The sequence below is a fragment of the Lactiplantibacillus garii genome, from assembly GCF_003885105.1.
In the GTDB taxonomy this organism is placed as follows: domain Bacteria; phylum Bacillota; class Bacilli; order Lactobacillales; family Lactobacillaceae; genus Lactiplantibacillus; species Lactiplantibacillus garii.
This window is the reverse complement of the sequence record NZ_QWZQ01000016.1, coordinates 1-57,671: the sequence shown is the minus strand read 5'-3', so window position 1 is coordinate 57,671 and position 57,671 is coordinate 1. Positions and strand designations below refer to the sequence as shown.

At 49.0% G+C, this 57,671-nt stretch carries 49 protein-coding genes, 1 riboswitch and 1 other annotated feature (1 of these 51 running past the window's edge); of the genes, 30 read left to right on the top strand and 19 right to left on the bottom strand.

Annotated elements, in window-relative coordinates; translation table 11 throughout:
* The 7 genes from purL to D1831_RS06355 form a co-directional block, all read left to right on the top strand.
* Window positions 1–328: the end of a phosphoribosylformylglycinamidine synthase subunit PurL gene (gene purL / locus D1831_RS06385; protein WP_125072099.1), read on the top strand. 1,892 nt of this gene lie to the left of the window's left edge; only the last 328 of its 2,220 coding nucleotides appear in the window; its start codon lies beyond the left edge, outside the window; it ends in the stop codon at window positions 326–328.
* Complete coding sequence (gene purF, locus D1831_RS06380; RefSeq protein ID WP_125072098.1) at window positions 313–1,758, top strand: amidophosphoribosyltransferase; 1,446 nt, start codon at window positions 313–315, stop codon at window positions 1,756–1,758. The genes purL and purF overlap by 16 nt, the downstream gene beginning before the upstream one ends.
* 4 nt (window positions 1,759–1,762) lie before the next feature.
* Window positions 1,763–2,788, top strand: a complete 1,026-nt coding sequence (purM, locus tag D1831_RS06375; protein WP_125072097.1) for a phosphoribosylformylglycinamidine cyclo-ligase — start codon at window positions 1,763–1,765, stop codon at window positions 2,786–2,788.
* Window positions 2,781–3,359: a phosphoribosylglycinamide formyltransferase gene (gene purN, locus D1831_RS06370; protein WP_125072096.1), complete on the top strand. Its 579-nt coding sequence runs from the start codon at window positions 2,781–2,783 to the stop codon at window positions 3,357–3,359. Before purM ends, purN begins: the two co-directional genes overlap by 8 nt.
* A 1-nt stretch (window position 3,360) precedes the next feature.
* Window positions 3,361–4,893, top strand: a complete 1,533-nt coding sequence (purH, locus tag D1831_RS06365) for a bifunctional phosphoribosylaminoimidazolecarboxamide formyltransferase/IMP cyclohydrolase (RefSeq protein WP_125072095.1) — start codon at window positions 3,361–3,363, stop codon at window positions 4,891–4,893.
* A gap of 17 nt (window positions 4,894–4,910) precedes the next feature.
* Window positions 4,911–6,146: a phosphoribosylamine--glycine ligase gene (purD, locus tag D1831_RS06360; RefSeq protein WP_125072094.1), complete on the top strand. Its 1,236-nt coding sequence runs from the start codon at window positions 4,911–4,913 to the stop codon at window positions 6,144–6,146.
* A gap of 66 nt (window positions 6,147–6,212) precedes the next feature.
* Window positions 6,213–6,444, top strand: a binding site (T-box leader).
* Window positions 6,445–6,517: 73 nt separating this feature from the next.
* Window positions 6,518–7,678, top strand: a complete 1,161-nt coding sequence (locus D1831_RS06355) for a 5-methyltetrahydropteroyltriglutamate--homocysteine S-methyltransferase (RefSeq protein WP_125072093.1) — start codon at window positions 6,518–6,520, stop codon at window positions 7,676–7,678.
* A gap of 161 nt (window positions 7,679–7,839) precedes the next feature.
* On the opposite strand, the gene D1831_RS06350 is transcribed toward D1831_RS06355, so the two are convergent.
* Window positions 7,840–8,688, bottom strand: a complete 849-nt coding sequence (locus tag D1831_RS06350) for an AraC family transcriptional regulator (RefSeq protein ID WP_125072092.1) — start codon at window positions 8,686–8,688, stop codon at window positions 7,840–7,842.
* A gap of 119 nt (window positions 8,689–8,807) precedes the next feature.
* Between D1831_RS06350 and gap the strand changes: the two genes are divergently transcribed.
* Window positions 8,808–9,821 (top strand): type I glyceraldehyde-3-phosphate dehydrogenase, encoded by a 1,014-nt coding sequence (gap, locus tag D1831_RS06345; RefSeq protein ID WP_125072091.1) that lies wholly within the window; start codon window positions 8,808–8,810, stop codon window positions 9,819–9,821.
* A 212-nt stretch (window positions 9,822–10,033) separates the two neighbouring features.
* Here gap and D1831_RS06340 read toward each other — a convergent pair whose 3' ends face one another.
* Together D1831_RS06340 and D1831_RS06335 are read right to left on the bottom strand one after the other, a co-directional pair.
* Complete coding sequence (locus tag D1831_RS06340) at window positions 10,034–11,347, bottom strand: NCS2 family permease (RefSeq protein ID WP_225422804.1); 1,314 nt, start codon at window positions 11,345–11,347, stop codon at window positions 10,034–10,036.
* 87 nt (window positions 11,348–11,434) lie between these two features.
* On the bottom strand, window positions 11,435–11,785 hold the full coding sequence (locus D1831_RS06335; RefSeq protein WP_125072090.1) for a winged helix-turn-helix transcriptional regulator: 351 nt from the start codon (window positions 11,783–11,785) through the stop codon (window positions 11,435–11,437).
* Window positions 11,786–11,932: 147 nt separating this feature from the next.
* Here D1831_RS06335 and D1831_RS06330 point away from each other — a divergent pair, with 147 nt between their 5' ends.
* On the top strand, window positions 11,933–12,952 hold the full coding sequence (locus D1831_RS06330; RefSeq protein WP_125072089.1) for a zinc-binding alcohol dehydrogenase family protein: 1,020 nt from the start codon (window positions 11,933–11,935) through the stop codon (window positions 12,950–12,952).
* A 106-nt stretch (window positions 12,953–13,058) separates the two neighbouring features.
* Here the strand turns inward: D1831_RS06330 and D1831_RS06325 are convergent, their stop codons facing one another.
* Together D1831_RS06325 and D1831_RS06320 are read right to left on the bottom strand one after the other, a co-directional pair.
* Window positions 13,059–14,399 carry a nucleobase:cation symporter-2 family protein gene (locus D1831_RS06325; protein ID WP_125072088.1) on the bottom strand — a complete coding sequence of 447 codons (1,341 nt, stop codon included), beginning with the start codon at window positions 14,397–14,399 and terminating at the stop codon, window positions 13,059–13,061.
* Window positions 14,400–14,489: 90 nt separating this feature from the next.
* A riboswitch (purine riboswitch) is annotated at window positions 14,490–14,588 on the bottom strand.
* 101 nt (window positions 14,589–14,689) lie between these two features.
* Window positions 14,690–16,279, bottom strand: a complete 1,590-nt coding sequence (locus D1831_RS06320; RefSeq protein ID WP_125072087.1) for a PucR family transcriptional regulator — start codon at window positions 16,277–16,279, stop codon at window positions 14,690–14,692.
* 398 nt (window positions 16,280–16,677) lie between these two features.
* On the opposite strand from D1831_RS06320, the gene pyrR reads away from it, so the two are divergent.
* The 10 genes from pyrR (at window position 16,678) to addA (ending at window position 33,834) form a co-directional block, all read left to right on the top strand.
* Window positions 16,678–17,220, top strand: coding sequence for a bifunctional pyr operon transcriptional regulator/uracil phosphoribosyltransferase PyrR (pyrR, locus tag D1831_RS06315; protein WP_125072086.1), 543 nt, complete (start codon window positions 16,678–16,680; stop codon window positions 17,218–17,220).
* A 149-nt stretch (window positions 17,221–17,369) separates the two neighbouring features.
* Entirely contained in the window at window positions 17,370–18,305 is a 936-nt protein-coding gene (locus tag D1831_RS06310) for an aspartate carbamoyltransferase catalytic subunit (protein ID WP_125072085.1), read from the top strand.
* A gap of 3 nt (window positions 18,306–18,308) precedes the next feature.
* Window positions 18,309–19,601: a dihydroorotase gene (locus tag D1831_RS06305; RefSeq protein ID WP_125072084.1), complete on the top strand. Its 1,293-nt coding sequence runs from the start codon at window positions 18,309–18,311 to the stop codon at window positions 19,599–19,601.
* Complete coding sequence (locus D1831_RS06300; protein WP_125072083.1) at window positions 19,598–20,692, top strand: carbamoyl phosphate synthase small subunit; 1,095 nt, start codon at window positions 19,598–19,600, stop codon at window positions 20,690–20,692. Before D1831_RS06305 ends, D1831_RS06300 begins: the two co-directional genes overlap by 4 nt.
* Entirely contained in the window at window positions 20,685–23,861 is a 3,177-nt protein-coding gene (gene carB / locus D1831_RS06295; RefSeq protein WP_125072082.1) for a carbamoyl-phosphate synthase large subunit, read from the top strand. The genes D1831_RS06300 and carB overlap by 8 nt, the downstream gene beginning before the upstream one ends.
* A gap of 12 nt (window positions 23,862–23,873) precedes the next feature.
* Window positions 23,874–24,791 carry a dihydroorotate dehydrogenase gene (locus D1831_RS06290; RefSeq protein WP_125072081.1) on the top strand — a complete coding sequence of 306 codons (918 nt, stop codon included), beginning with the start codon at window positions 23,874–23,876 and terminating at the stop codon, window positions 24,789–24,791.
* Window positions 24,788–25,504 carry an orotidine-5'-phosphate decarboxylase gene (gene pyrF, locus D1831_RS06285; RefSeq protein WP_125072080.1) on the top strand — a complete coding sequence of 239 codons (717 nt, stop codon included), beginning with the start codon at window positions 24,788–24,790 and terminating at the stop codon, window positions 25,502–25,504. The genes D1831_RS06290 and pyrF overlap by 4 nt, the downstream gene beginning before the upstream one ends.
* Window positions 25,504–26,142 carry an orotate phosphoribosyltransferase gene (gene pyrE / locus D1831_RS06280; RefSeq protein ID WP_125072079.1) on the top strand — a complete coding sequence of 213 codons (639 nt, stop codon included), beginning with the start codon at window positions 25,504–25,506 and terminating at the stop codon, window positions 26,140–26,142. The genes pyrF and pyrE overlap by 1 nt, the downstream gene beginning before the upstream one ends.
* A 298-nt stretch (window positions 26,143–26,440) precedes the next feature.
* A complete protein-coding gene (locus tag D1831_RS06275) occupies window positions 26,441–30,034 on the top strand; it encodes a PD-(D/E)XK nuclease family protein (protein WP_125072078.1) in 3,594 nt (1,197 codons plus the stop codon).
* Window positions 30,034–33,834, top strand: a complete 3,801-nt coding sequence (gene addA / locus D1831_RS06270) for a helicase-exonuclease AddAB subunit AddA (protein ID WP_125072077.1) — start codon at window positions 30,034–30,036, stop codon at window positions 33,832–33,834. The genes D1831_RS06275 and addA overlap by 1 nt, the downstream gene beginning before the upstream one ends.
* Window positions 33,835–34,033: 199 nt before the next feature.
* On the opposite strand, the gene D1831_RS06265 is transcribed toward addA, so the two are convergent.
* A complete protein-coding gene (locus tag D1831_RS06265) occupies window positions 34,034–34,555 on the bottom strand; it encodes a GNAT family N-acetyltransferase (RefSeq protein ID WP_125072076.1) in 522 nt (173 codons plus the stop codon).
* A gap of 139 nt (window positions 34,556–34,694) precedes the next feature.
* Between D1831_RS06265 and D1831_RS06260 the strand changes: the two genes are divergently transcribed.
* Complete coding sequence (locus D1831_RS06260; protein ID WP_125072075.1) at window positions 34,695–35,336, top strand: SDR family oxidoreductase; 642 nt, start codon at window positions 34,695–34,697, stop codon at window positions 35,334–35,336.
* A 221-nt stretch (window positions 35,337–35,557) separates the two neighbouring features.
* Here D1831_RS06260 and D1831_RS06255 read toward each other — a convergent pair whose 3' ends face one another.
* From D1831_RS06255 to D1831_RS06240, 4 genes are all read right to left on the bottom strand, one after another.
* Window positions 35,558–35,977 (bottom strand): hypothetical protein, encoded by a 420-nt coding sequence (locus tag D1831_RS06255; protein WP_125072074.1) that lies wholly within the window; start codon window positions 35,975–35,977, stop codon window positions 35,558–35,560.
* Window positions 35,978–36,299: 322 nt separating this feature from the next.
* The gene (locus tag D1831_RS14605) at window positions 36,300–36,464 is read right to left on the bottom strand and encodes a hypothetical protein (protein WP_225422802.1); all 165 of its coding nucleotides are present in this window, start codon (window positions 36,462–36,464) and stop codon (window positions 36,300–36,302) included.
* Window positions 36,465–36,501: 37 nt separating this feature from the next.
* Window positions 36,502–37,371, bottom strand: coding sequence for a 4-hydroxy-tetrahydrodipicolinate synthase (dapA, locus tag D1831_RS06245; RefSeq protein ID WP_125072073.1), 870 nt, complete (start codon window positions 37,369–37,371; stop codon window positions 36,502–36,504).
* A gap of 23 nt (window positions 37,372–37,394) precedes the next feature.
* Window positions 37,395–38,558, bottom strand: coding sequence for an aminotransferase class I/II-fold pyridoxal phosphate-dependent enzyme (locus tag D1831_RS06240; protein ID WP_125072072.1), 1,164 nt, complete (start codon window positions 38,556–38,558; stop codon window positions 37,395–37,397).
* A gap of 99 nt (window positions 38,559–38,657) precedes the next feature.
* Between D1831_RS06240 and pdxR the strand changes: the two genes are divergently transcribed.
* Window positions 38,658–40,028 carry a MocR-like pyridoxine biosynthesis transcription factor PdxR gene (gene pdxR / locus D1831_RS06235; protein WP_125072071.1) on the top strand — a complete coding sequence of 457 codons (1,371 nt, stop codon included), beginning with the start codon at window positions 38,658–38,660 and terminating at the stop codon, window positions 40,026–40,028.
* Window positions 40,029–40,097: 69 nt separating this feature from the next.
* On the opposite strand, the gene zwf is transcribed toward pdxR, so the two are convergent.
* On the bottom strand, window positions 40,098–41,582 hold the full coding sequence (gene zwf / locus D1831_RS06230; protein WP_125072070.1) for a glucose-6-phosphate dehydrogenase: 1,485 nt from the start codon (window positions 41,580–41,582) through the stop codon (window positions 40,098–40,100).
* 141 nt (window positions 41,583–41,723) lie between these two features.
* A complete protein-coding gene (locus D1831_RS06225) occupies window positions 41,724–42,077 on the bottom strand; it encodes an SdpI family protein (RefSeq protein WP_125072069.1) in 354 nt (117 codons plus the stop codon).
* A gap of 284 nt (window positions 42,078–42,361) precedes the next feature.
* On the opposite strand from D1831_RS06225, the gene D1831_RS06220 reads away from it, so the two are divergent.
* A complete protein-coding gene (locus D1831_RS06220) occupies window positions 42,362–43,747 on the top strand; it encodes a class II fumarate hydratase (RefSeq protein ID WP_125072068.1) in 1,386 nt (461 codons plus the stop codon).
* A 19-nt stretch (window positions 43,748–43,766) separates the two neighbouring features.
* Window positions 43,767–44,933: an MDR family MFS transporter gene (locus D1831_RS06215; protein ID WP_125072067.1), complete on the top strand. Its 1,167-nt coding sequence runs from the start codon at window positions 43,767–43,769 to the stop codon at window positions 44,931–44,933.
* 76 nt (window positions 44,934–45,009) lie between these two features.
* Here D1831_RS06215 and nrdI read toward each other — a convergent pair whose 3' ends face one another.
* A complete protein-coding gene (gene nrdI, locus D1831_RS06210; protein ID WP_125072066.1) occupies window positions 45,010–45,483 on the bottom strand; it encodes a class Ib ribonucleoside-diphosphate reductase assembly flavoprotein NrdI in 474 nt (157 codons plus the stop codon).
* A 228-nt stretch (window positions 45,484–45,711) separates the two neighbouring features.
* Entirely contained in the window at window positions 45,712–47,082 is a 1,371-nt protein-coding gene (locus D1831_RS06205; protein ID WP_125072105.1) for a hemolysin family protein, read from the bottom strand.
* Window positions 47,083–47,250: 168 nt separating this feature from the next.
* Between D1831_RS06205 and D1831_RS06200 the strand changes: the two genes are divergently transcribed.
* On the top strand, window positions 47,251–47,592 hold the full coding sequence (locus D1831_RS06200) for a hypothetical protein (protein WP_125072065.1): 342 nt from the start codon (window positions 47,251–47,253) through the stop codon (window positions 47,590–47,592).
* 22 nt (window positions 47,593–47,614) lie between these two features.
* The gene (locus tag D1831_RS06195; protein WP_125072064.1) at window positions 47,615–48,037 is read left to right on the top strand and encodes an Hsp20/alpha crystallin family protein; all 423 of its coding nucleotides are present in this window, start codon (window positions 47,615–47,617) and stop codon (window positions 48,035–48,037) included.
* A gap of 59 nt (window positions 48,038–48,096) precedes the next feature.
* Here D1831_RS06195 and D1831_RS06190 read toward each other — a convergent pair whose 3' ends face one another.
* Entirely contained in the window at window positions 48,097–48,453 is a 357-nt protein-coding gene (locus D1831_RS06190) for a hypothetical protein (protein WP_125072063.1), read from the bottom strand.
* 146 nt (window positions 48,454–48,599) lie between these two features.
* On the opposite strand from D1831_RS06190, the gene D1831_RS06185 reads away from it, so the two are divergent.
* The 3 genes from D1831_RS06185 to D1831_RS06175 all read left to right on the top strand — a co-directional run bounded on the left by D1831_RS06185 (window position 48,600) and on the right by D1831_RS06175 (window position 50,718).
* Complete coding sequence (locus D1831_RS06185; RefSeq protein ID WP_125072062.1) at window positions 48,600–49,121, top strand: DUF1836 domain-containing protein; 522 nt, start codon at window positions 48,600–48,602, stop codon at window positions 49,119–49,121.
* Between the two features lie 175 nt (window positions 49,122–49,296).
* Complete coding sequence (locus D1831_RS06180) at window positions 49,297–50,046, top strand: LytR/AlgR family response regulator transcription factor (RefSeq protein WP_125072061.1); 750 nt, start codon at window positions 49,297–49,299, stop codon at window positions 50,044–50,046.
* A 9-nt stretch (window positions 50,047–50,055) separates the two neighbouring features.
* Window positions 50,056–50,718, top strand: coding sequence for an HD domain-containing protein (locus D1831_RS06175; RefSeq protein WP_125072060.1), 663 nt, complete (start codon window positions 50,056–50,058; stop codon window positions 50,716–50,718).
* Between the two features lie 158 nt (window positions 50,719–50,876).
* Here the strand turns inward: D1831_RS06175 and D1831_RS06170 are convergent, their stop codons facing one another.
* Window positions 50,877–51,659 (bottom strand): hypothetical protein, encoded by a 783-nt coding sequence (locus D1831_RS06170; protein WP_125072059.1) that lies wholly within the window; start codon window positions 51,657–51,659, stop codon window positions 50,877–50,879.
* 4 nt (window positions 51,660–51,663) lie between these two features.
* A complete protein-coding gene (gene ybaK, locus D1831_RS06165) occupies window positions 51,664–52,170 on the bottom strand; it encodes a Cys-tRNA(Pro) deacylase (RefSeq protein ID WP_125072058.1) in 507 nt (168 codons plus the stop codon).
* A 120-nt stretch (window positions 52,171–52,290) separates the two neighbouring features.
* Here ybaK and D1831_RS06160 point away from each other — a divergent pair, with 120 nt between their 5' ends.
* A complete protein-coding gene (locus tag D1831_RS06160) occupies window positions 52,291–53,016 on the top strand; it encodes a GntR family transcriptional regulator (protein WP_125072057.1) in 726 nt (241 codons plus the stop codon).
* A gap of 238 nt (window positions 53,017–53,254) precedes the next feature.
* On the top strand, window positions 53,255–55,621 hold the full coding sequence (locus D1831_RS06155) for a phosphoketolase family protein (RefSeq protein ID WP_125072056.1): 2,367 nt from the start codon (window positions 53,255–53,257) through the stop codon (window positions 55,619–55,621).
* Between the two features lie 131 nt (window positions 55,622–55,752).
* Here D1831_RS06155 and D1831_RS06150 read toward each other — a convergent pair whose 3' ends face one another.
* Window positions 55,753–56,655: an RluA family pseudouridine synthase gene (locus D1831_RS06150; protein ID WP_125072055.1), complete on the bottom strand. Its 903-nt coding sequence runs from the start codon at window positions 56,653–56,655 to the stop codon at window positions 55,753–55,755.
* Between the two features lie 240 nt (window positions 56,656–56,895).
* On the bottom strand, window positions 56,896–57,348 hold the full coding sequence (locus D1831_RS06145; protein WP_125072054.1) for a universal stress protein: 453 nt from the start codon (window positions 57,346–57,348) through the stop codon (window positions 56,896–56,898).
* Window positions 57,349–57,671: the final 323 nt, after the last annotated feature.

Below are 57,671 nucleotides of genomic sequence, written 5' to 3'. Positions count from 1 at the left end.
ATTAGTCGCGAGTGCCCACGACGTTTCGGAGGGCGGTCTGATTACGACCATTGCGGAGTCTTGCTTTGGTAACGGCTTCGGGGTGGCGTTAAAGAGTTCCCTACCGGCGGCCGAGTTCTTTGCTGAGACCCAGTCACGCTTTGTCATTTCCGTAACGCCGGAAAACCGGGCAAACTTTGAAAGCTTAATGGAACCGTACGCGACCTACCTTGGTCAGACTACGGCCGATGACCGGCTGTTTGTTCAAACCGGTGACCAGAATTTTGATTTGCCCGTTAGTTTTGCGAAACAGCTTTGGGAAGGGGCCTTACCATGCCTACTGAAGTAAAGGGTTTAAATGAGGAGTGTGGGTTGTTTGGTGTCTGGGGTTCGCCAGACGCCGCCCAGTTGACCTACTTTGGACTGCACGCGTTGCAACACCGTGGTCAGGAAGGCGCTGGCATTACCGCGAATGATCACGGGACCCTGGCCTCGGAACGGGGACTCGGCTTATTAGCGGACGTCTTTCGTGATCCGAGTCGGTTAGCACGGTTGAGTGGTAACGCCGCGGTTGGCCACGTTCGTTACGCGACGGCCGGTAATCACGGGTTGGAAAATATCCAACCGCTCGGGTTTAACTTTAGTGATTGTCAATTTGCGTTAGCCCACAACGGTAATTTGACGAACGCGGTAACGCTCCGGCGTCGCTTGGAAATGCACGGTGCGATTTTTCACGCCAGTTCCGACAGCGAAATTTTGATGCACTTGATTCGGCGCAGTCCCGCGGCCACGCTAACGGACCAGTTGAAGGATGCGCTTCGTCAAGTTCACGGGGGCTTTGCCTACTTATTGTTGACCAATGACCGCTTATTTGCGGCCCTAGACCCGAACGGTTTTCGACCGTTAGTCGTGGGCCAATTGCCGAGCGGTGGCTACGTAGTATGTAGTGAAACTTGCGCCCTCGACGCGGTTGGGGCGACCTTTATCCAGGACGTTCAACCCGGTCAGTTACTAACCATTGACGATGAGGGGTTAAAAATTGATCATTACACCACCGATACCCAGCTAGCCATTTGTTCCATGGAGTACATTTACTTTGCGCGGCCGGATTCCAATATTCACGGGGTCAACGTTCATTCCGCCCGTAAACGAATGGGCGCCCGGTTAGCACAGGAACAACCGGTTGACGCCGACATCGTGGTCGGGGTTCCGAACTCATCACTGTCGGCCGCAACGGGTTACGCCGAGGCTAGTGGCTTACCTTATGAAATGGGTTTAATTAAGAACCAGTATTCTTCACGGACGTTCATTCAGCCTACGCAAGCTTTACGTGAGCAGGGTGTCCGGATGAAACTATCCGCCGTGAAGGGGGTGGTCGCTGGTAAGCGGGTCGTTTTGATCGACGACTCCATCGTTCGGGGGACGACCAGTAAACGGATCGTTAAGCTATTAAAGGATGCTGGGGCTAAGGCCGTCCACCTGCGCATTGCGTCACCGCCATTGCGGTACCCGTGTTTTTACGGCATCGACATTCAAACGACCCGTGAATTGATTGCGGCGCAACAAACGATTCCTGAAATGTGTGCCACCTTTGGGGCTGATTCCTTAGGGTTCTTAAGCGAGCGCGGCGTTATCGACGCGGTTGGTTTAGACGTCGACGCGCCGTACGGGGGACTATGTATGGCCTACTTTAACGGTGACTACCCAACGCCGCTATACGATTACCAAGCAGAATACGACGAAGAAATTAAACAATTACAAGCGAAACAAAAGGGGTGATCCAGTGAGCGATGCGTATAAAAAAGCGGGGGTCGACATCAACGCCGGCTACGAAGTTTTAAAAACGGTCAAAAAGATGAGCGGTAATACCCAGCTGGGCGCCTTTGGCGGGTTGTTTCCCCTTAGTCAAACGAGTGTTAGCAATGATCCGGTCCTGGTGGCCGGTACCGACGGTGTGGGCACCAAGCTACTAGTGGCGATTGCCGCTGACCAACACGATACGATTGGGATTGACTTAGTCGCAATGTGTGTGAATGATATTTTGGCGCAGGGGGCTCTCCCCCAGTTTTTCCTCGATTATCTGGGACTCGGTCACACCGACCAGCAACGGGTCAAAGCAATCCTTGCGGGAGTGGTCGCTGGTTGTGAACAGGCCCACGCTAAACTGATTGGTGGGGAAACGGCTGAAATGCCGGATATGTATGGTCAGGCCCACTACGATTTGGCCGGTTTTGCGGTCGGAATTGCCGACCGGGCCGCACTCCTCAGTCCAGAAAACGTGCTCGCCGGTGATGTCTTGATTGGGTTACCGTCCAACGGGTTGCATTCTAACGGGTTCAGCTTGGTGCGGGACATATTATTTAAACAACACCAGTTCAAGTTAACCCACGTTTTTGCTGAGTTGGGCCACGACTTGCAAACCGAACTGTTGCGGCCCACAAAGATTTACGTGGACGCCGTGGCACCGCTGCTTAAAGCTAAAGCGGTCGCTGGTATTGCGCACATTACGGGGGGCGGTTTGATTGAAAACGTCGCCCGGGCGTTACCGGCAGGCCTGAGTGCCCAGCTGGATAACGGGACTTGGCCGGTTCCGCCAATTATGCCCCTCTTGGCTGAGCTGGGGGACCTGACTACGGCTGACTTACGAGCGACTTTTAATTTGGGCTTGGGGATGGTCCTAATTGTTCATCCTGACAAACTCGCGGCCGTGACCGCTAGTCTCAGCGCAGGTAACCAACCGTTTTACCAGGTCGGTACCGTAGCGACGGGCAACCAACCAGTCGTTTTTAGGGAGGCACAGCATGACTAAAACGATTGCGATTTTTGCTTCCGGCAACGGGACGAACTTTGTGGCGCTGCAACGGGCCGTGGTGGATCGCCAGTTACCCGTAAACGTTGGACTGTTAGTTTGTGACCAGCCCAACGCGCCGGTAATCAAAAAGGCTCAGGCCGTTAACGTTCCCGTCTTGATCGTCAATTTTCACGATTACCAAAATAAGGCCGCGGCCGAAGCCATTATCTTGACGGCGTTGCAGGCGCGGCACGTGGACGCCGTTCTACTGGCGGGGTACATGCGGATTATTGGACCAACCCTGTTGGACGCTTATCCGCATAAAATTATTAACTTACACCCCGCGTTACTCCCGCATTTTCCCGGTCGGCACGGTATTGAAGACGCCTTTGCTGCCGGCGTGAAGGAAACGGGCGTTACGATCCACTACATTGACGCGGGAATCGATACGGGTCAGATTATTGAACAACGGGTGGTGCCAGTCTACCCAACCGATACGCTAACAACGCTGGCAACTAGAATTCATGATTGTGAACACCAATTTTATCCCGACGTGTTACAAACACTCATAACTAAAGGAGCTATTTAAGATGACAAAACGTGCATTATTAAGTGTTTCCGATAAACAGGGTTTAACCGACTTTGCCAAGGGGCTGGTTGCCCTTGATTACGAACTGGTTTCGACTGGTGGAACTAAAAAAGCCCTTGAAGCAGCCGGTATTCCGGTAATTGGGATCGAAGAAGTTACTGGTTTTCCGGAAATGTTGGACGGGCGGGTCAAAACGTTACACCCGAAGGTTCACGCTGGTTTGTTAGCACGTCGCGACGTACCCGCGCACATGGCTCAATTAAAGGAAGCGGGCATTACACCGATCGACATGGTCGTGGTTAACCTGTACCCGTTTAAAGCGACAATTCAAAAACCCGACGTTACTCAGGCGGAGGCCATTGAACAGATCGACATTGGCGGACCGTCCATGTTACGCTCGGCTGCCAAAAACTTTGCGGCGGTCCTACCAATCGTAGACCCGGCCGACTACGATCGCATTTTGACCGACTTACGGGAAGATAAAGTAACGCCAGAATTGCGGCAAAGATTGGCGGCGAAAGTGTTCCAGCACACTGCCGCGTACGACGCCTTGATTGCGCAGTACTTAACGACCGATGAATTTCCGGATAAATTGACGTTAACTTACGATAAAAAACAAGCCCTGCGTTATGGTGAAAACAGTCATCAACAGGCGGCCTTTTACGAAAACGCGTTACCAACGACGTTCTCAATCACGGCGGCTAAACAGCTCCATGGTAAGGAACTTTCGTATAACAACATTAAGGATGCCGATGCGGCCTTACGCATGGTGAGTGAATACACGCAACCCGCCATCGTGGCCATGAAACACATGAACCCGTGTGGGGTGGGACTTGGTGAAACGATTGAAGCGGCTTGGGATAAAGCGTACGCGGCCGATTCCATTTCCATTTTTGGCGGCATCATTGCGTCGAACCGGCCGGTTGATTTAGCCACCGCCGAAAAGATGCACGCGCTGTTCCTCGAAATTATCATTGCACCAAGTTTTGACGACGACGCCTACGAAGTTCTGGCTAAGAAGAAGAATCTACGACTACTAACGGTCGACTTTGATCAAGCGCACACCGCTGATAAATTTGAAACGATTTCGGTGGGCGGTGGTTTGTTACGGCAAGAAGTCGACAACGCTTTCGAAACGCCGGCCGACTTTACCGTTGTGACCAAGACACAACCGACCGCGGCCCAATTAAAAGCCTTGGCATTTGGTCAACAAGTTGTGAAACACGTTAAGAGTAACGCCATCGTGGTCACAACTGCCGACCGGACCCTGGGCGTGGGTTCGGGTCAAATGAACCGAATCGATTCGACGAAGATTGCCATTAAAAAGGCCATGAGTAAACCCGGTTACGAAAACGCCATTTTAGCCTCCGACGCGTTCTTCCCGATGGATGATTGCGTGGAATACGCCGCCCAGCACGGCATTCGGGCCATTGTTCAACCCGGCGGTAGTATTCGTGATAAAGATTCGGTTGCAATGGCTGACCGTTACGGGATTGCCATGGTAACGACCGGCGTCCGGCACTTCCGTCATTAATTGAAAGGTGGCAAACCATGGCTAAAGTTTTAGTAGTTGGTAATGGCGGTCGTGAGCACGCCATCGCTAAGCAAATGTTAGCTAGTCCCCAAGTGACGGCGGTCTACTGTGCGCCGGGGAATCCGGGGATGCGGTTGGATCACATTCAGACCGTGGCCATTAACGAGATGGATTTTACGGCGTTAGCGGAGTTTGCCCGTCAGAACACGATCAGTCTGACCTTTATTGGGCCGGAAGTCCCCCTGGCGGCCGGTATTGTGGATTACTTTCAGGCGGCCGGCTTAGCTGTTTTTGGTCCGCACCAAGCAGCCGCGCGGTTGGAAAGTTCCAAGGTTTTTGCAAAGGAATTTATGGCCAAACACCACATTCCAACGGCGGGGTACCGACTATTTCATAACTTGGACGACGCGTTAACGGACAGTGCGCGGCGAGGTTTACCCCAGGTTATTAAAGTGGATGGCCTGGCTGCGGGGAAGGGTGTGACCGTGGCAACGAGTGCCGAGCAGGCGCGTGACGCGTTGACCCGTGCGTTTGAGACCACCGATACCGTTTTGATTGAAGACTTTGTTGCGGGTTTTGAATTTTCCCAAATGGTACTGGTTGGTGGGAACCATTACGTCCTTTTGCCGACCGCGCAGGACCATAAACGCTTAGACGATGGTGATCGGGGTCCTAATACTGGTGGAATGGGAGCTTACTCACCGGTCCCCCAAATCACACCGGCAGTTCTTCACCAAACCGTTCAAACCATTATTGAACCGACAATTGCCGGGTTGAAGGCGGACGGGTTAAGCTTTGAAGGGGTGATTTACGTTGGTGGTATTTTGACACCGGCTGGTCCGCAAGTCATTGAATACAATTTACGACTGGGTGATCCGGAAACGCAGATTCTCTTACCACAACTTCAAAGTGATTTTTACCAGGTTATCATTGATCTCTTACAGCACCGCCAACCGGTAGCCCGGTGGCAGAGCGGCTCAACGTATTTGGGAGTTGTTTTGGCCGCACCGGGGTACCCTGGCCCCACTCAGCAGGGGGTTCCCGTGCCAACCGTTCCAGGGGCTTACTATGCCAGTGTGGCGGGGCAGCCTAATCGGTTAACCAGCGCCGGTGGTCGGCTGATGATGCTAACCGGCAAGGCTGACCAGTTGGCTACTGCGCAAGCTGCCGTTTATGAACAATTAGCACGGCTGGATTTGGGGCCGTTGGTTTACCGGCACGACATTGGTGCGAAGGGCCTTCGTCAAAAATAATTAACAAGTGCCTTGACAAAGTCCGTTATTACCACTATGATTTAATCATCATTTAATCGTAATCTAATTTTTGCGTTGAAGAGAAGAGTAGCGACCTACCAGCACAACAGCGAACCCGGATGGTGGAAACGGGTGTGTTTAACGGTGGTGAAGATGAGCTCTGAGCACGTCTGGGGGTTAACGCTCCCTGACCGGTTGCAACCGTTAGCTTGCCGGGTATCAATTGGTACCGTTAAGGTTAATTATGCAAATGATTAACGAAACTAGGGTGGTAACGCGCGAAATAAACGTCCCTTCTAATCACAGTGGTGATTGGAAGGGACGTTTTTTATGGTTAAAAATTTAGTAATCAATTAACGGGGGTCACACTTATGACAACAACTGAAACTTTTACGAACCGGACAACTTCACCATTTCGTTATGACGTGGTCGGCAGCTTTTTACGTCCACAGGCTTTAAAGACGGCACGTCAACAGTACGCGACGGGACAATTAGACGCTGCCGGGTTAAAGGCAGTGGAAGACGCTGAGATTATCAAGTTGATCCAACAACAGGAAGCCGCGGGACTCAAAGCGGTTACCGACGGGGAATTTCGGCGGAGCTGGTGGCACCTAGACTTTTTCTGGGGGCTACAAGGCATTACTAAGAAGACGTTGGATCAAGGGTACGTTTTTCACGATGAAGAGACCCGGGCTGAATCCGCCTACGTTAGTGGTAAAATTGACGGCCATAACCACCCGTTTGTGGACGCGTTCAAGTTCGTTTATGCCCACGTAAGTGATGGAATTCAGGTCAAACAAACCATTCCCGCCCCGGCCCAGTGTTTAGCGGAACTACAACGACCGGAAAACGTTGCGGCGTTACGGCAAGTCTACGCAACCGATGAAGCGGCGGTCCACGATCTCGCTGCCGCTTATCACCAAGTGTTGTTGGACTTATACGCTGCCGGTGCACGCACGGTTCAATTGGACGACTGTACGTGGGGGATGTTAGCCGGGAACCATGCTAAGGGTGCCGAAACCGGCGACGTATCCGCACGTAACGACGCGGTTTTAAACCAAAATAAGCAACTCTACTTACAAGTTAATAACGAAGCCGTTCAGGACTTACCCAGCGATTTAACGATCAATACCCACATTTGCCGTGGGAATTATCATTCTACCTGGGCATCTGCGGGTGGGTACGAAACGGTGGCCGACCCGTTGTTTAACCACGAAAATGTCCACGCCTACTACTTAGAATACGATAGTGACCGGGCCGGGGGTTTTGAACCGTTGAAACTCGTTAGTGATAACAAGCTGGTGGTTTTAGGCTTGATCACGTCCAAATCTGGTGAATTAGAAGACCGCCAAACGATCATTGACCGGATCCACGAAGCGGCTAAGTACGTTCCGTTAGACCGGCTATGCCTCAGTACCCAGTGTGGCTTTGCGTCCACCGAAGAGGGTAACATCTTAACACCCGCGCAACAGTGGGCAAAGGTGGCACTGGTGAAGTCAATTGCGGAAGAAGTTTGGGGACTAGGGGACTAGTTGAAGATAAAACAGCGGCTGTGACTTTTGTCACAACCGCTGTTTTATCTTCGAACAATTATTGTCGAAACGGGTTTCAAAAGTCAGCGGGCTCCGCTTAACCGCTAACCGACTTTTGGCACACTCTGACTACGCTTAGTCGAGTTTCGAACGCTTAAGGGTTAGATAATGGTTGCTAATTCACGGGAATTTAGCCGGAATGCGGTTGGTGAAACGCCCCGTTGTTTTTGGAACTGCTTAATGAAGTAGGTTTCATAATCGTACCCCACGGCCGCGGCAATGTCGGCTAGGCTCATCCCGGTGTGAATTAGCAGTTGATCAGCCACAGCTAGTCGGTAGTGTGCTAAATAGGTCATGGCGGTCATATTAACCCGCTCATTAAACTGCCGGTTAAGTGAGACCCGGTTGAGGTGGGCAACGTTGACTAAGTCGGCGAGCGTAATTTTGGTATCGTAATTGGTGTAAATGTAATCCAACACGTTGTCGACACTAGAAGTAACGTGTTCACGGTTGAGGTCTTCTAATACTTTAAGAATCTGAATTAAATATTTTTTGATGCGGCAGACCCAGAGGTGGTCACTTTGGGCAAAGACCTCGGTTCCAAGAATAAAAAAGAATTGGTGGAGTTTTTCAAAAAGGGCCCGCTGAAGGTGGAAAATCTTAAGGCGGGACTCTTTAGCCGTAAAACGACTCAATCCGTTCATTAATTCGGGCGTTTTGATATGGTATTCTTGGTACTTTGAATAGGGAACGGTTTTCAAAAAATCGCTTTGAAATTGAAATGCCTGTGCGGCCGGCTGCCGACTATCCGTTAATTCCCAGGTGTCGTGGGGAGTTAAAAATAGGATTACCGGTGCTTTTAAACTAACGGGGCGCTGGTTTAAATTGGCTGTTAAACTGCCGTTCGTGATAAAAATTAATTGAAGACAATTAGTTGTCATATTTTGAAAGTCAACGTGTGGTTTGAAGTCGATTTGAACATCACGTTCTTTATACCGATCATGCTGCATAAAATGCTCACTTCTTACAAAAAGTATAGTTAATCGTTACTTATTATACATTGTTTAAAAATCTAATCAACGTAGAATAAAGACTGTCATCAAGTTAATTTATTTAGGAGGTTATTACTATGACGGTAAAAGTTGCGATTAACGGTTTTGGACGGATTGGTCGGTTAGCATTTCGTCAAATGTTTGCCGCACCGGGCTACCAAGTTGTGGCAATTAACGATTTAACTGATCCCCAGATGTTGGCACACTTATTAAAACACGATTCAATGCACGGCCAGTACGAATTGGCGAAAACGGTCAAGTCGGGGCCCGACTGGATCGAAGTCGATGGTCAAAGGATTACCATCTATTCAGAAGCGGATGCCAGTCATTTACCATGGGGAACGTTACACGTGGACGTGGTACTTGAATGCACGGGGTTCTATACGTCTAAGGCGAAAGCACAGGCGCACTTGGATGCTGGCGCACAGCGAGTGGTAATTTCCGCGCCGGCTGGTAACGACTTACCAACGATTGTCTTTGGTACCAACGAGCAAACGTTAACGGCTAAGGACCGGATCATTTCCGCTGCGTCCTGCACGACGAACTGTTTAGCACCGATGACGGCGGCTTTGAACGTACTTGCCCCGATTGTAAAAGGGTATATGACTACGATTCACGCTTATACCGGTGATCAAATGACCCTGGATGGGCCGCACCGGAAGGGAGACTTACGCCGAGCCCGCGCGGCGGCCATTAATATCGTCCCCACGTCATCTGGCGCGGCTAAAGCGATTGGTTTGGTCATTCCATCATTATTGGGAAAACTAGACGGTGTTTCTCAACGGGTGCCGGTTGCGGACGGTTCGCTGACTGAATTGGTATCCGTTGTGGATGGCGACGTTAGTGTGGACGACGTGAACGGTGCCATGCGACGGGCAACCAATCAGTCGTTTGGCTATACTGAGGAAGAATTGGTTTCTAGCGACGTGATCGGGATTCGTTATGGCTCGTTATTTGATGCCACCCAGACTAAGGTAACCAGCTTGCCAAATCACCAGACATTAGTTAAAACCGTAGCGTGGTACGATAACGAGAATTCATACACTAGTCAGATGGTGCGGACGATTAAATATTTCGCAGAACTCGTTTAATGCGTGAGCAGTTGTCAATATAAAAAACGATGAGGCTGTGACAAAAGTCACAGCCTCTGTTGTATCTCCGTACAATTATTGTCGAAACGTGCGTCAAAAGTCAGCTGGCTCCGCTTAACCCCGTATGTCAAACAATCCAAACCCAGGATTATTCGCCATACGCCGTTAATGCTCACCAGCTGACCGACTTTTGGCACACTCTGATCGTTTTTTTAGGCCACGAAGGCGAAGTACAAAATGAAGACGACCATCATGGTCCACATTAACGCGTTAACTTCCCGCCAGCGCCCCTTCACGGTCATCGTGATTGGGTAAAAGATAAACCCAACGGCTAATCCTTCAGAAATGCTGTAAGTCAGGAGCATCATGATCATGGTGAAAAAGGCCGGTACCGCAATTTCAAACTTGGTCCAGTCAATGTATTGCACGTTGGACAACATCAAGATACCCACGATAATTAGTGCGGACGCGGTTACGGCCGACGTGATCACCGTTAAGACCGGTGAGAAGAAGGCAGCAATTGCAAACAAAACGGCCACGAAAACGGAAGATAAGCCGGTGCGGGCACCGACCGCTACCCCCGAGGTAGATTCCACGTAGGCGGTGGTGGGTGACGTCCCGAAGAGCGCTCCCAGAGTCGTTGCTAATGCGCCACTAAAGAGCGCCTTTCCGACGCCCTTGACTTCCCCGGTGTCGTGATTGACCATGCCAGCTTCGGTGGCGACCCCGACGAGGGTACCCGACGTATCAAATAAACCGATAATGAAGAAAGTCAAAATGACGATGATCATTTGAAACGAGTTGATGTCCGTCAGGTGGGTCAACGCCTGACCAAAAATGGGCTGAGCGCTCGGGACACCGCTAACGATCCCGGTCGGTAACGGAATGATTCCAAAGATCATGCCAACAACGGCCGTGATAAACATGCCCCAGAAAATTCCGCCGGTCACGTTAGCAGTTACGAGCATAATACCGATAATAATCCCAAAAATAGCTAATAAAACGGTTGGACTATGCAGGTTACCCAGGGCGACCGCGTTTGACTTGCTGGCAACGATGATCCCAGAAGTTTGTAAACCGGAAAAGGCAATAAACAGTCCAATCCCGGCAGAAACCGCGTACTTGAGGGCGCTGGGGATCAGATTGATCAGCTTATCGCGTAACTTAGACAGGGTCAATAAAATGAACAGAATCCCGGCAACGAACACGCCGGCCAGGGCAGTTTGCCACGGAATGTGCCATTCTTGGACCACCGTGTAGGTGAAGAAGGCGTTTAGCCCCATCCCCGGCGCGAGGGCGACCGGAAAGTTCGCAACGAGCCCCATTAATAAACAACCGACGATGGCGGCCATTACGGTCGCGGTGAAGACCGCCGTTTTGCTCATCCCGGTACTCCCAAGTAGTTCGGGGTTAACGGCTAAAATGTAGGACATCGCCAGAAAAGTGGTTAGCCCACCAACGAACTCCCGCCGGATTGACGTTCGGTTTTCCCGTAAATGAAATAGTTGCTCTAAAATAACACTCACTCCTAAATGAATAAAAAGTTAACAATCACACAATTAACCAGTATAACATACTGGTTTTGCGTGAAAAAGGGAAGTGGGTGTAACGGCCTAATTAGTGGCTAAATCGGGATTAATTTCGTTATAACGTTGTCCCCATTTAGCCATTTCAGAAATGATGGGCTCAAGACTCCTTCCCAGATCCGTTAAACGGTATTCAGTTTTGGGTGGCATGACCGGGTAGATGGTTTTTTGAATGATTCCGTCCGCTTCGAGTTCGTGGAGTTGGCGCGCCAACATTCGTGGCTGTAGCGCGGGCAGCAGCCGGTGAAAATCATGAAAGCGTAAGACGGTGTGGTGCATCAAATGGTAAATTAAAACGGCTTTCCACTTACCAGCAATAATTTGTAAGGTGCTGACAACCGGGCAGCCGGGTTCACAATCATAGCGATAACGTTGCATGTTCAATTTCCTCCTTAAAACGAGTATAGCAGGTCACGGACGTTTGCAGGTTGATGGTGTCTTTTGTGACACTTACTGACATTAATTGCAGGATTGTGTGTCCGTTGAAACGGCCTATCATGGAAAATGAAAGGGAGTTGATGATGAATGAAAGCAATTGGATTTACCAAACATTTACCAATCAGTAACGAACGAGCACTGGTGGATTTTGAAACGGCGCGGCCAGTAGCGCACGGCCACGATTTATTGGTCCATGTAACCGCGGTGGCCGTTAACCCGGTCGACGTCTTTGTATGGCGGGGACGCGGAGCTGCGAAGGAAACACCGACGATTATTGGCTGGGATGCCGTGGGGATCGTTACTGCGGTCGGAAATGCTTGTACGCTGTTTCAACCTGGAGAACGGGTCTTTTACGCCGGTTCCTTTGACCGGTCGGGTTGCGATGCGGAATACCAATTAGTTGACGAACGACTCGTGGGCCACGCCCCCGCCACGTTAACGGACGCCCAGGCGGCAGCGATGCCGCTCACTAGTTTGACGGCGTGGGAGAGCCTCTTCGAATTAATGCCCTTTGACTGGCAAAATCCTGCAGCGAACCACGCGAAGCGACTCCTGATCATTAACGCGGCCGGTGGGGTCGGATCGGTTGCAACCCAGTTAGCCCATTTAGCGGGCTTGAGGGTCATCGGGACGGCTTCACGGGCACAGTCGGCGGCTTGGGTTCAAGCAAACGGGGCCGACGTGGTGATCAACCATCATCAGGAGCTTACTCAGCAGTTGCAACAACGACAAATTACTAGTGTGGACGCCGTTTTAGAGTTGCATAATTTGACAACGTACTGGCCGGCCATCGCAACGCTGATCAAGCCGGCGGGCACCGTCGTTTCTACTACGCAGAGTAACGCCCACCTCAACTTAAATCTGATCAAAGCAAAACGGGTGCGCTTTGCCTGGGAATGGATGTATTCAAAGTCTCATTACCAAACGGCTGATATGGTGACGCAGCACCAAATTTTAGAGCAAATTAGTCAGTTATTGGACGCGGGACGGTTAAAGACGACCCTAACCAAAACGTTACGCCCAATTAATGCGGCCAATTTACGGGAAGCCCACCGACTCGTGGAAAGTGGCCGCATGCGTGGGAAGGTGGTTCTTACGAATGCCTAATTAAGGTTAATGACCGTAACGTCTAATCGGAGCGACAAAAAAACAAACTAAGCTTCTCGCACGGGGCGGAGAAAACTTAGTTTGTTTGGCTTGATGCTGGTGGAACTTAGTCTTGATTGGACTCGTTAAGCCCAACCGCTTCGTCATCGACCGTATTTTCCGCCGCGTGACGGTTAAAGAGCAGGTTGAGGAGCACCGCTGCTAGACTCCCAACGACCACCCCGTTACTCAACATGATCTGTAAAGCATTCGGTAAAAATTGGAAGATGTGGGTTTGGACGGTTACGCCTAAGCCGAGCCCAATGGAAACCGCGGAAACTAACAAGTTATTGTTATTACGGAAATCAACTTGGGCCAGCATGCGGATACCTTGAATCCCCACGATTCCGAACATCACGACCATGGCGCCGCCCAGAACCGGATCCGGAATGACGGTGGCCAGGGCCCCAATTTTAGGCAATAATCCGAGAACGACCAGAAAGGCCGCGGAGAAATAGATGGGTTTGCGCGTTTTAACTCCGGATAATTGAACTACCCCAACGTTTTCTGAGAAAGTTGAGTACGGGAAGGTGTTGAACAGCCCCCCTAAGATAACGGCGATGCCTTCCGCTCGGTAACCCCGTTTTAAGTCGTCACCCTCGATTTTTCGGCCAGTGATATCCCCCAGGGCGAAGAAGACCCCGGTCGATTCGACCATTGTCGTCAGGGAAACGAGGATCATGGTCAAAATTGAGGACCATTCAAAGTGTGGTGTCCCAAAGTAGAACAGGGTTGGCAGATGGAACCAGCTAGCTTCGGCGACCGGTTTTAAGGAGACCATCCCGAACGCGCCGGCAACTAAGGTTCCGGCTAAGATGCCAATCAGGATGGAAACCGACTTCATGAAGCCCTTGGCAAAGACGCTAATGAGTAAGATGATGGCAATCGTTAAAAATCCAATGCCGAGCGCCGGCAGGTTACCAAAATCTTTAGCGGTCGCGTCACCGCCACCTAAGTTTTGAAACGCGACGGGAATTAACGTGAAACCGATAATGGTAATCAGTGAACCGGTCACAACCGGTGGAAAAAGGTGTTTGATTTTAGAAAAGAGTCCGGCAATTAGAAAAATAAAAATTCCGGCGCCAATAATGGAACCGTACATGGTCCCTAAACCGTACGTTTTCCCGATTTCAATCAACGGGTTGACCGCCTGAACGGCACACCCTAAAACGACTGGTAACCCGATCCCGGTGACCGGGGTACGTTTTAATTGTAAGAACGTGGCAATCCCACACATGAAAATATCGATTGAGACCAAGTACGTTAACTGTTCGGTGGTAAAGTGCAGCGCCGCCCCAATTAAGAGGGGGACTAACACGTCACCGGAATACATTGCTAATAAGTGCTGAAACCCTAAAATGGCCGCTTTTACGTTGGAAATTTTAGGGGATGTAGAAACTTCCTTCAAACCAATCTTCCTCCTCAAGTTCGTTTACGCCCAAACGTGTTTGGACTTGCCAAGTTTTTATGTGCCTAAAAAGGCCACTCCCACAAACGGGGAGCGGCCTCGTTTGCTTATAGTCCAATCTTTACGGGATTGGGTAGAAACTCGTCAACCATATCATGACATTATATAGGCAATAAACTCGTATTTGAATGAAGATTATTCTAACATACAAAAAAACCGAATACAAACTTATGCGGATAATTTAATGTTCGTAAAATTCGGTTAATGATAAAATTTAAAAATGTAAACGTTCACTTTTGTGACGCTTGGTTGTGCCAGAGTAAAACGGCCATTTCTAACGTTTGGGTCTGTTCAGGGTCGTCTAGGTTGAGCGTCAGCATTTTTTCAACTTTTTTAAGGCGGTAAATGACGGTGTTCCGGTGAATTTCTAAGTGACCGGCCACTTCAGCGATGTTTTGGTGGTAATAAAAGTAACCGTAGAGCGTGTTGAGCAGGTTAAGCTGTTCGTGCGCGCTGATACCGCTCACGAGCCCCCCCAGCACCCGTTCCACGAACGACTTGGCTTCGTTGGCTGGAATTAATGAAATCAACTCCTTGACGTACTTCGGCCGGTAGATGGTGATGGCGTGCGGGCTATTTTTACTGAGCGCTAACGCTTCGGCCGCTTCGTTATAAGTGGTGGCTAATTCCGTCAACGGGAGGGTCGAGTAACTGTATCCCACGATCAACCGGGCGGCCTTGTCCAACTTCGGTTGGATAAAGTCTACCAGGGCGGTCAAAAAATGCTGGGCGTTTTGTTCGGCGTTGATCAGCAGGACCAATTGTTGCTTAAGTGAGAAGGCAATCACGGGTGCTTGGTATTCTTTAATAAACCACAGCGTAAGTTGCTGCACCTGTTCAAGCAGGTGGTTACTGAGTAACGTCTGGTGACTAGTGGTGACTAAAATGGTGGCACAGTGGAATTTTGTGCTTGGCTCAATGGCTTGGGCTTTAAGGGTTTTGTTGACTAAGTCGTTAGAAATACCTCCGTCCATGACGTTAAGGTAAAAACCACTTTGATTACGGAACGCCGACTCGTTGAGCATGTCGACCCGACTATTCACAAAACTGAGGGTGTTTAAAACCACCTGGGTCAACATTTGGTCGGTTGAGTTGCCCGGATCTAAATTCACGATCCCCACGAAAGCCTTGTTTTCTTTGTAGGCGGAAAAGAGGGGCGTAATCGTTAACTCAAGGTGTTGATAAGTCACGGTCGTCCGGGTATGTAAGTTAAAATAGTCGATGTTGGTTTGGTTACGTAAAAAATCGGTTAACGTCGCTCGGGTAACCGGTAAGCTTTGCGACCCACTAACGACCCGGAAGTGGCTGTCCATTAAAAACAGGGCGTGGTCTAAAATTTCACTACACTTGTTCAAGACCGTTGCGTGACTCGGATCTTTTAATAGGAGGTCGGCGAGACTTTGGTTAGCGTTAACGATCCGACTGAGTTCGTCCGTCTGGGATTTAAGAATAACGCTGAGCATTTTGCGCATCGTTTCGGAGATCAGTTCATCACCCGGAGTAATAATGATGGGAAAGGCCAGTTCGTCAGCTAGGTCGAGGACCGCTTTGGGAAGGTGGTCAACGTAACGGTGGTCCTTAAAGCCGAGTCCGGCACAGTTTGCGGCGTGCATCGCCTTGATTAACGTGGTCGGATCGGTCGTGGTATTGATGAAGGGGTAACCGTTGGTGATCAGAAATTGATCCGCCTTTAAAAAGTCCGCAATGTCGGGGGATTCGATCATGCCAATGTTGTTGATTTCCCGTTTTAAGCCGCGTTTACCCGCAATTACGCGCATGTGGTGCATGGACGGTGTTCGTAGTAGTGTTTGTAAACGCATGGTGATTCCCCCTAAAATTAGTTATCTTTCACAAGTAGTATACCGATAATTTGTCAGTTTGACTATAATTAAATGAAAAATAGATTAAAAATAAATTAATTTCGGTGTTGGTTTGGTTACCAATTTAACGAGTAGTTCGAATGATAAGTGGGATTCACCGTGGTTTCAACGTTATTTGGTTTATTAAGAAGAGGGGGCCAAAGCGGTTATGAAACAAACTTGACACCACTAGCAGAGTTGGTTACACTTATTGCAATTAAACAAGCACCTTTAACTTAGTCCTGTGAGGCTAACAAGGGGAACGGGTATTAGTGGGTCTCCGACGGTTTTCGCAGGAAAACGGGAGCCCTTTTTTTGACTCCTGAGGGTGAAATATAAAGAATGGAGCTGACTAAGAAATGGCACGAGAAGTCGTTGATGCAATGACCATGCGCCGCGCACTAACGCGGATCACTTATGAAATTATCGAACAGAACAAGGGTGTCGGTAACTTGGTATTTATCGGAATCAAGACACGGGGCATTTACTTAGCCGAACGGTTAGCACAACGCTTAAAGCAGTTGGAAGACGTTGACGTACCGGTGGGCTCATTAGACATCACGTTATACCGGGATGACCACCACGCCATTGACGTAGCGGGTCAGGCTAAGTTAAACGGCGCGGATATTCCGGTCGACATCAACGGCAAACACATTATCTTAGTTGATGACGTGCTCTTTACGGGGCGGACGGTGCGGGCCGCGTTGGATGCCCTGATGGACCATGGCCGTCCCGCCAAGATTTCTTTGGCCGTCTTAGTTGACCGGGGCCACCGTGAATTACCGATTCGCCCAGACTTTATCGGCAAAAACATTCCAACCGCGTTGGATGAACAAGTTAACGTCGCCCTTGAAGAACACGATGGGCACGACGGGATCACTATTGAAAAATTAGAAGGATAAATTGAATAACTAACCATTTAATTGTTTCCAGAGAGGAACGAAACGGTTTGGCCACGCGTGGCCGCTTGATCGGAGTCTAGCCTCTTTGCAAACAATTTTGCGGGAGCTAGACTTTTTTCTTTAAATTAAGACGGGAGACGCAAACAAACATGCAAACGAGTAATTACTTGGTCAGTGTTGACCAGTTTAACAATGAAGACGTCATGGATTTTATCAAGTTAGCACAAGCATTCAAGGCGGGCAAAACGGTGCGGCTAAAACGGCCAAGCTTTGCCATGAACCTCTTTTTTGAAAACAGCACCCGGACCCACACTAGTTTTGAAATGGCGGAACGCCGACTGGGGATGCAGGTGATTCCGTTTGATCCTAAAACCAGTTCGGTGACCAAGGGTGAAAGTTTGCTTGATACGCTTAAAACGGTGCAAGCTATCGGTATTGACCTAGCCGTGATTCGGCACCCGCGCGACCGTTACTACCAGCCCTTAACTGACGCGAACTTAGCGCTGAGCCTGATCAACGCCGGGGATGGTAGTGGGCAACACCCCTCACAGTCGTTATTAGATATGTTGACCATTTATGAAGAGTTCGGCCACTTTGACGGCCTTAAGATCGCCATTATTGGTGATCTAGCGCATTCCCGGGTGGCCCGGTCTAACATGGAACTGTTGACCCAGTTAGGCGCAACGGTCTACTTCAGCGGTCCCGCGGAATGGTATAACGCCGACTTTGCCAAGTACGGCGAGTACCGGCCCATTGACGAATTAGTTGGTGAAATGGACGTGATGATGTTGTTGCGGGTGCAGCACGAACGGTTAACCCAGGCCAATAACGAAGCGTTTGACGCTGGAGCTTACCACCGGCAATACGGGTTGACCGTTGCCCGGTACGCCAAAATGAAGTCGACCGCCATCATCATGCACCCGGCACCGGTCAACCGCGGTGTCGAACTGGCCAGTGAACTGGTAGAAGCACCCCAGTCCCGAATCTTTCAACAAATGACTAACGGCGTGTACGTCCGGATGGCGATGATCGCCCGTTTACTTGAATACAAAGGGCTGCTAACGGCCGCCCAATTGGAGGTTTAACCCATGGCAACTTTAATTAAAAACGCGCAGGTGTTAATGGATCACCAACTCGTTACCAACGATATTTTGATCAACGACGGTCACATTCAGGCCATTGGGCACCGGCTCAATGAACAATACGGCGCGGCGGAACACGTTATTTGTGCCGACCACCACTTTGTTAGCCCCGGTTTAGTCGACGTGCACGTGCATTTACGCGACCCCGGACAGACGGCCAAAGAAACCATTGCAACCGGAACGTTAGCGGCGGCTCACGGCGGATTTACGACCGTGGGTGCCATGCCTAACGTGGACCCGGTACCGGATACACCGCAAAAGGTGGCGGCGATGGTTGCCAAGAATCGGGAAGAAGCCCACGTCCACGTGGCCCAGTACGCTAGCATCACCAAGGGGCGAACGAGTGAAGAATTAGTTGATTTTGAAGGTGTTAAGCGGGCCGGCGCCTTTGCGGTTAGTAACGATGGTTCCGGAGTTCAAACGGCCGGAACCATGTATCAGGCGATGTGCGGCGCGGCGAAGGCGGGATTACCGTTAGCGGCCCACGTTGAGGACGATTCCTTGTACCAGGGTGGTGTGATGAACGCTGGCCCGGTTGCGGAACGCTTAGGCTTGCCGGGAATCAACAACGTTTCGGAAGCGGCTCAGGTTGCTCGTGACGTGATGCTCGCGGAAGCAAGTGGTGTCCACTACCACGTTTGCCACGTTTCAACGGCTGAAAGTATCCGGGTGATCCGCGACGCCAAGCGGGCCGGAATCAACGTGACCTGTGAAGCGTCACCGCACCACCTGTTATTGACCGACGAAGACATTACGATGGACAACCCGATGCTCAAGATGAACCCACCGCTGCGCTCCCCTAAGGACCGCGCGGCGCTGGTTGCCGGGTTGTTGGACGGGACGATCGACATCATTGCGACCGACCACGCCCCCCACACTGACGCGGAAAAACAAGGGAGTATGCGAACGGCCGCGTTTGGGATTACCGGGATTGAAACGGCGTTTGCCACGATGTACACGACCTTTGTAAAGACCCGCTTAATGAGCTTGGACCGGTTGATTGAGCTAATGAGCACCCGCCCCGCACAACTCTTTGGGCTTAAGGCGGCCGGTCAGTTAAAGGTGGGCGCACCGGCGGACCTGACGATCATTGACTTAGATCATGAATACGAAATTAAAGCGGAGCAAATGTTATCCAAGGGACACAATTCACCATTTATTGGCTGGCACGTTTATGGGGACGTGTTAATGACCTTAGTGGACGGCCAAGTGGTTTACGGAAAGGACCAGCAAAAATGAAACGATACTTAGTATTAGCCGACGGGAAGATTTACCCAGGAACTGGTTTTGGGGCACCAACGGCCACGGTCGGCGAACTGGTTTTTAATACCGGGATGAGTGGCTATCAGGAATCCATCACCGACCAATCGTATAACGGTGAAATTTTGATGTTTACGTACCCGTTGATTGGTAATTATGGTATTAATCGCGACGACCACGAATCAATCACCCCGACTTGTAAGGGGGTCGTGGTTCACGAAGTTGCTCGGCGTGCCAGCAATTGGCGCAGTGAAATGTCACTAGATGATTATTTAAAACAAAACGATATTCCGGGAATTACCGATATTGATACCCGGGCGGTCACGAAACATATCCGTGAAAAGGGTGCGATGAAGGCGACTATCGTGGACGAAGTGTTACCGGACACGGTCGAACGCTTAAAAGTGACCGAGCTTGGTAAGGCGGTCGTGGCGGAAAGTTCAACCCATAACGCCTACCCGAACCCGGCGACTGGTCCGAACGTGGTGGTCGTGGACTTTGGCTTGAAACATTCCATTCTGCGCGAACTGGCCAAACGCCACTGTAACTTAACGGTATTACCGTACAATACCACGGCGTCCGAAATCATGGCGCTTAACCCCGACGGCGTCATGTTAACGAACGGGCCTGGTGACCCGAAGGACGTTCCCAGTGCGTTGCCGATGATTCGCGAAGTTGAAAAGCACATTCCGTTATTCGGCATTTGCTTAGGTCACCAGTTATTCGCGTTAGCCAACGGTGCCGATACTTTCAAGATGAAGTTTGGTCACCGCGGCTTTAACCACCCGGTCCGTGAAATTGCGACTGGGCGGATCGACTTTACGTCACAGAACCACGGTTACGCGGTTTCCCGTGAATCACTAGCGAATACCGACCTGATGATCACCCACGAAGAAATCAACGATGACACCGTGGAAGGCCTGCGTCACCGGGATTACGCGGCCTTTTCCGTGCAGTACCACCCGGACGCTGCGCCGGGTCCCCACGATGCGGATCACATTTTTGATGAATTTATTGATTTAATGGCGGCCCATCAAGTGGCCCGGAAAGGAAGCAAGTTCAATGCCTAAACGCACAGATATTCATAAGATTATGGTCATTGGTTCTGGTCCGATTATTATTGGCCAGGCCGCTGAATTTGATTACTCAGGAACGCAAGCTTGCTTAGCCTTAAAGGAGCTCGATTATGAAGTGGTGTTGGTCAATTCTAACCCGGCCACCATCATGACGGATAAAGAGATTGCCGACCAAGTTTACCTGGAACCCATCACCTTAGAATTTGTTTCTCAGATTCTACGGAAGGAACGCCCCGACGCCATTTTACCAACGCTAGGGGGCCAGCAAGGGTTAAACATGGCGATGGAACTTTCCAAGTCCGGGATCTTGAAGGAACTGCACATTGAACTACTGGGAACCAAGTTAAGTGCAATCGACCAAGCCGAAGATCGCGAACAGTTCAAGGAATTAATGGAAAAACTAGGTGAACCGGTGCCGGCTTCCGGCATTGCGCACACGGTTGAAGAAGCCTTAGCGTTTGCTGATAAATCTGGCTACCCAGTCATCGTTCGTCCCGCTTTCACGATGGGGGGCACTGGTGGTGGGATTGCCGAAAATGCCAAAGAACTTCACGATATCGCCGAAAACGGGTTGGCACTGTCACCGGTCACCCAAGTTTTGATTGAACAAAGTATTGCCGGTTACAAGGAAATTGAATTTGAAGTGATGCGCGACGCCGCCGATAACGCGATGGTCGTCTGCAACATGGAAAACTTTGACCCGGTCGGTATCCATACCGGGGACTCGATCGTGTACGCGCCGGTTCAGACCTTAGCGGACCGGGAAGTGCAAATGTTACGGGACGCCTCCTTAAAAATTATCCGGGCGTTGAAAATCGAAGGGGGCTGCAACGTGCAGTTGGCCCTCGACCCGAATAGCTTCAAATACTACATTATTGAAGTTAACCCGCGGGTCAGCCGTTCTTCCGCCTTGGCTTCCAAGGCGACCGGTTATCCGATTGCTAAGATGGCCGCCAAAATTGCGGTGGGCTTGCACTTAGATGAAATTAAGAACCCGGTGACCGGGACGACTTACGCGGAGTTTGAACCGGCGTTGGATTACGTGGTTTGCAAGATTCCCCGTTGGCCGTTTGACAAGTTTACCAAGGCGGACCGCCGGCTCGGTACTCAAATGAAGGCGACCGGTGAAGTGATGGCGATTGGTCGTAACATTGAAGAAGCCACGCTTAAAGCGGTCCGGTCGTTGGAAATTGGGGTGCACCACATCGAAGAGCCAGCGCTTAAAGGCGTCGATGACGACGTTTTAAGTGATAAGTTGATCCACGCCCAGGATGACCGCCTGTTTTACTTGGCGGAAGCCATTCGCCGTGGCTACACGATTGAAGATCTCGCGGAACTCACTAAGATTAACGTGTTCTTCCTGGACAAATTGCTGCACATTATTGAAATTGAGCGGGCGTTGAAGCAGCACGTTGATGACCTCGACGTGCTAACGACCGCTAAACGTAACGGCTTTGCGGATCAGACCGTCGCCGATCTTTGGCACGAACAAATTGACGACGTTCGGCAGTTCCGAGAGAGTCACCAGTTGAAGCTGGTTTATAAAATGGTGGATACCTGTGCCGGTGAATTTGAATCGACGACGCCGTATTATTACGGGACTTACGAGTTTGAAAATGAAAGTCACGTTGATCAGAAACCGTCCGTGCTCGTTTTAGGTTCGGGGCCGATTCGTATCGGGCAAGGGGTTGAATTTGACTACGCGACCGTGCACTCCGTCAAGGCGATTCAAAAGGCTGGTTACGAAGCCATTATCATGAACAGTAACCCCGAAACGGTTTCGACCGACTTCTCGGTTTCCGATAAATTATACTTTGAACCGCTGACGATTGAAGACGTGCTAAACGTGATCGAACTTGAAAAACCACTCGGGGTCATCGTTCAGTTTGGTGGGCAAACGGCGATTAACTTAGCTAAACCGCTGGCCGACCACGGCGTTAAAATTTTAGGAACTAGCGTTACCGACGTGAACCGTGCCGAGGACCGGGACGAATTTGATAAGGTCATCAAAGCCCTACAAATTCCACAACCGGCCGGTGATACGGCTAGTGACGAGGAAACCGCGTTAACGATTGCTGACAAACTGGGCTATCCGGTACTGGTTCGGCCGAGTTACGTTTTAGGCGGCCGGGCGATGGAAATCGTTAAGAAACGGGCCGACTTAGACTACTACATGCATAACGCCGTTAAAGTTTCCCACGATCACCCGGTCCTGATCGACCGTTACTTGGTTGGTAAGGAGTGTGAAGTGGACGCCATCTGTGATGGTGAGACCGTCCTGATTCCGGGGATCATGGAACACATTGAACGGGCCGGGGTCCACTCCGGGGATTCGATGGCAGTTTACCCGCCACAGTCGTTATCGGCTGCGGTTCAAGCTCAAATTGTTAAGTACACGGAGCAACTTGCAATCGCGCTGAACTGCGTGGGGATGATGAACATTCAGTTCGTCATTCACGATGAACAAGTCTACGTGATTGAAGTTAACCCGCGGGCTAGTCGAACGGTGCCGTTCTTAAGTAAGGTGACCGACATCTCGATGGCCCAAGTGGCGACCCGGGTGATCTTGGGGCAGTCTTTACAAGCGCAGGGCTTTGAAACCGGCTTAGTAAAACCAGGCGCCCTCGTTCACGTGAAGGCACCGGTATTTTCCTTCTCGAAGCTGAACCAGGTTGATAGTTTGCTGGGACCCGAAATGAAGTCAACGGGTGAAGTCATGGGCTCCGATAAAACGATGGCTAAGGCGTTGTATAAAGCGTTTGAAGCGGCTAAGTTACACGTGCCGAGTCACGGAAACGTGCTCATTACGGTCAAGGACGATGACAAACCGGAAGCCTTCAAACTAGCGCAACGGTTCCACGCGCTGGGGTACCAGCTCTTAGCAACGCGGGGGACGGCCAGTTACTTGACTGATCACGACTTACCGGTTACTGTCGTTAAGAAAATTACCAACGGTGAAGACGACCTCCTGCACCAGATGGAAGCGGGACAAATTCAGGTCGTAATCAATACCGTTTCCGACGAAGAACAAGCGGCCGATGACGGAGCGCTGATCCGGAACACGTCGATTGCCCACGGTATTCCGTTGTTTACCGCGCTGGATACGGTCGCGGCCATTTTACAAGTTCGGGAATCACAATCATTCGTCACACAGGCGTTATAGGAGGAATTACACATGGGACGGTTAACAGTAGATTTAGCGGGGGTCACACTAAAAAATCCGGTCATGCCGGCAAGTGGTACGGCGGCGTACGGGCAGAGCATGGCAAAGCAGTTGGATCTAGGGGCCCTCGGCGGCCTGGTGATCAAATCGACGACCGCCGAACCCAAGGTGGGTAATCCCCGGCCAACCACCGCACCAACTACGGCCGGTTGGTTGAACGCAATCGGTTTAAAAAATCCGGGAATCAAGGCCGTTTTAGCTGAGAAGTTACCGTGGTTGGCAACCAACTACCCGGAACTGCCAATTATCGGCAGCGTGGCCGGCGCTAGTTTTGACGAGTACGTGACGGTGGCGCAACAGATGGCAACCGCACCAAACGTGAAACTGTTAGAAATTAACATTTCGTGTCCAAACGTGGATCACGGCGGTTTGGCGTTTGGAACCGACCCGGTAACGGTGGAACAATTGACCCGAAAAATCGTGGACGCGGTTGATAAACCGGTCTTTATGAAATTGACGCCGAACGTGACCGACATTGTGCCAATTGCGCAAGCGGCCGAAGCCGGTGGTGCCAGTGGGTTGACAATGATCAATACGCTGACCGGGATGGGCATTGACCTGGCGACCCGTAAGCCAATTTTGGCACACGGCACCGGGGGCTTGTCCGGCAAAGCCATTCACCCGTTAGCGGTGCGGATGATTCACCAAGTTCGTCAGCAAACAAAGTTACCGATCATTGGGGTCGGGGGAGTCTTCAGTCCCGCGGACGTCCTGGAATTTTATTTAGCCGGTGCCAACGCGGTACAAGTTGGGGCCGCGACGTACGGGCACCCGACCGCTTGTACCGATATCATCGCCGGCTTACCGGCAGCGATGGATAAGTACGGAATCAGTAGTTTACAAGACTTGATTACGGAGGTGCAGGGATGAAGCGACCAGTAATCATTGCGTTAGACTTTCCCACGGCTGAGCAAGCGTTAACCTTTTTGGACCAGTTTCCGGCGGCCCTGCACGTCACCGTGAAAATTGGCATGGAGTTATTTTACGCGGCGGGACCGGCCATCGTTAAGGCCGTTCAGGACCGGGGCCACGCGGTTTTTCTCGATTTAAAGCTCCACGATATCCCGAATACCGTGGAAGCGGGCATGCGGGTGATCGGGCAATTAGGGGTCACCTACACGACGGTACACGCGGCGGGTGGTCACGTGATGTTGGCCGCGGCGAAGCGTGGTTTAGTAGCGGGTGCGGCGAGTCAAGGCTTACCGGCTCCCAAGCTACTAGCAATCACTCAGCTGACGTCGACGAACCAAACAATTTTAAACGAAGATCAGCAGATTGCTGGTACGGTACAACAAAGTGTCGTCCACTACGCCGACCTTGCCAAACGCAGCGGCTGTGACGGGGTGATTTGTTCTGCTCAAGAAGTTGCGGCCATTCACAGCGCCGTGGGTTCCGATTTTCTGGGAATCACGCCCGGTATTCGACCGGCGAGTGCCCAAGCGGATGATCAACAACGGGTGATGACCCCCGTCGCGGCCGCTAAAGCGGGCAGTAACGGTTTAGTGGTTGGACGACCAATCACCCGGGCCAGCGCCCCGGTTAACGCTTATCAACAAATAGTTCAAGAATGGAGTGGCCAATAATGACTGAAATTGCAGCAACCATTGCGCGTGACCTGTTATCAATTCAGGCCGTTACCTTACGTCCTAACGCCCCGTTTACGTGGGCCAGTGGAATTCATAGCCCAATTTACACGGATAACCGGTTGACGATCTCTTACCCGCAGGTCCGCCAGCACATTGCGGCTGGCATTGCGGCCATCATTAAACGGGACTATCCCGATACTCAGGTGATTGCCGGGGTCGCTACGGCGGGCATTCCGCACGCAGCTTGGGTAGCTCAATTACTCGACTTACCATTGATTTACGTGCGTTCAAAGCCTAAGGATCACGGTGCTGGTCGGCAAATCGAAGGGGTGTTAAAAGCTGGCGAAAAAGTTGTGATGTTAGATGACTTAATTTCAACTGGTGGAAGCGTTTTGCAGGCGGCTAAAGCGGTTCAGGCTGAAGGCGGCGATATCCTGGCAGTTGGGTCGATTTTCAGCTACGGTTTGGGCGCGGCGACGACTAACTTTGAGGCGGCTAAGTTACCGCTATTCAGTTTGTCAAACTACACGACCCTGATTAAAGTTGCCCGTGAGAAGGGGGACATTAACGACGCTGAGTTAGCGTCACTGCACACGTGGCGTAAGGATCCGCAACACTGGGATCCAAAACAATAGAATCAGTTGAACGTTCGTTGTGAGACGCTGATTTTTAAAAAATTAAGGGAATCAATGACTCAATTGTTTGGGGCGTTGGTTCCCTTTAAAGTTGTGTTTGGTTTATTGGCAGCGGTGTGTAGCTAGTTAGAAAATGGAATTTGATGACGTGGGCTGGTTTGATAGGTTTAGGCCCAGGTTATGGGCTGTAAAAGAAACTAGCAAGATCCGTCGGAAGTGTTTTTTTGTCTCGCAAACTATGCGATAATGAGACTAAACTAATGAGAACGTCTGTTCAGATTTTGAGGAGGAATTTGCGGTGAGTTTACAATTTGTACTAGGTTCGGCCAAGACCGACCACCGGGAGTTGATGGTGCGCCAACTGGTTAAAACGTTAGCGGCGTATCCCCAAGATCAACTGTTTTACTTGGTGCCTAATCACGTTAAGTTTGATACCGAAGTTGACGTTTTGACCCGGTTATCACGGGCCTTTGATCAACCTGACCTGTACGCCCAAAGCCGGGTGCAAATTTTTTCGTTTACCCGCTTAGCCTGGTACTTAATGAAAAATGAAGCGGCTTACCAGGTTCCCCGGTTATCAGCCGCTGGAATCGACATGTTGTTGTACCGTATTTTACGGCAGCACGCCGACGACTTACGGTTATTTGGTGGCGAAATTTCACAACCAGGTTTTGTGACCCAATTGGCCAAGGAAATTAACGAATTACAAGTTGCCAACCTTCAACCTGAAGACGTACGCCAACTCGCAGAAAACGCCACTACGGGTGATTTGCAGGCCAAGCTGCACGATCTGGCGATTGTTTACGCTGATTTTACGACTGCGACGGCGGGAAAGTACTTAAAACCCGCCGACGTTTTAGCACAATTAAACGGCTATCTGCGGCACCAGGACCTCCATGGTACCCACGTTTACTTAGAACAGTTTACTCAGCTGTCTTCACAGGAACAGGGAATCGTGACGACTTTGTTAGAGCGCGGAGCCGACGTGACGATTAGCTTGATTTTGGATAAGAAGGTGACCGACCACGTCCCGGAAAACGGGACCTTATTTTACCAGTCACAACGGCTATACTACCGCTTATACCAATACGCTCGGGCACGCAAGATTCCCGTATTAAACGACCTTCACGCGACCACTCCGCGGGTCAGCGTCGGTTTAGCGGCCTTAGACGATTATTGGCGGGGACGGCCACGGGCGGGCAGTGGTTCTGAGCCAGCCAATCAACACGTGCACGTTTTCCGTGCTGATAGTCGCCAAAATGAGTTAGCCCAAGTTGGTCGCATGATTCGGGCCATGGTAGCTCAAAAACATGAAAATCCGGAAGATGATTACCATTACCGGGATTTTTTGATCATGACGCGTCACTTGAATAGCTACCAAACCATGCTGGCACCAACGCTGCATCAGTTGGAGATTCCGTATTTTGTTGATCTCCAACGGTCAATGGCGGATCACCCCCTCGTCGAACTGATTACCGCCCTGTTTGAATTGGACGCGTCAAACTATCAGTACCGTGACGTGATGCGGATTTTAAAAACGGAATTGATTATACCAACGGTTGACGGGCAGCCGATGGACCACCAGGCATACCGGCAAGCGGTGGACCTTACTGAAAACTTTATTCTGAAAAGCGGCTATAGCGGTAACCGGTGGACGCAGGAAGCGGACTGGCAATACTTTGCGTTGACCGAGGGTGACGCTGGGGTGGAAACGGATAAAAATGCCGCTATTTCAAAACAAATCAATTTAATTCACCACTTCGTTGCGACTACTTTTCCGCCATTCTTTAAGGCGCTGAAGGCGGCAGTAGATGGGCGGAGCGCGGCGACCGTGTTAGTTAATTTCTTGGATCAGTGTGGCGTGACGACGCAACTGCTGGTCTGGCGAGATCAAGCGTTAGACCAACAGGACGTGGCGGCCGCGGCTGAGCCGGAACAGACTTGGCAGACTTTTTGTCAGATGCTTGATGAATACGTCGCCATTTTAGGCGATGAGCCGTTTGATAGTACCGATTTCCTGGCACTACTACAGGCCGGTTTTGAAGGGGCCAGCTATTCACAGATTCCGTCAACGTTAGACCAAGTACTAGTTTCTGAAAGCGGGATGGTTCAAAGCCAGGATCGCCGGGTAGTCTTTATGATTGGGGCGACTGACCTAGTGATGCCCGATCGCATCGTGACGAATAACTTACTCAGCGACGTGGATAAAGCGACTTTGCAGCCGGCTATCAAGCAACTTGGTGACGACCGCTTTTTGAGTGACTCGGCCGTCGTTCAACTGGGGGATGAAAGCTTCTTAAACTACACCGCTTTTTTAAGCGCACGGGAACAGTTATTTCTGAGTGCGCCGTTGAAGGATGATCAGGAAACTGACTTGAATTGGTCTAACTACGTGGTACGAATTCAAAAACATTTTCGACTGAAAAATCATACTTATTTGACGATTCCCGACCCGGAGAGTGCCAGTGTGCGGCCCTTTGTGGCAACTAAGCGGCGAACAATCAGTCACGTCATTCAAGTTTACCGGGACGTGTTGACTACCAATGCCGATCGTCAACACAGCGGCCTGACGCCAATTCAACCGGCGCCCGTGTGGGTGTGGTTACGACGGCAACTGACTCAGGATCCCCAATTTGGTGCGTTATCACAGCAATTACTGGCTGGTTTGAGTTATCGTAATCAGCCCAGTGATTTGAGCAAGGCAAGTGTATCGGCCTTATATGGTAATCAAATTTATACATCAATTTCAAAATTGGAAGAGTTTTACCGGAACCGTTACGCTTACTTCCTGAAGTACGGCTTAAAGTTACGTGAACGGGACGTGTTTGAGTTGTCCGCGGCTAGTACCGGAGAATTTTTCCACGCCGTTTTGGATGGGTTAATTAAAGCCATCCGGGCGGACCAGGTGCCGTTGGCAAGTGTTGCGGACCGTGAGTTGAGTCAGTACTTGGAGACCGTCACTAAACGGGTCTTGGATCAACCCCAGTTCACCATTTTGACGAGTTCCAACCGCATGGCCTATATTCAACGGCAACTGATCAGTACCGTCCGACAGATTGCATTTGCCATCCGGAATCAGGGCAAGCGGTCCGCAGCGCAGCCGATTCAAACGGAATTACTGTTTGGAAACGTGGGTAAGGAACACGGCTTAAAGGCCCTTGATTTTCAAGTGGACGCAACGCATAGCGTACACGTACGGGGCAAGATTGACCGGTTAGACGAAATTCAGGTTGCTGATCAACGCTACTTAGGAATCGTTGATTATAAATCATCCCAACATAAATTTAACTTTGGAGAAGCTTACTACGGGTTAGCGATGCAGATGTTGACCTATTTGGACGCAGTGTTGCATAACGAGCAGACCATCGTTGGTGACCGTAGTACGGCCATTCAACTGGCAGGGGCGCTGTATATGCATATTCAAAATCCCATTTTAAAGCCAAAGGACCTGAAGTCGGGATTTGAAGACGCCCTGCTTAAGGAAAATAAATATCGGGGCATCCTGGTTGATGACCCCCAACTGTTGGACCATTTGGATAGCGAGCTGCAAGATACGACCGGTACCTCCAAAGTTTATCCGTTCCGCCGTAAAAAGGACGGTTCGTACAGTGGTGGGATTGGACAGTCACTGGTAACCAACGCGCAGTTGGAACGGCTATTGCAACATAATAGTCAGTTGATTGTTAAAGCTGCCGAAGCCATATTTGCCGGGAGTATTGATTTAAATCCAATCCGTTTAAATGATAAGACGACCGCGTTGCAATATTCGCCGTACCTAGCCATTATGCAGTTTGACGCGATGCTCCCGGAGAATAATTATCGTGATTTAGAGCCTTTGAAACCGGCGGAAGTGTTAGCCCGGCTAAAGGCGGAACTGGAGGAAAATAACTAATGAGTGCAAAAACACAGTACACCGAGAGTCAACAAGCAGTAATTAGTCAGCAGGGAAACAACCTGTTAGTTTCCGCTTCCGCCGGTTCCGGAAAAACGACCGTTTTAATTGAACGTATTATGCGTAAAATTTTGGCGGGGACCAACGTGGACCAGTTGCTCGTCGTGACGTTTACCAATTTGGCTGCCAAACACATGAAGCAGAAATTGGAGTCGCAGATTAATAAACGGATCTCACAGCTGATGACGGCGGATGCGTCAAAAACTACGGCGGATCCTGCAGTGCAGCGCTTACGACAACAATTAAATTTATTAGGAGTTGCCAACATCAGTACGCTGGATGCCTTTTGTTTACGCGTGATTCAGCGGTACTACTACGTAATTGATTTAGACCCGGTCTTCCGATTGTTAACGGATAACACCGAGGGCTTGCTGATCCGAGATCAAGTTTGGGATGCGGTCCGTGAGAAGCTGTACGCGGAGGACGGCCAGCTGTTTGACCTCTTGACCGCTAACTTTTCAAACGATCGCAGTGATGACGGACTGGGGCAACTCGTTTTTCGGTTATTTGACTTTGCACAGTCAACGCCGGATCCCGAAGCGTGGTTAACGGCTTTACCGAAAAATTACCATCTTGAGGGGTCCGAACTAACGGCGACTGATTTTTATCAACAACGGTTGTTACCCCTGCTTCGGCAAACGTTAGAAACGTTAGTGGGTCAGATGAAACAAGCGGTGCAGATTGCGGAAACGGCCGCGTTAGCGCCCAAAACGATTTTGGCAGTGCAGACGGCACAAGCCGATTTAACGACGTTGGCGACTGAGTTACCGACTGCTAGCTGGAACACGGTGCGGACCGCGGTCACCGGATTTAAAGTTGGGCGCATGACCAAAACCTACAAGACGGATCCAGAAAAAACGGCCCGCGCTCAGGCGATGGGGAACCTAGTTGACGACGTTAAAAAGCAGATGGGTAATCTGGCGGAAAGCTACTTTGCGGCCGATGAAGAGCAGGTTTTAGACGTCATGACGGGCGCGGAGGCGATTGTTCGTGAATTAGTGCGAGCTACGCAGCGCTTTAAAGCCGCTTTTGCGCTAGAAAAGCGGCGCCGGCACGTCCTTGATTTTTCGGATCTGGAACACCTCACGCTGGCTATCTTGACGAATGACAGTGAAAGTGGACGGGGAGCGCTGGCCCAACTTAAGGCTCAGTTTGAAGAAGTCATGGTGGATGAATATCAGGATATTAATAGTTTACAGGAAACGATTTTGCAATTATTGTCCCGTAAAGATCCCGGTAATATGTTTATGGTGGGGGACGTAAAGCAGTCAATCTATCAATTCCGATTAGCCGACCCGCTGCTCTTTTTGCATAAATACCACGATTTTGGGGCTAATCCCAGTCATGGGGACCGGATCGTATTGGCCGAGAACTTCCGCTCGGTGGAAAACGTGGATAACTTCACCAATTTAATTTTTAGTCAGTTAATGGACGCACCGGTTGGGCAGATTGAGTACGACCAGGCGGCGTATTTGAAGTATGGTCCCAAAGACTACCCGGAAGATATGCCCCAAACAACGAGTCTGTTATTGTACCAAACGGGCACGGACACTCCGGATGAATCCACGCAACATCAGGCGGTGCACTCGTCTGATGAGGAGGGAGCGGAAGTAGCGTTTTCAATTGACGACCCGTCCATTGGCAGTATTACCATGGTTGCTCAAAAGATTTTGGCGTTGAAAAAAATGGCACACCCAATTTTTGACCGCTCAACGGGGCGTTACCGGCCGTTTCGTTTTAGTGATGCGGCGCTACTCGTACCCACACGAAATCATAATTTAACAATCATTGATATTTTTAAGCAGTACCACATTCCCATCGTAGTCAACGATGCACAGAATTATTTTCAAACGACCGAAATCCGAATTATGATGGCGTTGCTCAGTGTAATTGACAATCCCTATCAGGATATTCCACTGGTTGCGGTGTTACGCTCACCCATCGTGGGCTTGGATGAAAACCAGCTCGTTTATTTACGTATTCAAAATAAAACGAGTGATTATTTCCAGGCCGTCCGTGATTTTTATCAACGGTACCCAACAGCGGCGGATCACAGTGATTACGGTGACAAACTATATGCTAAAGTTGAAACGTTTATGCGACAGTTAACGGAGTTTCGGGACCTAGCACGGCGCAACCAAATCGTGACGCTAATTTGGCGCATTTACGAACAGACAGGTTTTCTGGATTACGTGGGTGGTATGCCGGCCGGGCCGCAACGCCAGGCCAACCTACACGCGTTGTACGAACGGGCGTACACTTATGAACAGGGAAGTTTTAAGGGACTGTTTCAATTTGTCCGGTTTATTAAACGGATGCAGGAAAAGGATCAGGACTTAGCCGCTGCGGTCGCTGAGACCGATACCGAAGCGGTTAGTGTAATGACGATTCACGGGAGTAAGGGGTTAGAATACCCGGTTATTTTTCTGATGGACATGGATAAGCGATTTAATCAGACCGATACCCGGGCCAACGCCCTAATGGATCGTGAAGCTGGTATCGGGATTAACTATTTGGATCCGGAACAGCGGGTCAAATACCCGACGTTACCACGACTGGTTATTCAGCAAGTTGTGAGTCAAAAGTTGCGGGCCGAAGAAATGCGTAAATTGTACGTCGCCATCACCCGGGCACAGCAACAACTGTTTTTAGTGGGAACGATTGAATCCATTGATGCGGCAACCGCAAAGTGGCGAAAGGGGTTTGGCAGTTCGGGGCGGGTGTTAAGTGCCCAAGTTCGGACGAGCACCAATAACCAATTAGACTGGGTCGGAATGGCCCTCATGCGGCACCCCCTGATGAAGGATTACTGGGGTGACGAGTGGCCAACCTTTACGTTAGACACGGATCCAACTAAGTTTACGCTGGAACTCGGTGATGCACAGTCAATTGGTCAACGGCAAACAACCAGTACGGTGGCGGACGAAAGTGCCGTTAGTCAGGTAGAACAAGCCGTCACCATTGACGTTGATCAAATGACCCGTGATAACCTCACGAACTTGTTAAACTTTCAATACGGTCACCAAGTTTCAACGGTGACCACGGCTTACCAGTCGGTCTCGGAAGTTAAGCGCATATTTGAAGATCCCGATACGGCGCGCATGAATGCTAATCCAACGGTCAGTGCTAAACGGGCCCGACCAACCAGTCGTTTCGTAACGGGAGAACTTGAGATGCCCCAATTCTTGCAAACGACGCGGGAACCAACCAGTGCTGAAGTGGGGAGTGCTACCCACTTAGTTTTGGAACAGTTGGATCTGACCCAACCAGTCAATTCGATAACGGTACAAACGACCATTGACGATTTGGTGGCCAAACGCGTGTTAACGGAACCACTCGCAAAATTAATTAACGTTGACGCCGTGGTGGGCTTCTACGCGAGTGAGCTGGGGCAACAAATTCTAGCTGCTCCCGCTAACGTTCACCGGGAAGTTCCGTTTTCATTACTATTGCCTGCGCGCCAGCTTTTTACCGAGTTAGACGTTCACGAGCACGCCCGGGTACTGATTCACGGAATCATTGACGGTTATTTTGAAACACCGAACGGCTTGATCTTGTTTGATTATAAAACCGATCACGTTAAACAACCGGCGGACTTATTGACGCGTTATGCTGGTCAAGTCGAACTCTACGCTGCCGCGTTACGCTCCATGTACCAGCGTCCGGTTGTGCAACAGTACCTGTATTCCTTACCACAACGTACGTTTGTCGATGTGCCACAAAGGAAAACTACAAATTAAAAGCTCAAGCTAAAAAAGCAGAGTGTGCCAAAAGACGGTTAGCTGGTGAGCATTAACGGCGTATGGCGAACGATCCTGGACTTGGATTGTTTGACATACGGGGTTAAGCGGAGCCCGCTGACTTTTGAAACCCGTTTCGACAGTAATTGTGCGGAGATATAACAGAGACTGTGACAAAAGTCACAGCCTCTGTTATTAATTATAGGGTGATTTGATAAGCGTTGCGTTGGTCGGTTGAATCCCCGTCCATGTAAACCACACCGCGATACGTAAAGCCAGCCTTGGTGATAACGTGTTGCATGCGGGTGTTTTTAGCGTGGGTATCGATACGAATCTGGTGGAATCCCAGTTGATAACTCAATGTCATTAAGTTACTAAAATAAAAGTCGGCCAGGTGCTGACCGTGATAACCGCTCGCGATGGCAATTCGGTGAATTGACGTGTAGTGTTCGCCCGCTGTGGGGTCCCACGTTCCGTCATAGATATGAGCGTAATTGGGGTCGGGATGGGTCAACAACGTCGCGGTTCCCGCAACCTGACCGTCTACGATTAGGAGCCAGGCGTTGTGAGCGTTGATATCTTGTTGCAAATCACTGGCCTGGGGATAACCATCTTGCCACTGGGGAATTTGGTCGGCTGCTAAGGCCCGTTTGCCTTCATCAATTACTTGCATCATTGTCGTTAGGTCGGCGTTGGTTGCTAATCGAACGTACATTGTCATAAAAATCACTTACCCTCTTAAATTAATGGTTAACATTATAGGCCAAGTTGATTATTAGGACAACTTAGAGCAGAATCGTGGGGTTTCACCCCGATTCGCTTTATAATAGGAATTATTAAAAACACGGGAGTGACGCGTTATGAAAATCTTTGTCATCGGTGCACACGGACAAATTGGTAAAAAAATTGTTTCCAAATTAGTTGCGCAGGGCGACCAGGTCTTTGCGGGTATCCGCCAACCAGACCAGGCGGAGGCGTTTGAAGATGCGGGCGCGGAGCCGGTTCAATTTAACCTGATGGCCCAACCAGAAGACTTAGCATTGGCGTTTGCAGGGATGGATGCCGTCGTCTTTGCGGCCGGTTCTGGTGGCCAGACGGGTTATGACATGACGTTGATGATTGATTTGGACGGTGCGGTCAAGTCAATGCAGGCCGCTGAAATTGCGCACGTTAAACGGTACGTGATCATCAGTGCAGAATTTACACCGGAGCGTTCCCGCTGGCCACGGGCTTTACAGCCGTACTACGTTGCCAAGTATTATGCGGACGAATGGTTAAAGACGCGGACCCGCTTGGATTACACGATTCTACAACCCGGAACGCTAGTAAACGATGCCGGGACTGGTCAGGTCACTGTGAACCCGCAAGCGGGTGGTGAAATTACCCGTGACGACGTGGCGACCTTTACGGTGCAGACGTTAAAGACCCCGGCCACCATTGGGAAAACGATTGCGTTAATTAACGGAACAACGCCGATTGATCAAGCCGTTAAACAGGCGTAGAGTGCAATAATAAAAATTTAAGTATACCGTTCAAAAGACCAGAGCGTGCCAAAAGTCGGTTAGCTGGTGAGCACTAACGTCGTATGATGAATAATCTTGGGTTTGGATTGCTTGACATACGGGGTTAAGCGGCGCCCACTGACTTTTGGTGCACGTTTCGACAATGATTGTTCGGAGATAAAAGATGAGACTGTGACTTTTGTCACAGCCTCATCTTTTGATTAAGGTTGGTGCGTGAACGTGATCAAATAATTGATTGCGGCTTTTAGTCGGGGATACTGACGTTGGGCGTAAAATTTAACGAATAATCGCCGAAACAGAAAAAAGTAGCCGTACGTATCAATTGCACAAATGATGATGATAATTGAGGATTGATACGGATCGGCGTGGTAACTAGCAATGATGGTAAAAATGATGACCATTAACGCAATACAACTCGTCAACGCTAACTGGCCTAAACGGTGCAGGTCCCGGCTGCAGGTGGCGATTACCCGGCGAATATCCGTTGGGGCCGTGTGCCACAGTTCATCTTCTAAGGTATTAAAAAGAATAAAAATATCGAATGAAATGGCGAACGCGCGGCGAAAAACGAACTGACCAGCAATTAATATTAACGATAGCGTGATGGGTAACCAGAACACGGGTTAAAACTCCTTTGATTAATAAAAATATTGATAATAAGGTAATGGACGACCACGGCCGGTAAGGGAAAGCTCCCCGCAACCGTTAATTAACTGGCGAAACTAAGACCGTACGGATAGTTTCAAAACTAACCGTGGTTGGCGCCCGTTACAGTGCAGTCACCCTGGGATGATTGCCAGTTGATTGGGGCAAGCTGGTTCCAGGTGACTAGGCGGTTTATTTTAAAAAGTAAGTGGATGCTTATTTATCATACCACGTGCTACGGCTATAATTAGAAAAAGATCACGCTTGGCAAGCCAAACGTGATCTTTTTGGGTTAGTTTACTCCTTGTGCTTGGAGCGGGTGCCTAAATAGTAGGCGCCAACGGCTAATAAAATAATTAAACCAAAAATACCAAACGATCCGCCCATCCACATGAAGGGCATGCCGGTAAAGTACCACCCACACATCGCAGTCACCACTTTCTTTAGTAGAATCGTGTTCATTATACGACATTGATGACTCGGCGCAAATCGTTATGCGTTAGTTTAATTTAGCAAGCAGGGCGAACCGCTGTGCTGACGTTAACGGGAGAATTGGTAAGCGGGGCGACCCAACCAAAACTCCGGATGCGTTAAGCGCGGCTTTGACCGGAGCGGGCGAAGGGGCGCTGAATAGGGCGGCCATTTTAGGCATCAGTTGTCGTTGCCGTTGGCCGGCTTTAGCCCAGTCGCCAGCTTGAAGAGCCGTTTCCATGGCAGCCATTTGGTCACCAAAAATATGACTGGCAACGGAAATGACGCCCTGACCACCGAGAATCCGGGTCGTTAGGGTTTGTGCGTCTTCCCCGGTGTAGACCAGGAAATCCGCCGGGACACCGCTGATGATGGCCGCTAACTCGCCGTCGTCCCCACACTGCTTAATACCAATGATATTGGGATTTTGCGAGAGTGCGAGGACGGTTGGAACCTCCATTTTGACAACGACCCGTCCGGGGATGTTATAGATCATGATCGGTAACCCGCCCTGATCAGCAATTGTCGTAAAGTGGGCGCGCATACCGGCCTGATCGGGTTTGTTGTACGGCGGAACGACGACAAGTGCGGCGTCGATACCAGCAATTTGACTCACTTGTTGGGTGAATTTAACGGTGGCCCGGGTATCGTTTGAACCGACGTTAGCAATGATTGGTACCCGGCCGGCAACGATGGCGGCCGTTTTGGTGTAAAGAGTGAGCTTTTCCGCCGTACTTAGGGTTGGGCCTTCACCGGTCGTCCCACCCACTAAAATGCCCTGTGTGTGGTGGGCTAATAAGTGATTGATCAGTTTTTCTAAGCGGTCGTAATCGACGGCAGCCTGCGCGTTAAACGGGGTAACCATGGCAGTTATGAGGTGTGCGTGAGCAAAATCCATGTTGAGTCCTCCTTAAAGATTGATTATAATTTGGCAGTTTGAGCGCGCCAGGTGGCTAAGCGATTCATGCTATCGCGGAGGGCGTCCTGACTGGCCGCGTAGCTAATCCGGAACCAACCTTCACCGGCAGCACCAAATGAGGATCCGGGAATGACGGCTACCCGGGCTTCTTGAGCCAAACGGGTCGCAAATTGCCAACTGGTGCCATTAAAATCGTTGGGAACCTGAACAAAGATGTAGAAAGCACCGGTTGGGTAAACGTAGTTAAGGCCAATCTCACTGAGTCGTTTTACGAGGTAATCCCGGCGTGCTTGGTAAACGGCCCGCATTTTTTGACCATCATCTAAACCGTGGGTCAAAGCCTCGATCCCGGCCGCCTGGGTGATGGAGCTCGTCGAAGTGACTAAGTACTGGTGGGTCTTTTTCATTTCGTTGATTAGGGCTTGCGGTGCCATGATAAAACCGAGGCGCCAACCAGTCATTGCGTGTGATTTGGACAATCCGTTGATGGTGATCGTCTTTTCCGGGTATAACGTTGCGAACGCGGTGTGGGGCTGTTCATAAGTTAATTCACTATAAATTTCATCACTGATCACGTACAGGTTGGCTTGCTTGATGACGGTCAGCAGGGCAGTTAATTCGGCTTGGGTGTAGGTAACGCCAGTCGGATTCGTTGGGTAGTTGAGAATTAAAACTTTCAGGTGATCGTTGGCGTGCTCAGCAATTACCCGCTGTAAGGCGGCGGGGGTCAGCTTGTACCCTTCGTTAGTCGTATCGATGGGAATCAAGTTTGCGTGGGCGAGCTCAACTAACGGCTGGTAACTCGTATAGGCGGGCGTCGGTAGGAGCACCCCGTCCCCCGGGTTTAGGAGTGTTAATAAACTCGTCGCGACGGCTTCGGTAGCACCGACCGTTGCGATTACTTCACCCGGCGCGTAGGTCAGACCATACTTTTGGTGGAAGTACTGACTCGCTGCGGTTTGAAGTTCACCAAACCCCATTAGTGGCGAATAGTGGGTCCAATTATCCCGAATGGCCTGGATTCCCGCTTTTTTGACGTGTTCGGGGGTGGGGAGGTCCGGTTCACCCACCGTTAATTTAATGATGTCAGCAATCCCCGTAATGGCTTCGTCAAACCGGCGAATTCCCGAAACTTGAATTTTTTGAATGATCTGATTGGTGTCCATAAGTGCAACTTCCTCTCTTGATATTTACCGTTTATAATAAAAGGTAATTGTCATGTTTAAAATAGACAATTTTGATAAAAATGAAAGGACAATTCACTCATGCCATTAAATCGTCAATCACCAGTCCCCCTATATTTGCAGTTGTACCGCCAGTTACGGGATGATTACGACCCGCAGCGTTCGGCAAATCAGCGGTTATGGCCCATTCGTAAAATGGCGCAAAATCTCGGGGTTTCTAAAACTACGGTGGAACAAGCCTACGAACAGTTATTGGCGGAAGGCTACGTTCATACCGTTCCGGGGAGTGGTTATTTTTATAATGATATCAAACATTGGCCGCAACCCACACCCGCCGCGGTATCGGCGTCCCAGCCCAAGCTACCGGTCGCGTGCCAGTATGATTTTCGCTACGGTGTGACCGAATTGCTCAAACCAAGTTGGAACGCGTGGAAAAAGGCGGTCCGCGAAGCGTTACGCCAAGCCGAAACGGGTCCAACGACGGTGTACCCGGATGCGCAGGGGGTATGGGCACTGCGTGAAGAGTTGGTGACCTTTTTAAAAACGAGTCGCGGCGTACACTGCACCGCGGATCAAATTGTCATTACCAACGGGTCCAAGGCGGGGCTGAGTTTACTACTGAGTATTTTGCCACGGGGGATCGTGGGAGTGGAAAATCCGGGCTACCGGGGCCTTACTAGCTTAGCTGCCAGTTACGGGCACACGACGACCGCCATTCCCATTACGACGAGTGGAATTGACCTTTCCGCAGTCACCCGGTGCGACCCGGCGGTGGTATACACGACCCCGTCGCACCAGTTTCCCCTGGGTTACGTCCTGCCGATTGCTAAACGGCTTGCGTTGTTAAAGTGGGCCGCGGATTATCAGCGGTTGATCATTGAAGACGATTATGATAGTGAGTACCGGTATAATGCGCACCCGTTACCGTCCTTACAATCGCTAGCAACGGCGGATCAGGTGGCGTACTTGGGCACTTTTTCGCGGGGTATCGACCCGACGTTGCGGATGGGTTACTTGGTATTGCCCAAACGGTTGGTTGCTAGCTACCACCGTCTCTACCAGTACCGTTCCGGCATGGTAGCGGGATTATTACAACAGGCCATGTTGAACTACTTTACAAGTGGCGCGTATTACCGGCACCTCAGCCGTAGCCGGGCGGTTAATCGGCAAAAGTACCGGCTCGTCTGTGAGCAATTTGCCGGCACGAATTGTATTCACCCCATTACTACTGGCGCGGGAATTCACGTGGTGGTACGCATTCCTAACGTCCAACGGGAGCGGCTATTAACCCAGCTCGTCAAAAATTCCGTGCGTATTTATCCGTTAGATTCAAACTGGGCGGGGATGCCGAGTCACGACTATTACTTGCTCGGATTCGCCGCGCTTGACCTAGGGACGCTAAAGACGGGGTTGCAACGGTTAATTCGAGTTTGTGAAGCCAACGCGGATTAACCCGTCAAAATTAATGGCACGTAAAAAAGGACCCGGAAAATTTTCCGGGTCCTGATTATTGTAATAAGGTTATTCTTTATAAATCCATTCGTGACCGTCTTGACGAAGGAGTTCGTCAGACGCGTCCGGTCCCATCGAACCTGGACGGTAGTTAGGAAAGTCGGGCGTGTGTTCGTCCCAATACTTCTGAATAACGTCAACAAACTTCCAGGAGTAAGCGACTTCTTTCCAGTGAGTAAAGTTAGTGGCGTCCCCGTTCAAAGCATCGTGCAGTAAGCGTTCGTAAGCTTCGGGACTATTAGCGGTTGCTGCAGCGTCGTGGGCAAAGTTTAATTTGACCGGCGTGGTTGCAAAACCTTGTCCGAGGGCCTTGGCGTTCATTCGTAATTCAACCCCTTCGGTTGGTTCTACGTTGATCGTTAGAACGTTGGGGGCTAAACTCGTGGCCGCGTCATCGTTTTCCCGAACGTCGTCGTGGTTAAAAATGTTAACGATCGGTCGTTTAAAGACTACGTCGATGCGAGTAAATTTGTCAGCTAAGCGTTTCCCGGTCCGGACGTAGAACGGAACCCCCGACCAGCGGAAATTGTCAATCATGACTTTGCCGGCAACGAAGGTGTCCGTGTTGGAATCCGGCGAAATCTTATCTTCGTTGCGGTACGCTTTAACGTCACCATCCGCGGCGTATTGTCCGCGAACAAAGTTGGTGGCAACTTCTTCTGGCTTAAGTGGTCGTAAGCTGCGCAAAGCCTTAACTTTTTCGACGTCAATATCTTTTTCCGTAAACTCGACCGGTTGATCCATTGTCAACAGGCTTAAAATTTGTAAAATGTGGTTTTGAACCATGTCACGGAGGGCACCACTGTTATCGTAGTAAACGGCCCGTTCTTCGACGCCCAGTTTTTCACTCAAAGTAACCTGAACGTTTGAAATGTAACGGTTGTTCCACAGTGATTCCCAAATATTGTTGCCGAAACGAATGGCCGAAATGTTTTGAATCATTTCTTTGCCTAAGTAGTGGTCAATCCGATAAATTTGATTTTCGTTAAACGTGGCGGTTAACTGATCGTTCAGTTCCTTGGCACTTTCAAAGTCGTGACCAAACGGCTTTTCAATAATGACCCGGTTAAAACCGTTGGGCGTTAAGATGTTTTCAGACCGCAAGTGTTGGGCGATCGTGCCAAAGAAGTTCGGCGCCATGGCTAAGTAGAAAATCCGATTTCCCTGTAAACCGTACTGAGCGTCTAACTTTTCGGATAATTGCTTTAAAGTGACGTAGTGTTGGGCATCCGTCACGTCGTGAGATTGGTAATAGAAGTGGCCCGCAAACTTAGCAACCGTGGCCGGGTCGGCGTTTAAACTTGCCAAAGAGTCCGTAATGACACCGTGATAGTGTTCATTCGTCCAGGGCCGCCGGGCAGTTCCGATTACGGCAAAGTGTTCCTTTAAATAGCCCTTCTGATAAAGCTTGAATAGGGAAGGGTACAGTTTACGTTGAGCTAAGTCGCCGGTACCGCCAAAGATGGTGAATAAGGCAATTTTTTCTTTACTCATCAATTAACCTTCTTTACTAAAATTTTATTTATAAAATGACGCTTAGTTGGAATTAAATTAAAAATGTAAAAGCTACCATTACTAATATTAAGCAATTAGTATTATTGGTCAATTATAAAGTATCAGCAAGGTTAATCTCAGCTAACCTTGATTGACGTGGTCGTTAGGAAAGGCGTGACGCAGTTCCCGTTCGGTGGCAATGTTTTGAAGTATTAGGGCAATCCCCAGTGCCACCGCTTGAACGTTGACACTTTGCAGCCAAGCAATGTTAAACAGGCCACCGGCAACCGCACCTAAAAATAAAATCGTGAAGATTTCGATGCCAAAAGTAGAGTAGAAGCGTTGTGCAAATTGCCACGTTTCTTCAGTCTTAATGGCGCGCCGAGACATGTATCCTGCTAGCGAATGCATCTTGGGCATCCGGACCCGCTGATAGATCCAGATGATTAAAATGACTAAAAAGCCGGCCGCTAAGCCAAAGCTGTTTGTCGACATACTGTCACCTCGTTCTTTTAAATTCACAAAGCACTTACATGTATTATAGCAATCATCGGGACGGATAGTCGATATTCGGTTTTAAAAACGGACGTTTCAAAGTTAATTTTTAGCGCTGCTCACCGGTTAAGCAAACTGAAGTTTAAAATTCATTCGGTTGAACGCTAAGATAGGCGAAAACGGTCCGGGAGCGTATACTGAAGGGTAACCGTGGTGATTACAGCTAATTGTATGTATTAGTTATTAAGACAAATTACCGTGGGATCAAATGAGGAGGGTTTTAAATGACAACATATCGTGAAGAAGCGGATACGTTAGGGACGGTCAGAATTCCAAGTACGGCCTTATGGGGACCCCAAACGGAACGTAGTCGCCATAATTTTCCCCATGGCGTGGTAATGCCCGTCCAAGTTATCCGGGCATTATTACAAATTAAGCGGGCCGCGGCCCGGGTAAATGGAGACTCGGGTCACTTAAGTGCGGCCAAGGCCGCAGTGATTACTCGGGCTGCTGACCAGTTGTTAGCGTTAGATGACGCCCATTTAATGGTCGATTTTCCACTACACGTTTATCAAACCGGGTCGGGGACCCAAACTAATATGAACGTAAACGAGGTGCTTGCCCACGTCGCGGCTCAATTAGATCCAACGACGCCGGTGCGGCCGAATGATGATATTAACCAGTCTCAGAGTTCAAACGATACGTTTCCCACCGCTATGAACATTGCGGCACTCCAAGTGTTAGCACCATTATTAACGACGGTGGCGACGTTGATTACGGCGTTAACCGAAAAGCAACACCAGTACTGGCGAACGGTCAAGATTGGGCGGACCCACTTACAGGACGCGACGCCCCTAACCTTTGGGCAGGAAGTTAGTGGCTGGGTCAGCACGTTAAAGCGTGACCGGGATTATTTGCAACAGTTACAACCAACCCTGTTAGCTTTGCCAATTGGGGGGACCGCGGTCGGAACCGGTTTAAATACGCAACCGGGCTTTGATCGACAGATGGTGACGGAACTTGCGACGACTTACCACCAAGCTTTCGAGGTGGCGGATAACGATTTTGCGGGGTTAGCGGCTCATTCGGGATTAAACGTCGTCCACGGGGCGTTAAAGACGCTTGCGGCTGACCTGGTAAAAATCGGTAATGACATCCGCTTTTTGGCCAGTGGCCCGCGGGCCGGTTACGGCGAATTGACGATTCCAGCCAATGAACCGGGTTCTTCGATTATGCCGGGGAAGGTTAACCCAACCCAAATCGAAGCGTTAACGATGGCTGCGGCCCGGGTCATGGGTAACGACGTCACGATTGATTTTGCTGCGAGCCAGGGAAACTTTGAAATGAACGTTTACAAGCCGGTGATCATTGCCGCCTTTTTGGAATCGGCCGAATTGTTGACCGGGACCATCGATGGACTGACCAATAAGTTAGTGCGGGGCATGACCGTTAACGAGAAGCGGATGCGGGCATTAGTTGACCAGTCGTTAATGACGGTTACGGCGTTGTCCCCCCACATCGGGTACCATCGGGCGGCGGAAATTGCGCAAACTGCGGAACGCGCGGGACTAACTTTACGGGAAGCGGCTCTAAAGAGTGGTTACGTGTCGGCAGCGGACTTTGATTTATGGGTCGATCCGCTCAAGATGACCAACCTCGACCGGCAATAATAGGAAATTGGTGAAATGAATGCAAAGAGAAGTACGGTTACGTTGGCTATTTCTGGCCAACTTACTTAATAACGCGGGGGCCGCATTCATGTGGCCGTTAACAACGATTTACATGCATAATTATTTAAAACAGAGCTTAACGTTTTCGGGAATTGTTTTGTTCGTGATGTCTATGGCCATGATTGCTGGAAACTACGTTGGCGGTCGGTTGTTTGATCAGTGGCGCCCGTACTGGACGGCCATTTTAGGCGGGGGAATCTCAACGTTGACCTTAGCGACCCTGATCCTTTGGCATAGTCTGTGGCCGTACGCCGTTGGACTAGTCATCGTCGGGTTTGGCGACGGCATTAGTATGACGGTGGTGAACTCGTACGCTGCCACCGTCACGACGCGGTCGAATCGCTACGTGTTTAACATGTTATACATGGCGCTCAACGTTGGTGTCGTGATTGGAACGTTGCTCGTTGGTTATTTATTGGAATTAGGAATTAGCGTGGTTTTTGTGGTGACCACCGCTTGCTACGTGGGCCTAATGGGAATCGTGTTCAGTACCTTCAACGTGGCTCCGGCAACTAGCCGGGAAACGGCGGCCCAACCACGTGGTCAGGACACTACCCCGCGTAGTCACCGCCAGTTGATCTGGATGATTGCCTTTATGATTTTTACGATTTATTTAAGTTACGCCTTGTGGGAAAGTATTTTATCCGTTCACATGACAAACTTAGGCATTCCGTTCCGGCGCTATAGCGAAGTTTGGACCATTAACGGGTTATTAATTATTGGCAGCCAGCCGATTGTGTCCCGGTTTAACGAGCACTTTAAAATTGGAACTCAGGTGGGAGTAGGTATCACGTTATTTGCCCTGTCATTTTTGGGCCTCGTTTTTGCCCGGCAATACGTGGACTTTATCATTATCATGGTTGTTTTAACGGTTGGGGAAGTGATTGGCTTACCAATCGCGCCAGCCTGGGTCGATGATATGGCGGCCGATAATCAGCGTGGCAAGTATCAGGGACGCTACAACATGGCGTTATCACTAGGACGAGCCGTGGGCCCCTTATTTGGCGGGATGATGGTGGCTCAGTTTACTTACTCAGTTCTTTTTATTACCGTAACGATTTTGATGCTTGGAAGCTTGGCGCTGGTTTTATTAAGGGCTAAACGGGAAAATTTATTGAATGGTTGATGGAAATTAAACGTGGTAGCTGATACTGCAAAAAAGGATTCAAGACGGTCAGCGTCTTGAATCCTTTTTATATCGATTATTTAGTGTACGCGGCTAAGCGTTCCTTCATCACGTTGTAAATCCGTTCGGTATCTACGGAGGTTCCCCGTAGTTCGTAGTCGGCAATCAGGTCCGTATCCAACTGTTCCGCGTAACGGCGGGCAGTTAAGCAGTACTGTTCGTTAAAGTTACGGTTACCACTACCTACTACGCCTAAGCAGAAACGGGGATTTTGGTCATAGTTTAAGTATTCACCTAAGACGTTGGTCATTAACTCTTTAACGCCGTTGTCAATCCCGTTTCCACCGTCTAAATAGGTGGGAACGAACGCAAAGTAGGGCTTGGTTTCAATTGCAAAGTCCGTTTGTTCACTAATTTCTTTGAGGGTGATCAAGGGGTTACTTTCATCCGCAGCGTGCTGGGTTTTGGCATAATCCTGCATACCTGTTACAAATGAACGGGTATTACCTTCGATTGAAATGTAGATAATATTAATTGTTGATTCACTCACAGCCAGTTCCTCATTTCTGTTTACGTTTATGTTCAGTTTACGCTGTGACCTATTGATTTGCAAACAACTTCTGTTAGTTGATGTAAACGTTTCTAAATAGTGAGGGGGATGGTCAGGTCAAAAAGTTAGCGGTGAATTAGCCAGACATCAAAATAAAAACTGCAATCTGGCAACTTTTAAGATGCGCAGATTGCAGTTTTTAATTAGGCTTAAGAAAGCTTAAACGAATTATTTTTTATCAGAATCGTCCGCTTCATCGGTGGTACTTGGCGTTACGGTCTGTTCACTAACTTCAAACCAATTGATGTAGGCGTTCTCGAAGTCGAGGGCCTTAAAATTGAAGTTACCGATTTGAATCGTATCGCCAGCCTGAATTTTGGGGAAGTTATCCAAAATGTAACCGGTCAAAGTGACCACGTCGGAGTCTTCAAATTCTTGTAAGTCGGTCTTGAAATACCGTTCGAAGTCGTAAATGGTCATTTTACCGCTGATTCGGTACGTCCCGTTAGCCTGTTTGTCGATATATTCATTGGAAACGTTGTCGATTTCGTCGTTGACCGTTCCGAAGAGTTCTTCGTAAATGTCCTTATCCGTGACGATCCCACTCGTCCCACCGTATTCATCAACAACGACCACGATGGGGGTCTGCTTGTCGATCATTTTCTGTAGAATGGCTTGAATAGGGGTCGTTTCGGGAATGGTAATGATGTTACGCAGGACCTTGTTGACCCGAATATCGTCGTCAACTTCACCCTGACGAATTAAATCGTAGTTGTAAACGTAACCCAGAATCTTATCCTTGTCATTATTTGCTACGACGGGTAGCCGGCTAAAACGCTTCTGTAAGTAAACCCGGATGGCTTGCTTAACCGTATCGTTGATATCAATTACGACTAACTGGGTGCGGTCAATCATAATATCCTTAGCAATTTTATCGTTAAATTCAAACGCTCGTTCCATGTAGAGGTAGTCGTCACGTTCCAACTGACCGCCAGAAACGGCATTACGCGAAAGGTTTAAAATTTCGGCCTGAGAATAAACGTCATTATCTTCGTTCGCAACGGGAATCCCCAACATTTTGACAACCCCAGCGGACGAAACGTTTAATAACCAGACGAACGGGTAGAAAATAACGTGGAACCACCGTAATGGCGTGGTAATGACGGCCATTACCTTTAAAGGCATGTCAATCGCAATGTTTTTTGGAACGATTTCCGTTAAAACAACTTCTAAGTAAGTCAGTAAAAAGACCCCGATGACGATGCTGATCCCGCGTAAAACGGAGGTAGCAATCGAGAGATTAAAGAGGGCGAGTAACTGCAAAACGAAGTGTTCCGTGGTTTGTTCACCAATCCACCCTAAGATGATCCCAGCTAAGGAAACCCCCACTTGGGTCGTAGAAAGGTATTCGTTTAAGTTGTGGACCATGTGGAGGGAGGTCGCAATCCGCTTAGAAGGCTTATCACGCTTCTTTTGTTCTTCTTCCAAGGCGCTTGGTCGCGTTTGAACCAGCGCAAATTCGCAAGCAACGAAGAAGGCGGCAACGCAAAACGTGATGACAATAATGACTAAATTTAAAACTATCTGGCCATTGTCCATTGAGTCCAAAGAAACATTCCTCATTTCATTTAATAGTTACTTTTAGTATAACGCGAAGTAGCTAATATTATAAGGATAGTTCACATATTTTGCAATCGATCAAAGATGTTTAACGTTTACCGTTAATGGTGCTAAACTAAGGGTATACCAAGTAAAGGGAGATCTTTTGTGATGCCAGTAGAAACGAAAACTAAGATTCATGAGGATTCGAAGAAATTGGTTTATCAGGATAGTGATGTCAAAAAAGCGATGGATTTAATTCGTGACCATGGTTACGTGACCCGCGACGATTTCAATCAGATGGATGACGAAGACTGGGCGGAAGGCTTTGAAAAGAAAATTTCTGACGCTTTCTTAAAAGTTGACGGCGAAGATCCGTACATCTACTTTGAACAATTTGATTTTAAGGGTGGCGACATTGATTCGATTATCTTTGATATGGATCAAGTTGGGACCCGTGACCATGCCTTACAATTACTTGCGGAAGCCATTCACCAAAAGGCTTACTAAATGTTGAGACGGAGGAGTTAACATGCGTCAGTACGGTTTAGGTCGTCAGTTGTGGGACCACTTACCAGTAAAAAATTTACGGCGGGTACGGCATCAGGTTGAGGACGTTTTAAACGCCCGGCTCGTGATGCGAACGGACGTCGTGGAACACGATGATGACTACGTCGTGACGGCGGAATTACCCGGTTTTGATAAGGAAGCCATTACGGTTACGTACCAAGACAATTGGTTAACCATCCGTGCGTACCGCTCCCAGACTGACGGGGCCGGTAGCGATGATGAACGGATTATTCACCGTGAACGGACGGGACGGGCTTTGACCCGGCGGTTTCACGTTCAAGGTGTCGTCAAGGATCAGATTCAAGCCCACTATCAGGCGGGCGTATTGACCGTCAACTTACCAAAAAAAGTTCGTGATAGTGCGGGGAAAATTGAGATTCAGTAAACCCTAAAAAAACGGGCGTCCCGATTAAATTCGGAATGTCCGTTTTGCCGTTGTTGGGGTTATTTTTCAGCATCTTTAGCCGAAGCGTCGGCTTGTTTATTCGCATCCGAGATGCTCATTTGAATCGTACGGGGCCGGTCTTTAAAAATAACAATGGTTCCCTTACCAAGAAAGTTCTTTGGACCGTCGTAGGCCATTTCGTATTCGTTGGCAAACGCGCCTTCCTTTTGTAACGTCATGAAAAAGATTTTATCATCTTCATAATCGTCACTGAACATGACTGCCATAGTGCTGTCAATGAGTAATTTTTCCGAACGCATCGCTTTGAGACGCTCCCATAATCCGGCAATTACGGCCTGGGGGATGAGTTCCTTGACGTCGTCACCAACGCGGAGTTTCTTCGTCATTTCGTACATATTTCATCGGACCTACTTTTCTATTGAATTTATCGTAACTCATAAATGATAACATATTCCGTTCGAAAACTAGTTTAAAAGCTTACCTAGTTTACAAGACTAGTTAATCTGTATATAATGATGTTAATATGTTGGGAGGGGTTTAGATGGCGAGTGAAACTTACGTTGCGTGGCAAGCGCGGATGGAAAAGGTAATTTTACCTAAGTGGACGGAGTTGCCCAATTTTGATCTGTATATGGATCAGGTTCTATTATTGATCAACGAAACGTTGCAACCGTTGGGCGTTGACCAAGTGACCGCAGCGATGATTAATAATTACGTTAAGCATAAGGTGATTTTGGCACCCGTTAAGAAAAAGTACCAAATTATGCAGTTAGCGGATATCATTGTCATCAGTTTGTTAAAACCCAGTTACCCGCTAGATCAGATTCGACAGGGAATCGATCAAGTGACGGCGACGGGCTACCCTAAGCGGGCTTATGATGGCTTTATTACTGCGCTGACTAATCAGCTCCACCACATGGATGCGCCCGTCACAATCTCCGACCAAGATCCCAGTGCCGGTTTAACGGTTGCGGCGGCCCAATTAATTGTTGATAAATTACGGACGGACGAATTATTACGGCTTAATCAAGCTCAGGTAAAGCCCCAACAAATTGAAAAATAGTTCGGGAACGGTTGACTGAAGGAACAATTTAGTTAACCGTTCCGTTTTTAGTTGCCGTAGTCAGATGGCTTTAGTATGATTAAGGAGTAAAAATGATTGTAAGCAATCTAAATGAACGAATGAATCACGGACATTTGTACGGGAAATAACTTAACGATTAGGAAGAGTGATTAAGATGAAGGTGTTTATCAGCGACGATCAAGAACCGCAACGTCTCTGGCTAAACGACATCATTACGGCTCAGTTAGATGAACTCCAGTTTAACTACGAATTGGCGTCGGTTTGGCAACCCGCCGATGTTTTAGCGGCCGTAAAAAAGAGTAGCGGACCGAATATTTATTTTTTAGACATTGTGCTTCAACGTGAGATCAACGGTATTCAGTTAGCTTCCCGGATTCGGGATTACGATCCGGATGGTTTTATCGTATACGTGACGGTTCGTGACGATATGATGCCCGAGACACTCAGTGCGATGACGACGCCCACGGGATTTATTTCAAAAGCAAACATGTTTGACCGGGAACATTTCATTCCCCAGGTCCATCAAGTGCTACAAGTTATCAAAAAACGACTCGTTAAGCTACAAACGAGCCCGGAGCCAACGCTGATGATTCGGAGTGGTGCGTTGCTATTAACGTTGAAACTGGATGACATTGTGTATTGCGAAAAGGTGCACGGCCTAAGAACGACGCGGATCGTTACGGGGGATCAGGCCTACGTGGTGCATAAGAATTTAAACACGGTTAAGGCGCAGTTGACGAACGGCCGGTTTTTTAATGACTTTCAAAGTTACGCGCTAAACCTAGAGAAGGTTGTCACGGTTGATTTTAATAAGGGAAACGTTAACATGATGAACGGGGACCACTTATCTTTCAGCCGGGGAACCATCAAAAAATTACGAACGTATTATCAAACTCAGGAATAGGATGATCAAATGATTTCGGATGGACAATTGGCAGCAATCAAAACATACGCGCTAGCGAGTTTGGCACGGGATCGTAGTGGGCATGGTCGGGACCACCTTGAACGGGTCAATCGGCTCGCCCACCGGTTAGCAACGGCGGAAGGTGCTAACTTGAATTTAACGTTAGCTGCGGCGTGGTTACACGACGTTATTGATGATAAGCTGATGGCCGATCCCGCAGCGGCCCACGCCGCGTTATCGCAACACCTGACACAGTTAGCCGTGTTGGCGCGCGACCAAGCCGCAATTTTTGCCATTATTGACCACATGTCATTTAGTCAGTCGTTTAACGGTCCCCAGAAGTTGAGCTTAGAAGGTCAAATCGTACAGGATGCCGACCGTCTAGACGCAATCGGCGCGATTGGAATTGCCCGGGCACTCTATTATTCGGGTCACGTGGGTGAAAAAATTTATGATCCCGCCGTGGCGCCGCGCCAACATCTAACGAAGGAACAGTACCGTAACCAACCAGGAACGGCCATTAATCACTTTTATGAAAAGTTATTTAAATTGGCTGATCTCATGAATACCGCCAGTGCGCGGCGTTTGGCTGAACAGCGGACGGCCGTGATGCACGCTTTCGTGGACCAGTTTAAGGCGGAATGGCGTGCCGACGATGCGTTGGCCGATTAATTAAAACTGATAACACGCATAAAAACGAGGCTGTGACAAAAGTCACAGCCTCGTTTTTATCTCCAAATAATTATTGTCGAAACGGATTTCAAAAGTCAGCGGGCTCCGCTCACCAGCTAACCGACTTTTGGCACACTCTGGCTTATTTACTAACAAGATTAGGAAACCCGGTTGGTTAGTACCTGGGTAATTAACATGACAATCAGTGAAACAATTAGTGAATAGCATAAAATAATGGCGACCGTGAATCCCCAGGAAACTAGGGTGGTGATCCAGCCCGTGATGCCGAGTAACGTTAAAATCGTCGTGATGGTCACAATAACTGCAAAGGTACTGTAGAGTCCGACCGTACTGTTTTGATAATCGGCCGGACTGAGGTCGAAACCGCCTAAAACGATGGTAATCGTTAAAAACAGGAGGAGTGGGGCCTGCCACCAACCGATGGGGGTGCTGACAAGGGCCGCCCAACTACCGGACCAATCGGGGTGGGCCGGTGTTTCGGCCAGCTTCAAAATGGCTTGTCCTAATCCTGGTGCCAGCCACCAATCTAATCCCAGTAGGGCGGCGGTACAACCAAAAATGGGTGCCACGCCAATGAAGAGGTTCCCGATGACTTGGTAGGGATCGTGTCGGTTCCAAGTATGGTTAACGTACCCCATGGCCAAATCGTCCCCCGCATCGGTATCCGGATGCAGGTGGGGACGTTTGAGCAGTTGAACGGATTGAATACCGTGCCGAAAAATAATGGCGAGAATTAGGTGGCTGATTTCGTGTAAAATAATTCCTAGAAAACCGCAGTAGACTTGGCTATTAATGCCGAAGTGGTTCACTAGGTTGGCCTTACTGCGCCGGTTAATGATGGTCAACAGGCCCGCAAAGCTCCCTGGAATCCCGAGGGTGATCAGCAGAACGAGTAAGTTATTCATAATAAGTTCTTTCACACGATCACTCCGTTATTTCACCAAAGGTTCCGTGGACGAGTTTGCGTAAATCGTTCGCGTCGATCTCAATGGAACGCCCAATCTTACCGGACGACACTAAAATTTGACCCTGTTGCTTGGCACTTTCGTTGATAAAAATTGGAAATTTCTTAGTTTCCCAAATTCCGACCGGCGTATTGGCGCCGTGCTGGTAACCAGTTGTGTGCTCAAGATCTTTAAGCGGAATCATGCCGACTTTTTTATTGCCGGATAGCTTGGCTAATTTTTTATAACTGAGGTGTTCGTCAAGCGGAAGGACCCCCACTAACGGACCAGTTTTGTTGCCAATCAGCGCTAAAGTTTTATAAATGTGGTGTTCATCGACTCCCAAGTGGTCAACTTGGAGCTGTTGAACGTCTCCCTCGGTTTCGGTAGGAAATTCATACTGTTGGTAGCTGATGTTGGCTTTATCGAGAATCTTTTCAACGAGTGTTTTACCTAATTGATCTTTTTTCTTGTTCTTTTTCGACATTTTTATCCCTCTTAATTATAAAATACGTCCCAATTATTAAAATGGACCGGTGCAATTCTCCCAAACGGTAAAATTTCTGCTATACTGGAGGCAACCAATTTACTAAAAGGGGGGATTACGATGGCAGATCTAGTCTACCAACAAGTTATCACCGACCTCAACAAACGCATTATGGCTAATGAATTTGTCGATAAAAAGTTACCGGACGAACGTAGTCTGAGCGAGCAGTACCAAGTGAGTCGCAGTTCCATTAAGCGCGCCCTGAACGTGTTAGCTAATCAGGGGTTAATTTTTAAGAAACGGGGTTCCGGAACGTTTATTAATCCATTATATCTTAAAAACCAGTCTTCATTTAAGTATGAAGGGACAAATTTAGGAATTACGGACAGTTTAAATACGGAAGGCGCCAAACCCAGTATTCAATTATTAGACTTTCAGGTTATTCCTGCAAGTGCGGAGTTGCAACAAGACTTATTTTTAACGGCGGATGAGTTTGTTTACGAAATAAAACGGTTGCGGTTATTAGATGACCAGCCGTTTATGATTGAAACGGGCTACATCCCGATCAAGCTAGTTCCCGAACTTAACCGGCAAATTGTAAGCGGCTCAATCTTTAGTTACGTTCAGAAAACGTTGCACGCCGCGGTCACGAAGTCGTTTTTGTCGATCTCAGCGGATAGTTCCAACGCAACCGACCAACGGTTACTGCACCTTAAACCGGTGGAACCGGTCGGAGTAATGAGTGGGATCTTTTTCCTGGATGACGGGACGCCGTTTGAAGTTTCTAACATGCGTTTGCATTACCAGTACATGAAGTACACCACCTTTGTGTCGACGAACGGGTAACTAGTCTAAAATGATGGAAAGTTAAGAAGATCCCCAAATTTTTAAAAAAAGTTTTAAGTGCTTAAAACGGGCCACCGTAAGGGATTAGGCCCGTTTTGTTTACGCAAATAAATTAATTGGACCGTTCCAATTAACAAAAAGGTTGATTTTTCAAAATATCTTGTTAGAATAGAACTTGTAAACGATGTCAGTTACTTAATTGAAATCAATTAAACCGCAAATTAAGGAGTGTTTTGAAATGGCAACAGATTACTCATCACCAGCATATTTGCAAGAAGTTGACAAATATTGGCGGGCGGCAAACTACCTCTCAGTCGGTCAACTTTACTTAAAAAATAATCCACTATTACAACAACCTTTAAAGGCAAGCGACGTTAAGGTTCACCCAATCGGCCACTGGGGTACGATTGCCGGTCAAAACTTTATCTACGCCCATTTAAACCGGGCCATTAACAAGTACAACTTAAAGATGTTCTACGTTGAAGGTCCCGGTCACGGTGGTCAAGTGATGGTTTCCAACTCATACTTGGACGGCACTTACACCGATATTTACCCTGAAATTACGCAGGACGCTGAAGGGATGCAAAAACTCTTTAAACAGTTCTCATTCCCAGGCGGGGTTGCTTCCCACGCGGCACCCGAAACTCCGGGTTCAATCCACGAAGGTGGCGAACTTGGTTACTCAATTTCACACGGTACTGGTGCAATCTTGGATAACCCGGATGAAATTGCCGCGGTTGTCGTTGGTGACGGGGAATCCGAAACGGGTCCGTTAGCAACTTCATGGCAATCGACGAAGTTCATCAACCCAATTAATGACGGTGCGGTTTTACCAATCTTAAACTTAAACGGGTTCAAGATTTCTAACCCAACCATTTTTGGTCGGACTTCCGATGAAAAGCTGAAACAGTACTTCGAAAGTATGAATTGGGAACCAATCTTTGTTGAAGGCGATGATCCTGAAAAGGTTCACCCGGTTATGGCTAAGGCCATGGATGAAGCCGTTGAAAAGATCAAGGCCATTCAAAAGAACGCTCGCGAAAATAACGATCCAAGCTTACCAACTTGGCCAATGATCGTCTTCCGCGCACCAAAGGGTTGGACTGGTCCTAAGTCATGGGACGGCGATAAGATCGAAGGTTCGTTCCGTGCGCACCAAATTCCAATTCCTGTTGATCAAAACGATATGGAACATGCCGACGCGTTAGTTGACTGGTTGAAGTCGTACAAGCCGGAAGAACTCTTTAACGAAGACGGTACTTTGAAGGATGATATCAAAGCCATCATCCCTGAAGGCCAGAGTCGGATGGCCGCTAACCCAATTACGAATGGTGGGGTTGATCCTAAGGCCTTAAACTTACCAGACTTCCGTGATTACGCCGTTGACACGACCAAACGTGGCGCCAACGTTAAGCAGGATATGATCGTTTGGTCAGACTACCTGCGGGACGTGATCAAGAAGAACCCGGATAACTTCCGTTTGTTCGGACCAGATGAAACGATGTCCAACCGGTTATACGGCATCTTTGAAGCCACTAACCGTCAATGGTTGGAAGACATTCATCCGGATAGTGATCAATACGAAGCACCCGCTGGCCGAATTTTGGATGCACAGTTATCTGAACACCAAGCTGAAGGCTGGTTAGAAGGCTACGTCTTAACTGGTCGCCACGGTTTATTCGCAAGTTACGAAGCGTTCTTGCGGGTCGTCGACTCCATGTTGACCCAGCATTTCAAGTGGTTACGGAAAGCCAACGAACTTGATTGGCGTAAGAAGTACCCGTCACTTAACATTATTGCGGCTTCAACCGTATTCCAGCAAGACCATAATGGTTACACCCACCAAGATCCAGGTGCCTTGACCCACTTGGCTGAAAAGAAGCCGGAATACATCCGCGAATACTTGCCAGCCGATGCTAACAGTTTGTTAGCCGTTGGTGATGTGATGTTACGGAGTCAGGAAAAGATCAACTACGTGGTTACATCAAAGCACCCACGTCAACAGTGGTTCAGTATTGACGAAGCCAAGCAGTTAGTTGATAACGGCCTAGGAATCATTGACTGGGCAAGTACCGATCAAGGCAGCGAACCGGACATTGTTTTCGCCGCTGCTGGGACGGAACCAACTTTGGAAACGTTAGCTGCAATTCAATTATTGCACGACAACTTCCCAGACATGAAGATTCGGTTCATCAACGTTATTGATATCTTGAAGTTACGTAGTCCTAAGAAGGATCCACGGGGCTTATCTGACGAAGAATTCGATCACTACTTTACTAAGAACAAGCCGGTTGTCTTTGCGTTCCACGGTTACGAAGACTTAGTTCGTGATATCTTCTTTGACCGTCACAACCATAACTTACACGTTCACGGTTACCGTGAAAACGGGGACATCACCACGCCATTTGACGTTCGGGTGATGAACCAGATGGACCGCTTCGACTTAGCTAAGTCCGCAATTGCCGTACAACCAGACATGGTTGATAAGGGCGCGGCCTTTGTTCAAGACATGGATAACATGTTGGCAAAACACAACGCTTACATTCGGGATGCCGGGACCGATTTACCAGAAGTTAATGACTGGCAATGGCACGGCTTGAAATAAAGCGTAACGTTTAATTAAGAAATAACTAAACAACCACTATAACGGGCGTGTGCCCCCGTTGTAGTGGTTGTTTTTAGGTTATAAAGAATGGAAAACCCGTACCGACCACTCCCAGGTAGTCGGTACGGGTTTTAATAATGCTCAATGAGTCCCAGTTGGTGAAAGAGAGGGGGTAAGGGTGCCGGAACAAACACGGAGGTGGTACTAAATGGCAACTGTAAGGCGAGTGCCTGGGCGTGCAACATTAGGCGGGGTGCCTGATCTGCATGGTCGTCGTACAACGGGTCACCTAAAATCGGGTGACCGCTAGCGGCTAAGTGGACCCGTAACTGGTGGGTTCGACCGGTAGTCAGGGATAATTTGACCAACGTCTGTCGCGGAGTCGTTGTAACGACTTGGTAGGTAGTTAAGGCCGGCTGTGCGTCGAACGTATTGACCCACCGTTTGCGTTTATCGGCGGGGTCGTGACCAATTGGCGCGTCAAACTGGCCAAAAGTCTGAGCGAAATGTCCGCGAACCCAGGCATAGTACGTTCGGCGAATTACTTTAGTACTAATTAAACGGTCCAAAATGGGTACAACAACGGGGTTTAGGGCTACCACCATGGCACCGGAGGTCATTTGATCGAGGCGGTGAACCATGTATGGGGCTTGTTGGCTAGGGGCCAGGTAAGCTGCCAAATGGTTTAAAATCGACCCGCGTTCACCCGGCTGATTAGGGTGTGATTTCGTTCCGGCGGGCTTATTAACTACGAGTAAGTTGGCATTGCGGTAAAGGACGGAAACCGTGGCCGCGCTATCTGGTAAATAGTTAGACACGGGAGTTCGAAAATCATTCGCAATAAAGGTCAGCTGCAGGTGATCGCCGGCTTGAAGCGGAGACGCGACCGAAGCGGGAAACTGATTGATACGGATTCGGCGCCCCTGACGGAGTTGTCCCTGAATTCTTTTGGGGACGAGCCAGGTTTGCAGACAGGTCCGCACGGTTTGTCCAGCTAGCTCGGAGGGGATCGTTAAATCGTATGACCAGGACACGGGAAGAACCACCTTTCAGAAAAGATAAGCAAATACGGTATTAGATTCATGGTAATAAATTTGTAAATTGAGCCACCCCAGTTTTGGGTTAAACAGAATAGGCCGCTTTTGGTGCACGTTTCGGTACCGGTGCTACGGAAACGCAAGACGCGTAAATTACTCGGTTTACGTTGAGTAATTTACGCGCCTTAAAGTTTTGTCCCACACCCTTGTTTCACGTTGCCGCTCGTAAAGTGGTCGCTATTCTTGGGTAGGCTTGACGATCAAAACGTCACAAACCGCGTTACGACTAACGTAAGTCGTAACTGAACCAACGACCAAACGTTCAACAGCGGAGAGGCCGGTTGAACCAATCAAAATTAGTTGGTTGTGATGATCAGCGGGAAATTCGCGAGCAATGACGGTTTTGGGATTACCAAACCGAACGTGCATGTCGACATCGGTAACACCGGCATCCAGGGCTTGTTGTTTGAGTTCTTCGAGCCGTTTTTGAACGTCTTCTGAAAGCTTATAAATAACGTCACCGCTTACGGCGCCACCGTAAGTATCACTGAATTGATTCACTTCCAAGACGTTGAGAATGTCGAGGTGGGTCTTATTGCGCTTGGCAACTTCAATGCCGCGCTTAAGTACTTCTTCGGTGGCTTTGGAGCCATCAACTGGTACCAAGATATTTTGATATTGTTGTAACATAATGGTTACCCCCGTTTGATATGGCTAATTATTATATTTATTTTAGCATTAATTTTAAACCGTGTAAGTCTTTTAGACTAATAGATTGAATGAAAGAATCGTAAACGAGCTGAAAAGCCTTGACGATTATTTTTATTTTTGCAATTTAAGCCAACTTTTTTGTTACAAATAATTGCGGATGGTTAACCATTTTAGAAATTGCTGTAATATTTTTCAAGAACTGATTATCAAAAACATTATACACGATGTAAATACAGATGCGCTTTTCAATAGGATTTCAGGTGAGTTTGCGAATTTAAATGAAAATCAATGAAAACTAAGAT

Excerpts from the sequence above, each read along its gene's own strand:
- D1831_RS06310 (WP_125072085.1), top strand. The coding sequence starts at position 17,370 with ATGCAAACGAGTAATTACTTGGTCAGTGTTGACCAGTTTAACAATGAA.
- D1831_RS06145 (WP_125072054.1), bottom strand. The coding sequence starts at position 57,348 with ATGTTACAACAATATCAAAATATCTTGGTACCAGTTGATGGCTCCAAA.
- D1831_RS06160 (WP_125072057.1), top strand. The coding sequence starts at position 52,291 with ATGGCAGATCTAGTCTACCAACAAGTTATCACCGACCTCAACAAACGC.
- D1831_RS06300 (WP_125072083.1), top strand. The coding sequence starts at position 19,598 with ATGAAACGATACTTAGTATTAGCCGACGGGAAGATTTACCCAGGAACT.
- D1831_RS06190 (WP_125072063.1), bottom strand. The coding sequence starts at position 48,453 with ATGTACGAAATGACGAAGAAACTCCGCGTTGGTGACGACGTCAAGGAA.
- carB (WP_125072082.1), top strand. The coding sequence starts at position 20,685 with ATGCCTAAACGCACAGATATTCATAAGATTATGGTCATTGGTTCTGGT.
- pdxR (WP_125072071.1), top strand. The coding sequence starts at position 38,658 with ATGCCATTAAATCGTCAATCACCAGTCCCCCTATATTTGCAGTTGTAC.
- D1831_RS06155 (WP_125072056.1), top strand. The coding sequence starts at position 53,255 with ATGGCAACAGATTACTCATCACCAGCATATTTGCAAGAAGTTGACAAA.
- D1831_RS06175 (WP_125072060.1), top strand. The coding sequence starts at position 50,056 with ATGATTTCGGATGGACAATTGGCAGCAATCAAAACATACGCGCTAGCG.
- D1831_RS06290 (WP_125072081.1), top strand. The coding sequence starts at position 23,874 with ATGGGACGGTTAACAGTAGATTTAGCGGGGGTCACACTAAAAAATCCG.
- D1831_RS06225 (WP_125072069.1), bottom strand. The coding sequence starts at position 42,077 with ATGTCGACAAACAGCTTTGGCTTAGCGGCCGGCTTTTTAGTCATTTTA.
- addA (WP_125072077.1), top strand. The coding sequence starts at position 30,034 with ATGAGTGCAAAAACACAGTACACCGAGAGTCAACAAGCAGTAATTAGT.
- D1831_RS06220 (WP_125072068.1), top strand. The coding sequence starts at position 42,362 with ATGACAACATATCGTGAAGAAGCGGATACGTTAGGGACGGTCAGAATT.
- D1831_RS06355 (WP_125072093.1), top strand. The coding sequence starts at position 6,518 with ATGACAACAACTGAAACTTTTACGAACCGGACAACTTCACCATTTCGT.
- D1831_RS06180 (WP_125072061.1), top strand. The coding sequence starts at position 49,297 with ATGAAGGTGTTTATCAGCGACGATCAAGAACCGCAACGTCTCTGGCTA.
- D1831_RS06305 (WP_125072084.1), top strand. The coding sequence starts at position 18,309 with ATGGCAACTTTAATTAAAAACGCGCAGGTGTTAATGGATCACCAACTC.
- gap (WP_125072091.1), top strand. The coding sequence starts at position 8,808 with ATGACGGTAAAAGTTGCGATTAACGGTTTTGGACGGATTGGTCGGTTA.
- D1831_RS14605 (WP_225422802.1), bottom strand. The coding sequence starts at position 36,464 with ATGAACACGATTCTACTAAAGAAAGTGGTGACTGCGATGTGTGGGTGG.
- D1831_RS06330 (WP_125072089.1), top strand. The coding sequence starts at position 11,933 with ATGAAAGCAATTGGATTTACCAAACATTTACCAATCAGTAACGAACGA.
- D1831_RS06205 (WP_125072105.1), bottom strand. The coding sequence starts at position 47,082 with ATGGACAATGGCCAGATAGTTTTAAATTTAGTCATTATTGTCATCACG.
- D1831_RS06260 (WP_125072075.1), top strand. The coding sequence starts at position 34,695 with ATGAAAATCTTTGTCATCGGTGCACACGGACAAATTGGTAAAAAAATT.
- D1831_RS06350 (WP_125072092.1), bottom strand. The coding sequence starts at position 8,688 with ATGCAGCATGATCGGTATAAAGAACGTGATGTTCAAATCGACTTCAAA.
- D1831_RS06320 (WP_125072087.1), bottom strand. The coding sequence starts at position 16,279 with ATGCGTTTACAAACACTACTACGAACACCGTCCATGCACCACATGCGC.
- purF (WP_125072098.1), top strand. The coding sequence starts at position 313 with ATGCCTACTGAAGTAAAGGGTTTAAATGAGGAGTGTGGGTTGTTTGGT.
- zwf (WP_125072070.1), bottom strand. The coding sequence starts at position 41,582 with ATGAGTAAAGAAAAAATTGCCTTATTCACCATCTTTGGCGGTACCGGC.
- D1831_RS06265 (WP_125072076.1), bottom strand. The coding sequence starts at position 34,555 with ATGACAATGTACGTTCGATTAGCAACCAACGCCGACCTAACGACAATG.
- purH (WP_125072095.1), top strand. The coding sequence starts at position 3,361 with ATGACAAAACGTGCATTATTAAGTGTTTCCGATAAACAGGGTTTAACC.
- D1831_RS06240 (WP_125072072.1), bottom strand. The coding sequence starts at position 38,558 with ATGGACACCAATCAGATCATTCAAAAAATTCAAGTTTCGGGAATTCGC.
- purN (WP_125072096.1), top strand. The coding sequence starts at position 2,781 with ATGACTAAAACGATTGCGATTTTTGCTTCCGGCAACGGGACGAACTTT.
- purD (WP_125072094.1), top strand. The coding sequence starts at position 4,911 with ATGGCTAAAGTTTTAGTAGTTGGTAATGGCGGTCGTGAGCACGCCATC.
- dapA (WP_125072073.1), bottom strand. The coding sequence starts at position 37,371 with ATGGATTTTGCTCACGCACACCTCATAACTGCCATGGTTACCCCGTTT.
- D1831_RS06215 (WP_125072067.1), top strand. The coding sequence starts at position 43,767 with ATGCAAAGAGAAGTACGGTTACGTTGGCTATTTCTGGCCAACTTACTT.
- D1831_RS06335 (WP_125072090.1), bottom strand. The coding sequence starts at position 11,785 with ATGCAACGTTATCGCTATGATTGTGAACCCGGCTGCCCGGTTGTCAGC.
- D1831_RS06195 (WP_125072064.1), top strand. The coding sequence starts at position 47,615 with ATGCGTCAGTACGGTTTAGGTCGTCAGTTGTGGGACCACTTACCAGTA.
- pyrF (WP_125072080.1), top strand. The coding sequence starts at position 24,788 with ATGAAGCGACCAGTAATCATTGCGTTAGACTTTCCCACGGCTGAGCAA.
- pyrR (WP_125072086.1), top strand. The coding sequence starts at position 16,678 with ATGGCACGAGAAGTCGTTGATGCAATGACCATGCGCCGCGCACTAACG.
- pyrE (WP_125072079.1), top strand. The coding sequence starts at position 25,504 with ATGACTGAAATTGCAGCAACCATTGCGCGTGACCTGTTATCAATTCAG.
- D1831_RS06185 (WP_125072062.1), top strand. The coding sequence starts at position 48,600 with ATGGCGAGTGAAACTTACGTTGCGTGGCAAGCGCGGATGGAAAAGGTA.
- ybaK (WP_125072058.1), bottom strand. The coding sequence starts at position 52,170 with ATGTCGAAAAAGAACAAGAAAAAAGATCAATTAGGTAAAACACTCGTT.